This window comes from Roseomonas haemaphysalidis, from assembly GCF_017355405.1.
Lineage (GTDB): Bacteria > Pseudomonadota > Alphaproteobacteria > Acetobacterales > Acetobacteraceae > Pseudoroseomonas > Pseudoroseomonas haemaphysalidis.
In genome coordinates this window covers 282,361-340,031 of record NZ_CP061179.1, presented here as the reverse complement: position 1 = coordinate 340,031, position 57,671 = coordinate 282,361, and the positions used below count along the sequence as shown (strand labels likewise).

At 70.0% G+C, this 57,671-nt stretch carries 48 protein-coding genes (2 of these 48 only partly in view); 25 read left to right on the top strand and 23 right to left on the bottom strand.

Annotation, left to right across the window (positions count from 1 at the left end):
* The 9 genes from IAI59_RS21205 to IAI59_RS21165 form a co-directional block, all read left to right on the top strand.
* Positions 1-713, top strand: the 3' portion of a protein-coding gene (locus tag IAI59_RS21205) for an acetyl-CoA C-acyltransferase (protein WP_207415286.1). It extends 466 nt beyond the left edge of the window; 713 of the gene's 1,179 nt are visible here — the last part of the coding sequence; its start codon lies off the left edge, out of view; the stop codon is at positions 711-713.
* 12 nt (positions 714-725) lie between these two features.
* A complete protein-coding gene (locus IAI59_RS21200; RefSeq protein WP_207415287.1) occupies positions 726-1,913 on the top strand; it encodes an acyl-CoA dehydrogenase family protein in 1,188 nt (395 codons plus the stop codon).
* Positions 1,914-1,925: 12 nt separating this feature from the next.
* Positions 1,926-3,074 carry an acyl-CoA dehydrogenase family protein gene (locus tag IAI59_RS21195; RefSeq protein WP_207415288.1) on the top strand — a complete coding sequence of 383 codons (1,149 nt, stop codon included), beginning with the start codon at positions 1,926-1,928 and terminating at the stop codon, positions 3,072-3,074.
* 48 nt (positions 3,075-3,122) lie between these two features.
* Positions 3,123-4,091, top strand: a complete 969-nt coding sequence (locus IAI59_RS21190) for a Bug family tripartite tricarboxylate transporter substrate binding protein (protein ID WP_207443958.1) — start codon at positions 3,123-3,125, stop codon at positions 4,089-4,091.
* Between the two features lie 90 nt (positions 4,092-4,181).
* Positions 4,182-5,147: a Bug family tripartite tricarboxylate transporter substrate binding protein gene (locus IAI59_RS21185; RefSeq protein ID WP_207415289.1), complete on the top strand. Its 966-nt coding sequence runs from the start codon at positions 4,182-4,184 to the stop codon at positions 5,145-5,147.
* Between the two features lie 148 nt (positions 5,148-5,295).
* On the top strand, positions 5,296-6,720 hold the full coding sequence (locus tag IAI59_RS21180) for a cytochrome c (protein ID WP_207415290.1): 1,425 nt from the start codon (positions 5,296-5,298) through the stop codon (positions 6,718-6,720).
* A 58-nt stretch (positions 6,721-6,778) separates the two neighbouring features.
* A complete protein-coding gene (locus tag IAI59_RS21175) occupies positions 6,779-7,288 on the top strand; it encodes a (2Fe-2S)-binding protein (RefSeq protein WP_207415291.1) in 510 nt (169 codons plus the stop codon).
* Positions 7,285-9,525 (top strand): xanthine dehydrogenase family protein molybdopterin-binding subunit, encoded by a 2,241-nt coding sequence (locus IAI59_RS21170; RefSeq protein WP_207415292.1) that lies wholly within the window; start codon positions 7,285-7,287, stop codon positions 9,523-9,525. The genes IAI59_RS21175 and IAI59_RS21170 overlap by 4 nt, the downstream gene beginning before the upstream one ends.
* A 190-nt stretch (positions 9,526-9,715) precedes the next feature.
* The gene (locus IAI59_RS21165; protein ID WP_207415293.1) at positions 9,716-10,390 is read left to right on the top strand and encodes an OmpW/AlkL family protein; all 675 of its coding nucleotides are present in this window, start codon (positions 9,716-9,718) and stop codon (positions 10,388-10,390) included.
* Between the two features lie 138 nt (positions 10,391-10,528).
* On the opposite strand, the gene IAI59_RS21160 is transcribed toward IAI59_RS21165, so the two are convergent.
* Entirely contained in the window at positions 10,529-11,245 is a 717-nt protein-coding gene (locus IAI59_RS21160; RefSeq protein ID WP_207415294.1) for a trypsin-like serine peptidase, read from the bottom strand.
* 29 nt (positions 11,246-11,274) lie between these two features.
* Positions 11,275-11,850, bottom strand: coding sequence for a TetR/AcrR family transcriptional regulator (locus IAI59_RS21155; protein ID WP_207415295.1), 576 nt, complete (start codon positions 11,848-11,850; stop codon positions 11,275-11,277).
* 172 nt (positions 11,851-12,022) lie between these two features.
* On the opposite strand from IAI59_RS21155, the gene IAI59_RS21150 reads away from it, so the two are divergent.
* On the top strand, positions 12,023-12,421 hold the full coding sequence (locus IAI59_RS21150) for a RidA family protein (RefSeq protein WP_207415296.1): 399 nt from the start codon (positions 12,023-12,025) through the stop codon (positions 12,419-12,421).
* Between the two features lie 16 nt (positions 12,422-12,437).
* Here the strand turns inward: IAI59_RS21150 and IAI59_RS21145 are convergent, their stop codons facing one another.
* Positions 12,438-12,713, bottom strand: coding sequence for a hypothetical protein (locus tag IAI59_RS21145; RefSeq protein WP_207415297.1), 276 nt, complete (start codon positions 12,711-12,713; stop codon positions 12,438-12,440).
* A gap of 287 nt (positions 12,714-13,000) precedes the next feature.
* On the opposite strand from IAI59_RS21145, the gene IAI59_RS21140 reads away from it, so the two are divergent.
* The gene (locus IAI59_RS21140; RefSeq protein ID WP_207444007.1) at positions 13,001-14,347 is read left to right on the top strand and encodes a leucine-rich repeat domain-containing protein; all 1,347 of its coding nucleotides are present in this window, start codon (positions 13,001-13,003) and stop codon (positions 14,345-14,347) included.
* Between the two features lie 13 nt (positions 14,348-14,360).
* On the opposite strand, the gene IAI59_RS21135 is transcribed toward IAI59_RS21140, so the two are convergent.
* The 7 genes from IAI59_RS21135 to IAI59_RS21105 form a co-directional block, all read right to left on the bottom strand.
* Complete coding sequence (locus IAI59_RS21135) at positions 14,361-16,622, bottom strand: type IA DNA topoisomerase (RefSeq protein WP_207443954.1); 2,262 nt, start codon at positions 16,620-16,622, stop codon at positions 14,361-14,363.
* A gap of 50 nt (positions 16,623-16,672) precedes the next feature.
* Entirely contained in the window at positions 16,673-17,428 is a 756-nt protein-coding gene (locus tag IAI59_RS21130; RefSeq protein ID WP_207415299.1) for a DeoR/GlpR family DNA-binding transcription regulator, read from the bottom strand.
* Positions 17,429-17,503: 75 nt separating this feature from the next.
* On the bottom strand, positions 17,504-18,523 hold the full coding sequence (gene pdxA / locus IAI59_RS21125) for a 4-hydroxythreonine-4-phosphate dehydrogenase PdxA (protein ID WP_207415300.1): 1,020 nt from the start codon (positions 18,521-18,523) through the stop codon (positions 17,504-17,506).
* Entirely contained in the window at positions 18,520-19,773 is a 1,254-nt protein-coding gene (locus tag IAI59_RS21120) for a four-carbon acid sugar kinase family protein (RefSeq protein ID WP_207415301.1), read from the bottom strand. Before IAI59_RS21120 ends, pdxA begins: the two co-directional genes overlap by 4 nt.
* Positions 19,770-20,756: a 2-keto-3-deoxygluconate permease gene (locus IAI59_RS21115; RefSeq protein ID WP_207443952.1), complete on the bottom strand. Its 987-nt coding sequence runs from the start codon at positions 20,754-20,756 to the stop codon at positions 19,770-19,772. Before IAI59_RS21115 ends, IAI59_RS21120 begins: the two co-directional genes overlap by 4 nt.
* A 201-nt stretch (positions 20,757-20,957) precedes the next feature.
* Entirely contained in the window at positions 20,958-21,809 is an 852-nt protein-coding gene (gene asd, locus IAI59_RS21110; protein ID WP_207415302.1) for an archaetidylserine decarboxylase, read from the bottom strand.
* 75 nt (positions 21,810-21,884) lie between these two features.
* Entirely contained in the window at positions 21,885-30,266 is an 8,382-nt protein-coding gene (locus tag IAI59_RS21105; RefSeq protein WP_207415303.1) for an SdrD B-like domain-containing protein, read from the bottom strand.
* Positions 30,267-30,732: 466 nt separating this feature from the next.
* Here IAI59_RS21105 and IAI59_RS21100 point away from each other — a divergent pair, with 466 nt between their 5' ends.
* The 3 genes from IAI59_RS21100 (at position 30,733) to IAI59_RS21090 (ending at position 33,206) form a co-directional block, all read left to right on the top strand.
* A complete protein-coding gene (locus tag IAI59_RS21100) occupies positions 30,733-31,506 on the top strand; it encodes a DNA polymerase III subunit epsilon (protein ID WP_207415304.1) in 774 nt (257 codons plus the stop codon).
* Between the two features lie 102 nt (positions 31,507-31,608).
* Positions 31,609-32,661 (top strand): catalase family peroxidase, encoded by a 1,053-nt coding sequence (locus IAI59_RS21095; RefSeq protein ID WP_207415305.1) that lies wholly within the window; start codon positions 31,609-31,611, stop codon positions 32,659-32,661.
* On the top strand, positions 32,658-33,206 hold the full coding sequence (locus IAI59_RS21090; protein ID WP_207415306.1) for a cytochrome b: 549 nt from the start codon (positions 32,658-32,660) through the stop codon (positions 33,204-33,206). The genes IAI59_RS21095 and IAI59_RS21090 overlap by 4 nt, the downstream gene beginning before the upstream one ends.
* A 36-nt stretch (positions 33,207-33,242) precedes the next feature.
* Here the strand turns inward: IAI59_RS21090 and IAI59_RS21085 are convergent, their stop codons facing one another.
* Genes IAI59_RS21085 through fahA form a run of 3 tightly spaced genes read right to left on the bottom strand, consistent with a single transcriptional unit; the run spans position 33,243 to position 36,330 of the window.
* Positions 33,243-34,199 carry a Bug family tripartite tricarboxylate transporter substrate binding protein gene (locus tag IAI59_RS21085; protein WP_237180446.1) on the bottom strand — a complete coding sequence of 319 codons (957 nt, stop codon included), beginning with the start codon at positions 34,197-34,199 and terminating at the stop codon, positions 33,243-33,245.
* Positions 34,199-34,993, bottom strand: a complete 795-nt coding sequence (locus tag IAI59_RS21080; RefSeq protein ID WP_207415308.1) for a cyclase family protein — start codon at positions 34,991-34,993, stop codon at positions 34,199-34,201. The genes IAI59_RS21085 and IAI59_RS21080 overlap by 1 nt, the downstream gene beginning before the upstream one ends.
* Positions 34,994-35,028: 35 nt before the next feature.
* The gene (gene fahA, locus IAI59_RS21075; protein WP_207415309.1) at positions 35,029-36,330 is read right to left on the bottom strand and encodes a fumarylacetoacetase; all 1,302 of its coding nucleotides are present in this window, start codon (positions 36,328-36,330) and stop codon (positions 35,029-35,031) included.
* Between the two features lie 93 nt (positions 36,331-36,423).
* On the opposite strand from fahA, the gene IAI59_RS21070 reads away from it, so the two are divergent.
* On the top strand, positions 36,424-37,074 hold the full coding sequence (locus IAI59_RS21070; RefSeq protein WP_207415310.1) for a GntR family transcriptional regulator: 651 nt from the start codon (positions 36,424-36,426) through the stop codon (positions 37,072-37,074).
* 3 nt (positions 37,075-37,077) lie between these two features.
* Here IAI59_RS21070 and wrbA read toward each other — a convergent pair whose 3' ends face one another.
* Positions 37,078-37,713: an NAD(P)H:quinone oxidoreductase gene (gene wrbA / locus IAI59_RS21065; protein ID WP_207415311.1), complete on the bottom strand. Its 636-nt coding sequence runs from the start codon at positions 37,711-37,713 to the stop codon at positions 37,078-37,080.
* Between the two features lie 219 nt (positions 37,714-37,932).
* On the opposite strand from wrbA, the gene IAI59_RS21060 reads away from it, so the two are divergent.
* Together IAI59_RS21060 and IAI59_RS21055 are read left to right on the top strand one after the other, a co-directional pair.
* Positions 37,933-38,880: a retroviral-like aspartic protease family protein gene (locus IAI59_RS21060; RefSeq protein WP_207415312.1), complete on the top strand. Its 948-nt coding sequence runs from the start codon at positions 37,933-37,935 to the stop codon at positions 38,878-38,880.
* Positions 38,881-39,031: 151 nt separating this feature from the next.
* Positions 39,032-39,517, top strand: coding sequence for a hypothetical protein (locus tag IAI59_RS21055; protein WP_207415313.1), 486 nt, complete (start codon positions 39,032-39,034; stop codon positions 39,515-39,517).
* A 196-nt stretch (positions 39,518-39,713) separates the two neighbouring features.
* On the opposite strand, the gene IAI59_RS21050 is transcribed toward IAI59_RS21055, so the two are convergent.
* The 8 genes from IAI59_RS21050 to IAI59_RS21015 all read right to left on the bottom strand — a co-directional run bounded on the left by IAI59_RS21050 (position 39,714) and on the right by IAI59_RS21015 (position 46,954).
* Complete coding sequence (locus IAI59_RS21050) at positions 39,714-40,043, bottom strand: hypothetical protein (protein WP_207415314.1); 330 nt, start codon at positions 40,041-40,043, stop codon at positions 39,714-39,716.
* Positions 40,044-40,103: 60 nt separating this feature from the next.
* Entirely contained in the window at positions 40,104-40,370 is a 267-nt protein-coding gene (locus tag IAI59_RS21045; RefSeq protein ID WP_207415315.1) for a hypothetical protein, read from the bottom strand.
* Positions 40,371-40,645: 275 nt separating this feature from the next.
* On the bottom strand, positions 40,646-41,644 hold the full coding sequence (locus IAI59_RS21040; RefSeq protein ID WP_207415316.1) for a CobW family GTP-binding protein: 999 nt from the start codon (positions 41,642-41,644) through the stop codon (positions 40,646-40,648).
* Positions 41,641-43,227 carry an amidohydrolase family protein gene (locus tag IAI59_RS21035; protein WP_207415317.1) on the bottom strand — a complete coding sequence of 529 codons (1,587 nt, stop codon included), beginning with the start codon at positions 43,225-43,227 and terminating at the stop codon, positions 41,641-41,643. Before IAI59_RS21035 ends, IAI59_RS21040 begins: the two co-directional genes overlap by 4 nt.
* 14 nt (positions 43,228-43,241) lie before the next feature.
* Complete coding sequence (locus IAI59_RS21030) at positions 43,242-44,069, bottom strand: ABC transporter permease (protein ID WP_207415318.1); 828 nt, start codon at positions 44,067-44,069, stop codon at positions 43,242-43,244.
* A 5-nt stretch (positions 44,070-44,074) separates the two neighbouring features.
* Positions 44,075-45,109, bottom strand: coding sequence for an extracellular solute-binding protein (locus tag IAI59_RS21025; protein WP_207415319.1), 1,035 nt, complete (start codon positions 45,107-45,109; stop codon positions 44,075-44,077).
* Positions 45,106-46,164, bottom strand: coding sequence for an ABC transporter ATP-binding protein (locus tag IAI59_RS21020; RefSeq protein WP_207415320.1), 1,059 nt, complete (start codon positions 46,162-46,164; stop codon positions 45,106-45,108). The genes IAI59_RS21025 and IAI59_RS21020 overlap by 4 nt, the downstream gene beginning before the upstream one ends.
* Before the next feature lie 19 nt (positions 46,165-46,183).
* Positions 46,184-46,954 carry an ABC transporter permease gene (locus IAI59_RS21015; RefSeq protein ID WP_207444003.1) on the bottom strand — a complete coding sequence of 257 codons (771 nt, stop codon included), beginning with the start codon at positions 46,952-46,954 and terminating at the stop codon, positions 46,184-46,186.
* 332 nt (positions 46,955-47,286) lie between these two features.
* Between IAI59_RS21015 and katG the strand changes: the two genes are divergently transcribed.
* Entirely contained in the window at positions 47,287-49,497 is a 2,211-nt protein-coding gene (katG, locus tag IAI59_RS21010; RefSeq protein ID WP_207415322.1) for a catalase/peroxidase HPI, read from the top strand.
* A 137-nt stretch (positions 49,498-49,634) separates the two neighbouring features.
* A complete protein-coding gene (locus IAI59_RS21005) occupies positions 49,635-50,270 on the top strand; it encodes a DapH/DapD/GlmU-related protein (protein WP_207415323.1) in 636 nt (211 codons plus the stop codon).
* On the opposite strand, the gene IAI59_RS21000 is transcribed toward IAI59_RS21005, so the two are convergent.
* Positions 50,267-50,935 (bottom strand): GntR family transcriptional regulator, encoded by a 669-nt coding sequence (locus IAI59_RS21000; RefSeq protein ID WP_207415324.1) that lies wholly within the window; start codon positions 50,933-50,935, stop codon positions 50,267-50,269. The genes IAI59_RS21005 and IAI59_RS21000 overlap by 4 nt on opposite strands.
* Before the next feature lie 141 nt (positions 50,936-51,076).
* Between IAI59_RS21000 and IAI59_RS20995 the strand changes: the two genes are divergently transcribed.
* The 6 genes from IAI59_RS20995 to IAI59_RS20970 form a co-directional block, all read left to right on the top strand.
* Positions 51,077-52,096, top strand: a complete 1,020-nt coding sequence (locus IAI59_RS20995; RefSeq protein WP_207443948.1) for a 4-hydroxythreonine-4-phosphate dehydrogenase PdxA — start codon at positions 51,077-51,079, stop codon at positions 52,094-52,096.
* A gap of 62 nt (positions 52,097-52,158) precedes the next feature.
* Positions 52,159-53,157: a Bug family tripartite tricarboxylate transporter substrate binding protein gene (locus tag IAI59_RS20990; RefSeq protein ID WP_207415325.1), complete on the top strand. Its 999-nt coding sequence runs from the start codon at positions 52,159-52,161 to the stop codon at positions 53,155-53,157.
* Between the two features lie 25 nt (positions 53,158-53,182).
* Positions 53,183-53,665 (top strand): tripartite tricarboxylate transporter TctB family protein, encoded by a 483-nt coding sequence (locus IAI59_RS20985; protein ID WP_207415326.1) that lies wholly within the window; start codon positions 53,183-53,185, stop codon positions 53,663-53,665.
* Entirely contained in the window at positions 53,665-55,182 is a 1,518-nt protein-coding gene (locus tag IAI59_RS20980; RefSeq protein ID WP_207415327.1) for a tripartite tricarboxylate transporter permease, read from the top strand. Before IAI59_RS20985 ends, IAI59_RS20980 begins: the two co-directional genes overlap by 1 nt.
* Positions 55,179-56,924, top strand: coding sequence for an IlvD/Edd family dehydratase (locus IAI59_RS20975; RefSeq protein ID WP_207415328.1), 1,746 nt, complete (start codon positions 55,179-55,181; stop codon positions 56,922-56,924). The genes IAI59_RS20980 and IAI59_RS20975 overlap by 4 nt, the downstream gene beginning before the upstream one ends.
* A gap of 10 nt (positions 56,925-56,934) precedes the next feature.
* Positions 56,935-57,671 carry the 5' portion of an NAD(P)H-dependent oxidoreductase gene (locus IAI59_RS20970; RefSeq protein WP_207415329.1) on the top strand. The gene runs 634 nt beyond the window's last position, so 737 of the gene's 1,371 nt are visible here — the first part of the coding sequence; the start codon lies at positions 56,935-56,937; its stop codon lies beyond the right edge, outside the window.

Here is a 57,671-nt window from a genome sequence, read left to right as displayed (position 1 = left end):
CCGAGCGCTACGGCATTTCTCGCGCGGCGCAGGATGCTTTCTCGCTGGAAAGCCAGCGCCGCACCGCGCGCGCGCAGCAGGCCGGGCACTTCGACGAGGAGATCGTGCCCATCGCCACGATGCGCGAGGTGGCCGACAAGGACGGTAGCAACGCGCGGCAGGAGGCGGTGACGCTGGCCAAGGACGAGGGCAACCGCCCCGACACCTCCGCCGAGGGGCTCGCCAAGCTAAAGCCGGTGCGCGAAGGCCGCTTCATCACCGCCGGCAATGCCAGCCAGCTTTCGGACGGCGCCAGCGCCAGCGTGCTGATGTCGGCGGCGGAAGCCGCGCGGCGCGGCCTCGCGCCGCTGGGCATCTTCCGCGGGTTGGCCGTCGCCGGTTGCGCGCCGGAGGAGATGGGCATCGCGCCGGTCTTCGCCGTGCCGCGCCTACTGGCGCGGCACGGGCTCACGGTGGACGACATCGACCTGTGGGAGCTGAACGAGGCCTTCGCCTCGCAGGCGCTGTATTGCCGCGACACGCTGGGGCTGGACCCGGACAAGGTGAACGTCAACGGCGGCGCCATTTCCATCGGCCATCCCTTCGGCATGAGCGGCGCGCGCATGGTGGGCCACGCGCTGCTGGAGGGCCGGCGGCGCCGCGCGCGATACGCCGTGGTGACCATGTGCGTCGCCGGCGGCCAGGGCGCTGCCGGGTTGATCGAGCTGGCATAAGGAAGACCGAGCATGGACCCGCGCTTCACGCCCGAGGAGATCGCCTTTCGCGACGAACTCCGCCGCTTCTTCCGCGCCGAGATTCCGGCCGCGATCCGCCGCAAGGTTGGCGAGGGCCGGCACCTGTCGCGGGAGGATATCGTCACCTCGCAGCGCATCCTGCACGCGCATGGCCTGGCCACGCCCAACTGGCCGGTGGAATGGGGTGGCAAGGACTGGACACCGGTGCAGCGCTACATCTTCACGGAGGAGCTGCAGCGCGCCGCCGTGCCGCTGCCGCTGCAGTTCAACGTCTACATGGTCGGCCCCGTCATCGCCGCCTTCGGGTCGGAGGAGCAGAAGCGGCGCTTCCTGCCGGCCACCGCCAACCTGGACATCTGGTGGTGCCAGGGCTTCTCCGAGCCCGGCGCGGGCTCCGACCTCGCCTCCCTGCGCACCAAGGCGGAGAAGCGGGACGGCAAGTACATCGTGTCCGGTCAGAAGGCCTGGACGACGCTCGGCCAGCACGCCGACTGGATCTTCTGCCTGGTGCGAACCGACCGCGAGGCCAAGAAGCAGCGCGGCATCTCCTTCCTGTTGATCGACATGAAGTCCCCCGGCATCACCGTGCGCCCCGTGCTGACCATCGACGGCGCGCATGAGGTCAACGAGGTGTTCTTCGACGACGTCGAGGTGCCGGCTGAGAACCTGGTGGGCGAGGAGAACAAGGGCTGGGACTACGCTAAGTTCCTGCTGGCCAACGAGCGCACCGGCATTGCCCGCATCGGCATGAGCAAACAGCGCATCGCCCGCGCCAAGCGACTGGCGCGCGACACGGCGGAGGGGGAGGGCACGCTGTGGGACGACCCTGCCTTCCGCCGCCGCGTCGCCGCCATCGAGGTGGAGCTGAAGGCGCTGGAGATCACACAGATGCGCGTGGTCGCGGCGCAGCGCACGCGGGATGCCGACAAGCCCGACCCGGCTTCCTCCATCCTGAAGATCAAGGGCTCCGAGTTGCAGCAGGCCACCACGGAGCTTCTGCTCGACATCGCCGGCCCCTATGCCCAGGCGGCGCCGGAGCACGATGACGGGCGCAACGAGCCGCCAGACGGCGTGGATGCCGTAGCGCCGCTCTACTTCAACGCGCGCAAGGTCTCGATCTACGGTGGCTCCAACGAGATCCAGCGCAACATCATCGCCAAGGCCTTTCTCGGTCTCTGAAGGGAACCACGCGTGGACTTCAACCTCACCGAGGAACAACGGCTCCTCAAGGACAGCATCGACCGCTTCATGGCCGATCGCTACGGCGATTTCGAGAAGCGCAAGGCGTACCAGTCCGGCGCCCGGGGCTACAGCGCCGCGCTGTGGTCGGGCCTGGCGGAACTCGGCGTGCTGGCGCTGCCTTTCGCGGAGGATGATGGCGGCATCGGCGGCGGCGCGGTGGAAACCATGATCGTCATGGAGGCGATGGGGCGGGCCCTGGCGGTGGAGCCTTACATGGCCAGCGTCGTGCTCGGGGGCGGCTTCCTGCGGCTCGGCGGCAGCGATGCCCTGCGGGCGGCGCTGGTGCCGCAGGTGGCCGAGGGCTCACTGACGCTGGCCTTCGCGCAGCTGGAGCCGCGCTCGCGTTTCGACCTGCACGACGTATCCACCACCGCGCGCGCGGATGGCGATGGCTTCCGGCTGGACGGCCGCAAGGTCGCCGTTCTGCATGGCGACAGCGCGGGCAAGCTGGTGGTCAGCGCACGCACCGCCGGCGCGCGGCGCGACCGGGACGGCATCACGCTGTTTCTGGTCGATGCCGCCGCGCCCGGCCTGTCCCGCCGGGGCATGCCGACGCAGGACGGGCTGCGCAGCGCCGAGATCGACTTCCATGACGTTCCGGCCGAGGCGGTCCTGGGCGAGATCGGGCAGGGCCTGCCGCTGATGCAGCACGTGACCGATGTGGCCATCGCGGCGCTTTGCGCCGAGGCCGTCGGCACGCTGGAGGAGCTGCAAAGGAACACGGTGGAATACCTCAAGGCGCGCCAGCAGTTCGGCGTCGCCATCGGCTCCTTCCAGGCCTTGCAGCACCGCGCGGCGGATATGCTGGTGGCGGTGGAGCAGGCGCGCTCCATGGCGCTCTACGCCGCCATGATGACGGAGGAGCCGGACCCCACGCGGCGGCGCGCGGCCATCTCCGCGGCCAAGGTGCAGATCAACAACTCGGCCCGCACGGTGGGGCAGGAGGCGGTGCAGCTCCAGGGCGGGATCGCCATGACCTGGGAATACAAGGCAGGCCATTACTTCAAGCGTCTCGCGATGATCGAGAAGAGCTTCGGCGACACCGACCATCACCTCGCCATTGTCAGCGCGGCCGACAACATCGTCGAAGCCGAGTAGCCACCCGCACCCGGAACACCGGGGCGGCCACAGGGAAGGAACGAGATCATGCCACAGGCAACCAGGCGCGCCGTGCTGGGCGCCGCCGCCGGCACGCTGCTGGCGCGGCCGGGGCTGGCGCAGGAGCGCTTTCCGGCCAAGCCGGTCCGTGTGTTCGTGCCCTTCGCGCCCGGTGGCACCACGGACGTGCAGATGCGCGCGCTGTGCGATGCCGCGTCCCGCCGCTTCGGCCAGCCGGTGGTGGTGGAGAACCGCTCGGGCGCCGGCGGCATCCTGGGCGCGCAGGCGCTGATCGGCACCCGGCCGGATGGCTACACCCTGGCGCAGATGCCCGTTTCGGTGTTCCGCTACCCGCAGATGGTGGCCAAGCCGCCCTTCGACCCGACCAGGGACTTCTCCTGGGTCCTGCAGCTCACCGGCTACCTGTTCGGCGTGGTGGTGCGGGCCGATGCGCCGTGGCACAGCTTTTCCGAGTTGCTCGACTACGCCAAGGCCAATCCGGGCAAGGTCAATTACGGCTCGCCGGGTACCGGCACTTCGTTGCACATCACCATGGAGCAGATCGCGCTGTCGCGCGGCATCGAATGGACGCATGTGCCGTTCCGCGGCGTGGCAGAGGATTTGCAGGCCCTGCTGGCCGGGCAGATCACCGTGTCGGCGGATGCCAGCGGCTGGGCGGAACTGGTCAAGGACGGCCGCCTGCGATTGCTGTGCACCTGGGGGGCCGAGCGCGCCCGTCGCTTTCCCGATGCGCCGACGTTGCGCGAGCAGGGCATCGACGTTGTGTCGGAATCGCCCTACGGCCTGGCCGGCCCCGCCGGCATGGACCCCGCCGTCATTCGCGTGCTGCAGGACGGCTTTCGCGATGCGATGAACGACCCGGTGCATCTTGCCGTGCTGGAACGGCTGGACATGTCGGTGGCCTACCTGAACAGCGAGGACTACGCCCGCGCGGCGCAGCAGCAGTTCCGCGACGATGGCGAGATGATCCGCCGCCTGGGCCTCAAGGCCGGCTGACCGGGGGGGGCGATTTGCGCGCCCTGTCGATGCGCCATTAAATCCGTGCCGCGGACCCGCCCGAAGCGCGGGCCGCGGGAGGGACACCACATGACCACACGCCGCATCCTGCTCGGTACCGGCCTCGCGATGCTCGCGCATCCGGCCGCCCGGGCGCAGGACTTCCCCGTGCGCGCCGTCACGGTCGTCACGCCGTTCGGCGCGGGCGGGCTGACCGACCTCAGCACCCGCGTGATCGTGGAACGGATGAGCCAGGACCTCGGGCAACCGGTGGTGGTGGAAAACCGCACGGGCGGCGCCACCTCCATCGCGTCCCAGGCGGTGACGGCGGCGCGGCCCGATGGCTACACCCTGCTGATGGGCGCATCGTCGCTCGCCATCAACCCGGCGCTGCAGCCGGAGCTGCCGCCGCAAAAGCCCCTGGAAGCGCTGGTCCCGGTCGGCCTCGCCTATCGCAGCGCCTTTGTGCTGCAGGTGCATCCCTCGCTGCCGGTGCGCGACCTCGCGGATTTCATCGCCTATGCCAAGGCGCGGCCGGGGCAGGTGAACTTCGGCAGTTCCGGCACCGGGGCGGTGAACCACCTCTGCATGGAGATGCTGTCGCGCCAGGCCGGCCTCCAGGTAGTGCACGTGCCGTATCGCGGCGGCGCGCAGGCGCTGATCGACCTGCAGGCGGGGCGGTTGCACGCGATGTTCTCGGCGGTGCTGGAAGCCCAGCCGCCGATCAGCGAGGGGCGGACGCGTGGCTTGGCCATCTCGTCGCGTGAGCGCTCGGCCGTGCTGCCGGAGATCCCGCCCGTGGCCGACACCTTGCCGGGCTTCGAAGCGCTGTTCTGGCAGGGGCTGTTCGCCCCCGCAGGCACGCCGGACGCGGTGGTAGGGCGGCTCGGCCGGGCGCTGACCGTCGCCACGGATGACGCGGGGCTGCGCCGCCGGCTGGCGGAGCGCGGCGTGACCGTGCAGACCGGCGACGCGGCGGTGTTGCGCGACACGCTGCTGGCCGACACGGCGCTGTGGGGCAAGGTGATCCGCGACGGCAACATCAAGCCGGACTGACCGGCGCCGCGCCTTCCCCTGGTTGCCGCGTGGAACGCGCGGTAACCTCTGGCCGGTCCCGCCGTTAATGGCTTGACCTCCCCTGTGGGAGGCCGCCGGCCCGGGCGCCGCGTGCCCGGTTGCCATCCACAGAACAAGGCCAGCCCTGATGCGCCGACGTGGATACCTGGCCGTGGGGGTTGCGGCGGTGGTGCTTGTGGGGGTCGGTGGCTTTGCCGCCTATGCCTGGCACCCGGCCATCGCGCCCGTCCCGCCGCCCGCGGCTTCCAGCTTTGACGCGGCGCTGGTGCGCGAAGGCGCGACGCTGGCCGCCATCGGCAATTGCAACGTCTGCCATTCGGCGCCGGGCGGCAAGATCTTCGCCGGCGGGCTGGCCATGCCGACGCCCTTCGGCACCGTGTATTCCAGCAACATCACGCCGGACCCCGACACCGGCATTGGCCGCTGGAGCGAGGCCGCCTTTGCCCGGTCCATGCGCCAGGGGCTCGACCGGGAAGGGCGCCACCTGTACCCCGCCTTTCCCTACGACCACTTCACCCGCACCACGGACCAGGACAACCGCGCGCTCTACGCCTTTCTGATGACGCGCGAGCCGGTGACGGCCACCCCGCCGCCCAATGAGCTGCCGTTCCCCCTCAACCAGCGCTGGGTGCTGGCGGGCTGGAAGCTGCTGTTCTTCCGGGAAGGCGGCAAGCCGGTGCCGGCCGCCGCCGTGGCGCCGGATGCGGGCGGCGACGCGGCGGCGCTGCAGGCGCGCGGCGAATACCTGGCGGAAGGGCTGGGCCATTGCGGCGCCTGCCACACGCCGCGCAACGCCCTGGGCGCCGAGCGCGGCGACGCCCACTTCGCCGGCGGCGAGGCCGAGGGCTGGCAGGCCTATGCGCTGAACGTGGATTCGCCCGCCGCCGTGCCCTGGACCGAGCAGTCCATGACCACCTACCTGCAACAGGGCTGGCACGCGCAGCACGGCATCGCGCGTGGCTCCATGGCACCCGTGGTGGGCAACCTCGCTTCGGTGCCGGAAGCGGATGTGCGGGCCATCGCGCACTACGTCGTGGGGCGCATGGGCGCGCCCTCTGCCGAAAGGCAGGACCAAGCGGCGAAAGCGCTGGACCGGGCGCGGCCCGCCGGCCCGGGCTCGCGCCCCACGGCCGGGGACAGCCAGGCGGTGCCGCCTGGCCAGGGCGCGGCGGCTGAGGGGCGCGCCATCTACGCCGCCGCCTGCGCCGGCTGCCATGAGGCCGGGCGGCCGCTCCCCTTTGGCGGGCTGCACCTGGCGCTGAGCACGGGCATCACCGGCCCGACACCGGGCAACCTCCTGAACGTGGTGCTGGACGGGCTGCCGGCCTCGGCCGGCGAGCGGGCGCCGATCATGCCGGGCTTCCGTGGCACGCTGGATGACCGCCAGCTCGCGATGCTGGCGCAATACCTGCGCGCCGACTTCGGCGGCGGCCGCCCGGCCTGGGACAACGTGGCGGCAGCGGTGGGGGCGGCGCGGAGCCGCGACCACGGCCCTTCGGCCCGCCCCACCGTGACCACGCGCGACGCGCCGGCCGACCCGGCGCGGCCATGACAACCCCGCCACGTGTCCCGGGCCGCGCGGCCCCCATTTCCTACGGAGGAAGCTCCTCATGGTGACCATGGTCGTCAACGGGCAGCGGCACACGGTGGAGGTGGAGCCGGATACCCCCCTGCTCTACGTGTTGCGCGACGAGCTGGGGCTGCACGCCGCCAAGTATGGCTGCGGCCTGGGGCAATGCGGTGCCTGCACCGTGATGGTGGATGGCCAGGCGGTGTTTTCCTGCGTCACGCCCGTCCTGCTGATGCAGGGGCGCGAGGTGACCACGCTGGAAGGGCTCGGCACGGCCGAGGCACCGGGGCCCATGCAGCGCGCCTTTATCGAGGAGCAGGCGGCGCAGTGCGGCTTCTGCATCCCCGGCATGATGATGCGGGCGCAGGCGCTGCTGGCGCGCAACCCGCGCGCGACGGACGACGAGATCCGTGCCCAGTTGCAGTCCAACCTGTGCCGCTGCGGCACCCACGCGCGCATTCTGCGCGCCGTGCGCCGCGCCGCCGGGCTGATGCAAACGGCAGAGGCGGCGGCGCCGGCCGCGGGCGATAGCGGGAGCGTGGTGCGATGAGCGCGCAAAGGCAGCCGCCCCCCGCCGGCCCGGTGCTGTCCCGCCGCGGCGTGCTGGCGGGCGCCGGGGCGCTGGTGCTGGGCTTCTCGCTGGCGCATCCGGCGGCGTCGCAGGTGCCGGACGGCACGCCCGGCCTGCCGGGCAGCCTGCAATCCAGCCCGGAGCTGGACAGCTGGATCCGCATCGGGGCTGACGGCGCGGTGACCGTGTTCACCGGCAAGGCCGAGCTGGGCCAGGGCATCCGCACCGCCTTGATGCAGGTGGCGGCGGAGGAGCTGGAAGTCCCCCCCGCACGGATCACCATGGTGACCGCCGACACCGGCCGCACGCCGAACGAGGGCTACACCGCGGGCAGCCACTCCATGCAGGACAGCGGCACCGCCATCCGCAACGCGGCGGCGCAGGTGCGCGCCATCCTGGTCGCGGAAGCCGCTGCGCGGTGGAACGCCGACCCGGCCACCTGCCGTGCCGAGGACGGCGCGGTGCTGGGCCCCGCGGGCCAGCGGCTGGACTACGGCGGGCTGGTGCAGGCCGAGGCGCTGAGCGGCCGCGCCGTGCCCGGGGCGCAACTGAAGGACCCGGGCCGCTTCACGGTGATGAACACGCCGGTGCAGCGGCTGGACATCCCCGGCAAGGTGACGGGCGGCGCGGCCTATGTGCAGGACATGCGGCCGGACGGCATGCTGCACGCCCGCGTGGTGCGCCCCGCCGGCCCCGGCGCCACGCTGCGGGCGCTGGACAGCGGCGCGGTGGAACGCATGCCGGGCGTGGTGGCCGTGGTGCGCGACGGCAATTTTCTGGCCGTGGTCGCCGCCAAGGAATGGCAGGCCATCAAGGCGATGCGCGCGCTGTCCGCCGCCGCGCAGTGGCAGCCTGGCCCGCCCCTGGCGAAGCAGGATGAGATCTTCCGGGTGCTGCAGGCACTGCCCTCGGAGGATATCGCCATTCTGGACAATCGCCGGCCGGTGCAGGCCGCCAAGCGCCTGCGCGCCCGCTACACCCGCGCCTACCAGGCGCATGGCTCGATCGGCCCATCCTGTGCGCTGGCGCATTGGGTGGACGGCGCGGTGACGGTGTGGAGCCACACCCAGGGCGTCTATCCCGACCGCGCCGCCATCGCTGAGATGCTGCGCCTGCCGCCCGACAAGGTGCGGGTGATCCATGCCGAGGGATCCGGCTGCTACGGCCACAACGGCGCGGACGACGCGGCGGCGGATGCGGCCCTGATCGCCCGCGCCGTGCCGGGGCGGCCGGTGCGGCTGCAATGGATGCGCGAACAGGAAAACGGCTGGGAACCCCAGGGCCCCGGCATGGTGACGGAGGTGGAAGCGGCGCTGGATGCCGGCGGCCGCATTGTCGACTGGGACTACGGCGTGTGGAGTTCCTCGCACAACATGCGCCCCGGGTCGGCCGGCGCGCTGCTGGCCGCGCGCCTGGTGGCCGAGCCGTTCCCGATGCCCGAGCCCAAGCCCGCGCCGCAGCCGGAAGGCGCCGGGGACCGCAACGGCATTCCATTGTACCACCTGCCGGGCGGGCGGGTGGTGCACCACTTCCTGCGGGACATGCCGCTGCATACGTCGGCCATGCGCTCGCTCGGCGCCTACATGAACGTCTTCACCATCGAGACTTTCATGGACGATCTGGCACGCGCCGCCGGCACCGACCCCGTGGCCTTCCGGTTGCAACACATGGAGGATGCGCGGGCGCGCGAGGTGATCGAGACCGCCGCCGCCCGCTTCGGCTGGAAGCCGGGGCAGCGGGCGCCGCGAGGCCGGGGCTACGGCTTCGGCTTCGCGCGCTACAAGAACCTTGCCGCCTATTGCGCCGTGGCGACGGAGGTGGAGGTGTCGCATGAAACCGGGCGCGTGCGGCTGTTGCGCGCCGTGGCGGCGGTGGACAGCGGGCAGGTCGTCAACCCGGACGGGCTGCGCAACCAGGTGGAAGGCGCGATCCTGCAATCCGCCAGCTGGACATTGTATGAAAGCACCACCTGGGACGATGCCGCCATCACCAGCGTGGACTGGTCCACCTATCCCATCCTGCGGTTCCAGGAGGTGCCGGACAGCATCGAGGTGCATATCGTCGAGCGGCCGGGCATGCCCTTTCTGGGCGCGGGCGAGACGGGGCAGGGCCCGACCGGCGCGTCCATCGGCAATGCCATCCTGGACGCCACGGGGTTGCGGCTGCGCGACGTGCCGCTGACGCGGGAGCGGGTGAAGGCTGCGATCGGTGTATGAAATAAATAGGGAAGTATTTTACACCAGAAGAAATTTACGGATTGCCTGACGGGGCTGGGCGCCATATTGCCCGGTCACCCGCCACGCGCCCTGGCGGCCAGCTTTTTTTCATCCGTCGATCGGTGCCGCCATGCCAGCTCAGTTCCGTCGCCTGACCGGACGGTCGTACCGCTGTTGCTTGGCGGGCGGGGTGGCCTGGTGGCTCGCCGCCGGGTCCGCCGCGTCGCAAACGCCCCAGCCTGACCCACGGCCGGCTCAACCTGGCTTCGCGCCGGCCGAGGTGTTTCCCTACTTCGTGCGTCTCGGCGCCGGCGTGGTCGATTACAGGACGAGCGGCAGCGCCAGCACGCGCGGCACTGCCATCGACAATGCCAGGGTGGCATTCGACAGCCATGCGGTGGCCACCGCCGAGGCCGGTTGGCGCTTTTCGCCGCTGTGGAGCATGTCGCTGCTGGCCGGCATTCCGCCCACCGTGTCGCTGCAGGGGGAAGGTGCGCTGGAGCGCCTGGGTGTCCTGCGCAAGGTGACCTATGGCTCGGTGATCGCCGGGTTGCAGTTCCACCCCTTCGGCCAGGGCTGGATCGACCCGTATGTCGGCGGCGGCCTCGACTACACCTTCGTGTTCCGCACCCGCGGTGGCAGCCTGCCGGATCTGCGCATCGCCGACAGCTTCGGCCCGGTGTTGCAGGCCGGCGTCGATCTGCGGCTGACGGAACGCCTGTCGCTTTACCTGGACGCCCGCAAGATCTGGCTGTCGTTCGACGGCAAGGGCATGGCGCCGACCTCGCACGGGCTGGCACCCGTGCGGGTGGAGGTGCAGCCTAACCCAGTGGTCACCACCGTCGGTCTGTCCTTTCGCTTCTGAGCCTGGCGCCGCTGGTTGCTGGCGTTGCTGTTGCTCGGCCTGGCAGTGCCGCTGGCGCGCGGTTGTGCCGGAGATCCGCCGGCGCCCGCCTTGTCCGCGCCGGAAGTCAAGGCGCCGATGCGCGGCAAGCTTTGAACGTCAGGGGGGCCTGTTTGTGTCCGAAGGCCGGATGGCCTGGGCCGGAACACCGATGCCGCCGGCCTGGTGCCGGCTGGCGGCAACGGCGATGCCGGCGACGGACCAGTCGCCGTTGCCGTTGTCGCGCAGCAGGGGCGCGCCGCTGGCGCCACGGGTGCCGGCACAGCCATGCGCCACCACCGTCAGCCCGGCCAGCCGCCCCATCTGCAGCAGTTGGCAATGGTTGTCGGCCATGATGACTTCCGGCCGGTCCTGCTGGTAGCCGCCCAGCACAATCTGGTCGCCGGCCGCCGCCGGGCGCAGCGGCAAGGTGGGCGCGTCGAGCGGCAATTGCAGCCGCAGGATCGCCCAGTCGGCGCCGGCGGGGCCGCTTTGCGCCGGCGAGAAGCCTGGCCCGACCTGAAAGGACACCACCCTCCGGTGGGCCTGGAAACGCCCCGCCGCATAGCCCAGCAGAAAATGCACGGAGCCGGGTTGCACCAGCTGGTCCCGCCGCCGCGCGGTCAGGCAATGCGCCGCCGTCAGGACCCGGTCCGGCGCGATCAACGTGCCGGTGCAGCGCTGACCGAGCTCGGTCTGCACCCGCCCCAGGCTGCGCCAGGGGGCGGCGGAGGCGTCCACCGTCTGGCGCGCGTCATGCTCGCCGAGCCCGGGGAGCTCGGCGCGGGGGATCAGCGGCTCGGCGGCGGCGGGGCACAGGGGCCACAGGCCGGCCATGACCAGACACCGCAGGACCGGGCGAAAGTTCATCCGCCGGCGCCGGGCGCCAGCAGGCCGGAAGCCAGGCAGCGGAAGGCCTCCACGGCCTTGGGCAGCACGGCGCGCGGGTCCGCCGACGCGGCCACCCAAAGGGCGGCGTTCAGCGCCGCTCCGTTGATCAATCGCGCCGCGGCCTCGGCATCCACGGGGCGCAGGGTCTTCGCCTCGATCAGCGCGGCGATGCTATCGGTGGTGGTTTGCAGACAGGCATTCTGCCCCGGCCATTGCGAGGGGTCGCCCAAGACGGCGGGTCCATCCAGCAGCATGATCCTCTGGATCTCGGGCTCCAGCGCCAACTCGATATAGGCCACGCCTTCGGCCAGAAAGCCCAGCCAGGGGGTGTGCGCGCTGTTTCGTGCCTTTCGGGCCTTGGCCAGCATCTCTGCATCGAGTTGTTCGATCACCGCGCGCAGCAGGCCCTTCTTGTCGCCGAAGTTGTGATACAGCGCGCCGCGCGTCAGCCCGGCGGCGGCGGTCAGCTCATCCATGGACGATGCCGCGAACCCCTTTTCCGCAAAGGCCGCGCGGGCAGCCTGGATCAGCCTGTCCCGGGTTTCCTGCATGGTTCGCGCACGCTGCCCAAGGGCCACCGGTAACTCCGTTTCTCCGCATACGGCCCGTATGTCAGTTGACATACGGGCCGTATGCGGCAATCTGGTTTCATACGGGACGTATATGAACGCATCCCCGACGCCGGAACAGGGGTTCCGGCGCGATCGCCGCAAGGAAACCGACATGGCCAAACGTGATGCCGTCTTCCCGCCCGGCCGACAGGCCCTTTACGACAACCACCGCTATTCCGCCGCCATCCGCTCCGGTGACCTGCTGTTCGTGTCAGGGCAGGTGGGTAGTCGCGAAGACGGCTTGCCGGAGCCTGACTACACCAAGCAGGTCCAACTGGCGTTCGACCGGCTTGCCGCGGTGCTGCGGGCGGCGGGATGCAGCTTCGACGACGTGGTGGACGTGACCACCTTTCACACCGACCCGGAGCGGCAGTTCAGCGCCATGATGGCCGTGCGGGACACGGTGATCGGCCCGCCGCCTTATCCCAACTGGACGGCGGTGGGCGTCACGTGGCTCGCCGGCTTCGACTTCGAGATCAAGGTCATCGCGCGCATTCCCGCGCCGGCATGAGCGTCGCGGCGGCGCGTCAGCGGGCTGCCGTTTGGCCGGCTCGCGGGGTGGCGGCTGCCCGCTGCATGGGCAGGTCGAGCGGCGCCGCCGGGCCGAGATGCGCGTCGACCGCCGCGCGCGCTTCCGCCATCACCCCCGGCAGCGCCGCAGCCTGGGTGGTGGTGACGACGCCGATCTTGCGCGCCTGCGGCCGCAGGCTGGGGTCGTAGATATGCACCGCCCAACCGGCATCGCCGTATTCGCGCAGTTCCAGCGCGCAATCCCGGTAATAGGACAACTCGACATAAGCCATGGAGCCTCTCCTACAAACGGGCGAGGCAGTTCTAGACCAGACCTGTCGCACAATGTGTGACGTTTTGCAGAGACAATGAAATGACTGTATTTATACTTTGGTAAAACTATTTATCACTTCGAGTAAATTGATCCCCATAAATTATCTCTCTGCGCATCCATCGGTACTCGCGCCATCGGTTTGCGGCCCTGGCAACCCGCGCATGGGGTCCGCGGCGCCCCGGCCCATGGTAACACCCTGCCCGAAACCAGGAGGTCGAAGGGGTGCGGGTATCGCAGGCGGCTGACATCCAGGGTACGCCCGGGGCAGGATCAGCCGGGCGCGACGCCGCGGCCACCCTGGCCGCCCTGCGGCGTGGCGAGCTGGCCGGCGTCCGGGAACTACACTTGCCCGGCCTCGGCCTGCGCGAGTTCCCGCGCGAGGTCTTCGGCCTCGCCGCCTCGCTGGAGGTGCTGGATGTCAGCGGCAACGCGCTGACCGACTTGCCGGAAGACATCGGGCGGCTCGGGCGGTTGGGCGTGTTGTTCGCGTCCGGCAATCCCATGCCCCGGCTGCCGGTGGGCCTCGGTGGCTGCGCGGCGCTCGGCCAGCTTGGCTTTCGGGGCTGCGGAATGCGCGACGTGCCGGGCGAGGCGCTGCCGCCGCAGTTGCGTTGGTTGACGCTGACCGACAACCGCATCGAAACACTGCCTGCCGCGCTGGGCGAGCGCCCCGCCTTGCAGAAGCTGATGCTGGCTGGCAACCGGCTGCGGCACTTGCCGCACAGCCTGGCCGGCGCCGCGCGGCTCGAACTGCTGCGCCTGTCTGCCAATGCTTTCGACACGCTGCCACCCTGGCTCGCCTCGCTGCCCCGGCTGGCCTGGCTCGCCTGGGCCGGCAATCCGCTGGACCCTGCGGTGACAGATCAGACCTCCGCCATTCCCTGGGCCGAGCTGCAACCCGGGCGCTGGCTGGGTGAGGGCGCGTCGGGCGAGGTGCGGGAAGTGCTGTGGACAGCCCCTGGCACGGCACGCCCCCTTGCGGCGGCATTGAAGCTGTTCAAGGGGCGCATGACCAGCGACGGGTTGCCGGAACGGGAAATGGCCGCCTGCCTGCGGGCCGGGCCATACCCGCAGCTCACCGGCGCGCTGGGCCGGGTGGTGGGGCACCCCGAGGGGCGGGACGGGCTGCTGATGCCGCTCCTGCCCGCGCAGTGGCGCGTGCTGGCCGGGCCGCCGAGCCTGCAAAGCTGCAGCCGCGACGTTTACCCACCTGCAATGCGGCTGGCCCCGGCCGTGGCGCTGCGCATCGCCCATGATGCCGCCGCCGCCGCTGCGCACCTGCATGCGCGCGGGGTGCTGCACGGCGACCTGTATGGCCACAACCTGTTGTGGGACGGCACCACCGGCGCGGCGGTGCTGAGCGACTTCGGAGCCGCCTCGTTCCTGCCGGATGGTGCAGCGGGCGAGGCGCTGCGGCGCCTGGAAACGCGGGCCTGGGGCCTGTTGCTGGGCGAACTGGTGGCTTGTTCCGGCCTGGACGACGTGGCGTTGCGCCGGCTGGAGCAGGACTGCGTGCAGCCCGCCGTCGCCGCCCGCCCAACAATGACGGAGGCTTTGGCGGCTCTGGCCGCGCACCCCCTGCTACGGCACTGACAGGGGCGCGCCTCTACAACCAACCGCGTTCGCGAAAGCCCGCGAGGTCCAGCCCGGCGGGTGCATACCACCCCCCGCTGCGGTATCGCGCACCCAACTGCAGGGCGGCTTCCTTGTTGCCGAAGGGAATCCGCAACGGTGTTTCATCCGCGCCGCGGTCCGGCGCGGCGGAAGCCGCGGAACCCTTGCGGCGGCCGGGGGCACCGGGCCGTTTGGCACGGCCGCCCGGTGCCTTGCGCGCCTTCGGAGCATCCGGGGCAGGCGGTTCGCCCGGCGCCGCCGTCCGGTTCGGCGCGTGCTGGTCCAGGAAAGCGCGGCACAGCGCGGCGGACCCGGCATGGCCCCGCGGCGGGGCGATGCCCTTCTGCTTCGCCAAGCTGTCCACGAAACGCTTCATCGCCGGTGTCGGCGGGCGCGGGCCGCCGGGCGGGCCGGCGCTGCCCAGCAGGGCGGGATCGACGGTCCCGGCGCCTTCCTGCAACCGCCCGATGATGCGGCTGGCCTGGGCGCAGACGGCATCGATGGCGCCGGACATCTCCTCCGTGCCCAGCAGCACCTCGTCCAGCAGGCGCTCCATCTGCGCCGTCACGCCGGGGTCCACCAGCGCCGGATCGGCCTGTTGCAGCACCCCGTGCAAGGACAGGCCGCGCGCGGTGGGCACGATGTTTTTGCCTTCCGCCACGAGGAAGTCCTGCGCCTTGAGGCCGCGGATCACCTCGGCCCGCGTGGCGGGGGTGCCGATGCCCTTGGCTTCCTTGAGCCGCTCGCGCAGCGCCTCGTCTTCCACGAAGCGCCAGGCGTTCTGCATGGCCTCGATCAGCGTGCCCTCGTTGTAGCGGGGCGGCGGGCGGGTCTGCTTGGCGTCCACGGCGGCGTCGCGCAGCCGGGCGGCCTCGCCGTCGCGCAGCGGGGGCAGCAGCTGCGCGTCCTCGCCCTTCTCCTCCGCCGGCGTCCATTCGGGAAAGGCGGCGCGCCAGCCCAGCTCGATCGGCTGCCGCCCGGCGGCACGGAACACATGGCCCTGGACATCCAGCGTGGCGGTGGTCTGCCGGTAACGGAAATCCGGCATCATGGCGGCCAGGTAGGAGCGCGCGATCACGTCGAACAGCTTGCGCTCGTCCGCCGAAAGGCGTGGCCAGACCTCGCGCAGCGTGTCCACCGTGTTGACGTTGGGGATGACGGCGTGGTGGCTGGCGCCTTCCAGCCCCTTGTCGTGAAACGCACCGGCAGCGCCGCGCCGCGTCACCGGCGGGTCGGGCACCGGAATGGCCGCGAAGGCCCGCCCGGCTTGCAGCCCGGCGACGATGCGCGGCACGTCCGGCATCAGGCTTTCGGGCAGGTAACGCGTTTCGGCGCGGGGGTAGGTGATCACCTTCTTGCCCTCGCCGTCATAAAGCTGCTGCGCCACCTCCAGCGTGCGCGCGGCGGACCAGCCGAAGCGCGAGCCGCAGAGCTTTTGCAGGGAAGGCAGGTCGTGCAGCCGCGGCGGACCCTGCCGCTTGTCCTCCACCTTGACGGCCAGCGGCCCCGCGAAGCCCTCGGCCAGCATGGCGATGGCTTCTGCGTCCTCGCGCTTCAGGATGCGTTCCTTGGGCGCGTGGCGCAGGCGCAGTTCGCCGCCCGCCACTTCGGCCGTTGCCACCACCTCGAAGTAGTCCTGCGGGCGGAAGTCGCGGATCTCCAGCTCGCGGCGGCAGACGATGGCCAAAGTCGGCGTCTTCACCCGCCCGACGCCGATCACGCTGCGCACGCCGCGCGCCAGCGTCACGGTCGCGGTGCGGGTCAGCGACAGGTTGTAGATCTGGTCCGCCTGCCGCCGCGCCACGGCAGCGGCGTAGAGGCGGGCGTATTCCGCATTAGGCTTCGCGGCGGCGAAGGCGGCGCGGATGGTTTGCGGGTCCTGGGCGGTGAAGATTACGCGCATCACCCGGCCGCGGTATTTCAGGTGCTCCAGGATCTCCTGGCCGATGAGCTGCCCCTCGCGGTCGCAGTCGGTTGCCAGCCACACGCAGCCGGCACCTTTCAGCGCGGCCTTGATGGCCTTCAGCTTGGCCGCCTTGTTGCCGCCCGAGGCGGGCTTGGTGGCATAAAGCCCTTCCGGCTTCAGCAGCACCGGCGCCCAGCGCTTCCAGGCGAGCACCGCTTCCTCCGGCTCCACCAGGTCGAACAGGTGGCCCTCGGCAGGCAGCACGGTGCCGTAGCGGCCGCCGACGGCGGCGCGCACGTCCTTGGCTTGGCTGCTTTTCTCGGTGATGACGATCTGGGTGTCGGGCATGGCGTCGGAGATGTTCTCTAAAGGTTCCTGCCCGCCCGGGCCAGCCCGATCTAGCCTTGCACGCGGATCACCCGCAGCCCAGCCGCCTGGAATGGCGCGCAAAGCGGCTCCGACGCATCCGTCACCAGGGTCCAGCCGGCATGGAACGGCGTCCAGCAGGGCTGGCTGGCGCGGCCGAGCTTGGAGCTGTCGGCCAGCACGAAGACCTCGGCGGCCTGTTCCGTCATCAGGGCCTTGAGCGAGGCCTGTTCCAGCGTCGCCTCGCACAGCCCGCGCCCGGCGACCACGCCGTCGGCGCTGGTGAACACCTTGTCGGCGGTCATCTGCCGCAGCGCCTGCTCGGCCAGGGGGCCGGTGGTGCCCATGCTGATGGGCCGCACCGTGCCGCCCAGCACAACCAGCTCCAGTCCCAGCGTGCCGGTCAGCACCGGGATCAGCGGCAGGTTGTTGGTGATCACCCGCTGCCGCCGGCCACCCAGCAAGCGGCCCAGCGCTTCCACCGTCGAGCCACCGTCGAGGATCAGCGTTTCGCCTTCGCGGATCTCCGCCAGCGCGGCGGCGGCGATGGCGGCCTTGGCGGCGCGGTGCTGGCCTTCGCGCTTGCGCAGGCTCTGTTCCGGCGCCGGCGCGGCCAGCACCGCGCCGCCATAGGTGCGGGTGATGGCACGCCGCGTGGACAGGTGCTGCAGGTCACGCCGGATGGTGGAGGCGGACACGCCGAAGCGGGCGGCCAGCCCGTCCACGTCGGCATTTCCCGCGGCGATCGCCTGCAGGATCGCGTCCGTCCGTTCCTTTCTCAGCCGCATGGCGCCGTGCCTCCTCAACTTCCCGGTGCCCGGCCCCCCTTAGGCCGGACCGGGGCGAAAGGCACGCCCCGCGCGTCAGGCCGCCGCGCGGTCGCGCTTGGGTGCCAGGTCCACGGCCTGCTTCAAGGCCTCCACCAGCGAGCCGTCGTCGGCGATGCCCTTGCCGGCGATGTCAAAGGCGGTGCCGTGGTCGACCGAGGTGCGCACCACCGGCAGGCCGATGGTGATGTTCACCCCCGCCTCCAGCCCCATCACCTTGACCGGGCCGTGGCCCTGGTCGTGGTACATGGCCACCACCAGATCGAAGTCGCCCCTGGCGGCGCGGAAGAACAGCGTGTCGGCGGGCAGCGGGCCGGTCACGTCCCAGCCCTTGGCGGTGCAGGCCTGCACAGCGGGGATGATCTTCTGCTCCTCCTCGCCCTGGCCGAACAACCCGTTCTCGCCGGCATGGGGGTTGATGCCGCAGACGCCGATGCGGGGCTCGGCGATGCCGGCCTTGACCAGCGTGTCCCGCCCGCGGGCAATCACGCGCTCCACCAGCCCCGGCTCGATCTTCCGGATGGCGTCCATCAGGCCGATGTGGGTGGTGACGTGGATCACGCGCAGCTTGGGCGCCACCAGCATCATGGACACCTCGGGCGTGCCGGTCAGGTGCGCCAGCAGTTCCGTGTGGCCGGGGTACTTGTGGCCGGCGGCGTGCAACGCCTCCTTGCTCAGCGGCGCGGTGCAGATGGCATCCGCCTCGCCGGCCTCCACCAGCCGGGTGGCGCGTTCGATAAACCGGAAGGCGCCCTCGCCGGCCACCGGCGACAGCTGGCCGAAGGGAAAGCCGTCCGGGATCAGCCCCAGGTCGATGCAGTCCACGGTGCCGCGCTCATAGCGCGCGCCGTCGGGGGTCTGCAGCGCGCGCACCTGCAGCGTGCCGCGCACCACCGCGCCCGCTTCGCGCAGGCGCGTGGCGTCGCCCACCACCAGCGGGCGGCACATGGCGTAGACGTCCTCGCGCGCCAGGGCCTTCATGATGATCTCCGGCCCGATGCCGGCGGCATCGCCCATGGTGATCGCGACGATGGGGCGGGTGTCGTGAGGGGTCATGCGGCGGTCCTGCAAAGCTGGCGCAGCCGGAGCAGGCTGCGGAGAATGGTTGCGTCGTTGCCAAAGGCGCCGGCCTTGGTCATCACCGGCACCTGGAGCGCCCCCTGGGTGACGCCGAGCGGCACGCCGGCCTCGACCTCGTCCAGCAGGCGGATGCCGTTGACGCCCAGATGCGTCAGCAGCGCGCAGGCGGTTTCCCCGCCCGTGGCGAACAGCCCGCCCATCCGGGCGGCGGCGGGCGCCAGCAGCCCGGCCAGCGCCTCGGCCAGGGCGGCGCCCTGCGCCAGGTCGGCACCGGGGTCGTCGGCGATCATCACCAGCGTGTCCTGGCCAGCCGCAAGCGAGGCGCCGATGCCCCCGGCCAGCGGGGCCCAGCGCGGGTCGGCGGGGCCAGCGCGCAGCAGCGCGGGCGGGATGTCGAAGCGCGTGGCAGCCGCCTCGGCCACCAGGCGCGCGGCGGCGCCACGCGATGCCTCGGCGATGCTGCCAACCACCACGAGCACGCCGCCGCGGAGCGCGGGGGGCATGGCACCGGGCGCCGGGGCGGCATCCGGCAGGGCGGCGGCCAGCGCGGCGGCGATGCCGCCCGAGCCGACCCAAACCACCCGCTCCGCCAGTGGCAGGCTGGCGCGGGCGAGAATGTCGAGGTCGCCTAGCGCCACGGCGTCGCATACAACCGCGTCCAGCCCTTCGGCCAGGGCGTCGCGCAGGGCTGCCGCCAGCGCCGCATCGCCCTGGCGCACCAGTGCGAGGGGCAGCACCCGGGCGTCCAGGTCGACCGAGCGCAGCACCTCGGGCAGCAGCGCGCTGCCGTAGGTGTGATCGCGCGCCCAGAGGGGCGTGTCTTCCAGCGGCTGGCCGTTGACGTGCACGCGGCCTTCTTCGGTCGTGCGGCCCGTGGCGGGAAAGGCCGGCGCCACGATGGCCAGCGCCGGGCGCCCGGCCCCACGCAGCGCCGCAAGGGTGGCGGCCAGCTCGGCGGCCGGCTGGCCGCGCAGCGTGGAGTCGATCTTCTTGATCAGCCCCATGCCGGGCGCGTGGCGGGCCCGCAGCAGCCCCGCGTGGCGCCTGGCGGCCTCCTCCGGGGGCAGGCGGCGGCTGTCGGCGTCGATCGCCACCACCTGCGCGCCGGCGGCCATGTCCACGCCGTGCCAGCCGACCGAGGCCCGCAGGCCCCGCCGGGCGAAGGCGATGCCACAATCGGCGGCGCCGGTCAGGTCATCGGCCAGGATCAGCCAGTCGCGGGTCATGCCTCGCCCGTTCCGGACCGGGCACCGAGCCGCGCGGGGCCGACGCGGCGCGCCACCCAGGCGGTGACCGGCGGCACCAGGATGGCCGTGACGATGACGCAGGCCGACACCAGGATTGTGGCGGCGGGCGCGGCGTCCGCATAGGCCGGGTTGTTGGCGGCGACGATGGCGGGCACCGCCGCCGCATTGCCGGCGGTGGAGGCCGCGGCGATGCCGGCGACGCCCGATCCGCCGATCACGCGATCCATCAGGAACAGGGCGGTGCCCGTGATCACCACCACCGCGACGCCGAGCCCGAGGCCCAGCAGCCCCGCCTGCCACACCTTGGTCAGGTCCAGCCCGGCGCCGAGGGCGAAGGCAAAGAAGGGGATCATCACGGGAATGGCGCGGCTCAGGAACTCGCGCATCTCGCGGTCCAGGTTGCCGATCAGCATGCCCACCAGCAGCGGCAGGATGGCGCCCACCAGCACCGGCCATTCAAACGCCGAAAGCCCGGCGACGCCCAGCGTCACCATGGTCAGGAAGGGTCCCGATTCCAGCGTCATCACGGTATAGGCACCGACGTCGCGCGGCTCGCCGTACTGGCCCATCAGGGCCATGTACAGGCCGCCGTTGGTGTCATTCATGGCCGCGACGATGGCGAGCGTCGACAGGCCGGCGAACACGCCGCTGGCCACCGGTGCCTCGCCCAGGAACTGTCCGACGATGATGCCGAGCAGGGCCGCGATGCCGACCTTCGTGCCGAGCAGCGTGCCGCCCTTCTTCAGGATGTAGGGGGTGGCCTTGAAGTCGATGCTGGCGCCCATGCAAACGTAGAACACCGCCAGAATGGGCAGCGAGCCGGTGAACAGCGCCCCGGTGAAGGAGCCAAAGAACTTCGGCGTGGCCGGGAACAGCGTGGCGATGATGGCGCCGAGGGCCAGCGGCACGACCATCATGCCCCCCGGAACCTTCTCGATCGCGCGCTTGATGGGGATTTGCATGGGGATGGACGATCCTCGGCACTGCGTATGGTCCGGCCTGGGTGGGCGGACTTCAGGCGAGGTGCATTGACCGGAGCGCGCGCCGAGTCAAACCAGTTTTGCGCGAACCACGCAAATATAGGCAGCGCTTCGCGCCGTAGATCCGAAAATTCTGCACGAAATGCGCAGATAGACCGGTGATTTGCGCAACGGCCTGCGGCGTCAGGCGGGGCGGTCGCCCATCCGCTCGCCCAGGCGGACCGCCCGTTCCGGCCGCCACGCCTCGTTGAACGCGATGGCATTCTGCTGGAACAGCATCACCACCGTGGAGCCGAGCAGGAAGCGCCCCATTTCCTCGCCCTTGCGCAGCAGGATGTCCTGGCCCGCGTAGTCCCATGCGGACACGGTTCCGGTGCGCTTCGGGTTCACCACCCCGTGCCAGGCCGTCGCCATGCTGCCGACAATGGTCGCGCCCACGAGCACCATCACGAAGGGCCCGTGCTCGGGGGATTCAAAGACGCAGACCACGCGCTCATTGCGCGCAAACAGGTTGGGCACGCCGCGCGCGGTGACGGGGTTCACCGAAAACAGCGCGCCGGGCACGTAGACCATGCGCGTGAGGCGGCCGTCGCAGGGCATGTGCAGGCGGTGGTAGTCGCGTGGCGACAGGTACAGGTTGGCGAAGCCGCCGTGGCGGAAGCGCGCAGCCAGCGCGGCATCCCCGCCCACCAGTTCCGTGGTGGAAAAGCGGTGGCCCTTGGCCTGCAGGATGTGGTGGTCGTCGATCGCGCCGAACTGGCTGATCGCCCCATCCACCGGGCACACGAAGTCGGCCGCCGCCAGGGGCCGGACACCGGGCCGGAGGGGGCGGGTGAAGAAGGCATTGAAGCTGGAATAGCTGGCGATGTCCGGGTTCTCCGCCTCGCTCATGTCCACGCCATAGCGGGCCACGAACCAGCGGATCAGCCGGGTAGTCATCGGACCGCCCTGCGCGCCCGCGACACGCCCGGCGAGGGTGGTGAGGCGCTGCTTGGGCAGCGCGTATTGCAGCAGGACCTTGAAACGATCGGACAACGGCTGACCCCGGACTAAGGCCGCCAGTATAGGGCCCCTGGCCGTTGAAGCCAGGGTGCCCCCGCCGAGCCGCCGCTACGAGGTGAAGAGGATGCCGAAGCGGCCCGGGTCCTCGCTGACGATATTGGGCGCGGTCAGTGCCTGGTGTTCCACGCTTTCCGAGAAGCCGAGCACCACCCCGCTGCGGCTGAACGCACCACTGTCCAGGTTGTTGGTCCAGAAGTCGATGCCCGCCGCGTCGCCGTTGCGGTCCAGCGCATTCTGGTAGACCAGCTCAACGAAGGCACGGTTGGACAGGCTGCCGTACTGCGCTTGAAACTCAGCCGAGTTCACGAAGGCCTCGGCGACGCCATTGAGTGTGAAGCCACCGGATTCGATGTTGCCGCGCCAGAAGCTCAGCCCGGCCACGTCCGGAAGCCTGCCCAGGGCGGTGTCGTAGAGCCGGGCGATCTGGGCCGCGGTTTCCGACAGGTCCCAGATGCCGGCCGAAGTCGTTGGCAATTGGGCAGCCTTGTTTTCCGCGCTTTCGCTGAAGGACAGTAGCACCTGCGCCCGGCTGGCGCCGGCCGCGAGAACTGAGTTCCACAGTGCATAGCCGCCCTCGTCCGGCGCCCGGTCCAGCACGTTGCGGTACAGCAGCGTGACATAGTCCTGGTTGCTGAGGTTGCCGTAGCGCTGCCCGAATTCCGCGCTGCCCAGGAACGCGTCAGCCAGGTTGATCAGCGGCGCGCCCGAATCCAGTTGCGCGATCCAGGTATTCAAGCCGCCTTGGTCCGGCGTGCGACCGAGCGCCGCATCGTAAAGCCGGAACACCTGCGCCGCATTGCTGTCGGGGGACAGGAACAGCGTGCCGTCGGCGAAGCGCACCTCCTCCCCGCCTGTGATCAGGTCGGTGCTGCTACCGATGTCGAGCCGTAGGCCGCCGGGCAGCAGGGCGTGCCCGACGCCGCGGAACCCGCCGGGCGCGGTGATGACGTCGTAGCCGGAACCGGCATCCACCCAGTTGTTTCCGGCCGGCAGCGTCACGGAGTCGTTGGTGCTGGACAGCTGCAGATAGTTGTCGAAGGTGACGTTCGTCAGATCCTGGGGCGAGACAGTCTGATCCAGTGCCGGGAAGTCCTGCGAAACCGTGATGGGCCCCAGCCCCTGGAACTTGGACAGCCAGTTCCGTGCCAGGATCGGGATCACCATGTCGCCACCCACGATATCCCCCGGGGCGTCGGCCAAGCTCTGGACGAAGCGGATGCCTGGCAGCGGGCTGCCGGCGGGGATGTCGCGGAAGATGTCGTTGTTGATCACGAAGCCGGAGTTCGGACCCAGGTAGAGCGCCATGCGCCCGTCCGGCAGGCGGCCGATGGCGCTGAAGGCGGTGTGGCCATAGATGGTCAACGTGTCACCCTCGGCCGGATTGAAATCCAGCATCAAGTCGACGCCATCGCCCGCTTGGTAGACGAAGGCATCGGCACCTTCATTACCCTCGATCAGGTCGCCCACCACGAAGCCGCCGAGCTGTCCGGCGGCGTTGAGCACCAGCCGTCCGTTGTCACGGCCGCCGATGACCACATCATTGCCGGGCCCTCCGGGCAGGGAGTCGTTGCCCGCGCCGCCGGCCAGCAGATCGTTGCCCTCGTTGCCGACCATGATGTCGTCACCAGTGCCGCCGAACAGCATGTCGTCGCCCAGCTCGCCCTGCATGTTGTCGTTGCCGGGGCCGCCGAGCAGCACGTCGTTGCCGAGGCCGCCCTCGCCGATGTCGTTGCCGGCACCGCCGAGGATCAGGTCGTCGCCTTCCTGGCCCTGGACGTTGTCGTCACCGTCGCCACCATTCAGGCCATCATTGCCCTCATGGCCGTTGATGAAGTCGTTGCCGGCATCGCCGTACAGCGTGTCATTGCCACCCCGGCCCTGCAGGATGTCGTTGCCGCCGTTGCCATGCACCACCGCCGGGCTGTCGGTGCCACTGGAGAAGTTGTTGTCGCCATCGCCAAGATTGACGCTGGGCGCGTAGCTGGGTGATTGCCGTAGGTCAATCACCAGCCCCACAGTGCTGCGGTTGTCCACCGTGCCGTTGCCAAGCTGCACCAGAAGGCTGGATACGCCGTTCGCCCCGGTGACATCGCTGTCCAACGCCTCGTTTCCACCACGGTCAGCGAGCGTGAACGTGCTGCCGAGCAGTGGCGCGAAGCCCGCGCGGTAGCTGCCGGCGCTGAGGCCGGTGAAGCTGAAGAAGCCGGAAGCATCTGTCGTTGTGACCGGGCCGAGAGCCTTGCCGCTTGCATCCAGCAGCCGCACCATGACGCCCTGCAGCGCAACCTCATCGCTGCCGTGGATGCCATCGCCATTGGCGTCCATCCAGGCATAGCCACCAAGCTGCGCCAGCCCGGGGGTGAACACGCCAGCGGAAAGGTCGGACACGCTGCCACCCGACACCAGCGTGAAGGGCGCGCTTTCGCCGTTACCGCCGACGTCGCTGTCGACAGCGTCGTTGGTGCCCTGGTCGCGCGCCGTGAAGGCCGTGCCGCGGGGCGCGGTGAAGGCCACTTGATAAGTACCGGGCACGATGCTGCCGAAGCTGTAGGTGCCATTGGCGGCGGTGGTGGTGCTGGCGACCACCGCGCCGTTGCTGTCCAGCAGCCGCACTGCGACACCCGCCAGCACCGGCTCGTCACCGTTGCGGATGCCATCCGCGTTGGTATCGGTGAACGCGATGCCGCTGACCCGGCCCGGGGTGTATACGCCGGCCGAGAGATTGCCGACGGAGGAGCCGGATGCCAGCGTGATCAACCCGCTGCGGCCATTGGCGCCGACGTCGCTGTCCAGGCTGTCGTTGTTGCCCTGGTCGCGACCCGTGAAGATAGCACCGGCGGGCGCGGTGAAGGCCACCTCGTAGCGCCCGGGCTGCAACCCCGCAAAGCTATATGTGCCATTGGCGGCGGTGGTGGTGGTGCCCACCACCGCGCCGCTGCCGTTCAGAAGCTGTACCGTGGTCCCGGCCAGCACCGCGTCGCCCGCATCCTGGACGCCGTTGCCGTTGCTGTCCACGAAGGCAGTGCCACTGATGCTGGCAGGCGTGTAGACGCCAGCCGACAGGTTGGCGGAGCTGCCGCCTGACGGCAGAGTGAAGAGCGCACTGCGGCCATCGCTGCCGACATCGCTGTCGATGGCGTCGTTGCTGCCCTGGTCGCGCAGCGTGAACACGGTGCCGTCAGGTGCCGTGAAAGCCACTTTGTAGGTACCCGGCGCCACGCCGGCGAAGCTGTAGGCGCCATTGGCCGCGGTGGTGGTGCTGGCGACGATGCCGCCCGTGCCATCCAGCAGCCGCACCGCCACGCCCGCCAGCACGGCATCCCCCGTGCCCTGTACGCCGTCGGCATTGTTGTCGGTGAACGCGACGCCGCCGATCGTGACGGGCGTGTAGACGCCAGCGGAGACGTTGCCCACGCTGGCGCCCGATTGCAGGTTGATGACGCTGCTGCGACCATCGGCGCCGACATCGCTGTCGATGCTGTCGTTGCTGCCCTGGTCGCGTGCCGTGAACACCGTGCCGTTGGGTGCGGTGAAAGCCACGCGGTAGGCGCCCGGCGCCAGTCCGGCGAAGTTGTAGGCCCCGGTGGCCGAGGTGGTGGTGGTGCCCAGCACCGCGCCATTGGCGTCGGTCAGCCGCACCGTCACGCCGGCCGAGACGGCATCGCCCGTGTCTTGGATGCCGTTGCCGTTGCTGTCCGTGAAGGCGACACCGCTGATAGCAGCCGGCGTGTAGAAGCCCGCCGATACGGCGCCGCTGCTGCCCCCCGAGCTGAGCACGACGCTTCCGCTGCGCCCGTTGGTGCCCACGTCGCTGTCGATGCTATCGTTCGTGCCCTGGTCGCGGGCGGTGAACACCGTGCCAGCGGGGCCGGTGAACGCGACCTGATAGGTGCCGGGCGCCACGCCCGCGAAGCTGTAAGCCCCGGTGGAGGAGGTGGTGGTGCTGCCCACCACGGCGCCGCTGCCGTTCAAGAGCTGCACGGCCACGCCGGCGGCCAGGCCGTCACCCGCGTCCTGGATGCCGTTGCCGTTGTTGTCGATAAAGGCCACGCCACCAACGCTGACGGGTGCATACACGCCGGCCGAGACGTTGGCAGCACTGTCGCCCGATGCCAGGGTGATGGTGCCGCTACGGCCGTTGGCACCGACATCGCTGTCGATGGCATCATTGGTGCCTTGGTCGCGAAGCGTGAACACCGTGCCATCCGGTGCGGTGAAGGCGACCTGGTAGCTGCCCGGCCCCACGCCGGCGAAGGTGTAGGCACCGGTGGAGGAAGTGGTGGTGCTGCTCACCACGGCGCCGCTGCCATTCAGCAACTGCACCGCCACACCCGCCAGCAGCGTGTCGCCCGGCCCCTGCAAGCCATCCGCGTTGCTGTCCAGAAACGCGACGCCGCTGATGCCGGTGGGCGTGTAGACACCGGCCGAAACATTGGTGGCGGTGCCGCCGGAGGCCAGGGTGAGGTTGCCGCTGCGCCCGTTGGCGCCCACGTCGCTGTCGATGGCGTCGTTGGTGCCCTGGTCACGTAGCGTGAACACCGTGCCATCCGGCGCGGTGAAGCTGACTTGGTATGTGCCGGGCGCGACGCTGGTGAAGCTGTAGGCGCCGTTGGTGGCGGTGGTGGTGCTGGCCACCACGGCACCGCCGGCATCGAGAAGCTGCACGGCCACGCCCGCGAGCAGGGTATCGCCGGTGCCCTGCAGGCCATCGGCATTGCGATCCTGGAACGCCACGCCGCTGATGCTGACCGGCGTATAAACACCGGCCGAGACATTGCTGGCGCTGCCACCGGAGGCCAGGGTGATGGTGCCGGTGCGCCCGTTGGTGCCTACGTCGCTGTCGATCGCATCGTTCGTGCCCTGGTCGCGTGCCGTGAACACCGTTCCGGCAGGCGCGGTGAAGCCCACCTGATAGGTGCCGGGCGCCACGCCCGCGAAGTTGTAAGCCCCTGTGGAGGAGGTGGTGGTGCTGGCCACCACCGCGCCGCCGGCATCCAGGAGCTGCACGGTGGTTCCGGAAAGCACGGCATCGCCCGGGTCCTGCAGGCCGTTGCCGTTGCCATCCACGAAGGCTGTGCCACTGATGCTGACCGGCGCATAGACGCCCGCCGAGACGTTGGTGGCACTGCCGCCGGATGCCAGGGTGATGGCGCCGCTGCGCCCGTTGGCGCCCACGTCGCTGTCTATGGTGTCGTTGGTGCCCTGATCGCGCAGGGTGAACACCGTGCCGCTGGGCGCCGTGAAGGCCACTTGGTAGGTCCCGGGCGCCACGCCCGTGAAGCTGTAGGCACCGGTGGCCGAGGTCGTGGCGTTCGCGACCACGGTGCCGCTGGCGTCCAGCAATTGCACAGGCACGCCCGCCAGCACGGTATCACTCGGGCCTTGTACGCCATCCGCGTTGCGGTCTACGAAGGCGGTACCACTGATGCTGACCGGCGCATAGACGCCGGCCGAGACATTGGCCGCGCTGCCGCCTGAAGTCAGCGTGAATGTGGCGCTTCGCCCGTTGCTGCCCACATCGCTGTCGATCGCGTCATTGCCACCCTGATCGCGTGCCGTGAAGACCGTGCCGTCGGGCGCGGTGAAGGCCACTTGGTAGGTACCGGGCGCGACGCCCGTGAAGCTGTAGGTTCCAGTCGCGGAGGTGGTGGTGCTGCCCACCACGCCTCCATTGGCATCCAGCAGTTGCACAGCCACGCCCGTCAGCAGCGTATCCGTGGTGTTCTGGATGCCGTTGCCGTTGCTGTCCAGAAACGCGACGCCGCTGATGCTGACCGGCGTGTAAACGCCCGCAGAGATGTTGGTGGCGCTGCCGCCGGACGCCAGCGTGATCGCGGCACTCCGCCCATTGGCGCCGACATCGCTGTCGATAGCGTCGTTGGTCCCCTGGTCACGCAGGGTGAACACCGTGCCGTTCGGCGCGGTGAAGGCAACCTGGTAAGTGCCGGGCCGGATGGCGGTGAAGCTGTAGGCCCCGGCGGCGGAGGTTGTGGTGGTCGCGACCACGGCGCCGCTGGCATCCAGCAACTGCACCGTCGTGCCGGCCAACACCGTATCGCCCGCACCCTGGACGCCATCGGCGTTGTTGTCGGTGAAGGCGGTGCCGCTGATGGTGGCGGGCGTGTAGATCCCGGCCGACAGGTTGCCGATGCTCGCCCCGGAGGTCAGGGTCAGGCTACCGCTCAATCCCGCGCTGCTGACATCGCTGTCCGTCGCGTCGTTGTTGCCCTGGTCGCGCGCGGTGAACACCGTGCCGGCGGGCGCGGCGAAACCGACCTCATAGGTTCCGGGCTTCAGGCCATTGAAGCTGTAGGCACCGTTGGCGGCGGTGGTGGTGGTGGCCACAACGGCGCCGCCGGCATCGAGCAGCCGCACCGCCACGCCGGCGAGCACGGCGTCACCCGCGCCCTGCACGCCGTCAGCGTTGGTATCCGTGAAGGCCACGCCGCTGATGCTGGCAGGCGTGTAAACGCCGGCGGACAGGTTGGCGATGCTGTCGCCGGAAGCCAGCACCAGGCTGGCGCTGCGGCCGTCGGTGCCGACATCGCTGTCGATGGCATCGTTGGTGCCCTGGTCGCGCAGCGTGAACACCGTGCCGCCGGGCGCGGTGAAGGCCACCTGGTAGGTACCGGGGCGCACGCCCGAAAAGCTGTATGCCCCGGTGGCCGAGGTCGTGGTGCTAGCGACCGCCGTACCGCTGGCATCCAGCAATTGCACGGCAACGCCCGCCAGCACGGCATCGCTGCTGCTTTGCACGCCGTCTGCGTTGTTGTCGGTGAAGGCCACACCGCTGATCGTGGCGGGCGTGTAGACACCGGCCGAGACGTTGGCCGCACTGCCACCGGACGCCAGGGTGATGGAGCCGCTGCGCCCGTTGCTGCCGACATCGCTGTCGATGGCGTCGTTGGTGCCCTGGTCACGTAGCGTGAACACCGTGCCGCCGGGCGCGGTGAAGCTGACCTGGTAAGTGCCGGGCGCGACGCTGGTGAAGCTGTAGGCGCCGTTGGTGGCGGTGGTGGTGCTGGCCACCACCGCACCGCTGGCATCCAGGAGCTGCACGGCCACGCCCGCGAGCAGGGTATCGCCGGTGCCCTGCAGGCCGTCGGCGTTGCGATCCTGGAAGGCGACGCCGCTGATGCTGACCGGCGTATAAACACCGGCCGAGACATTGCTGGCGCTGCCGCCGGAGGCCAGGGTGATGGTGCCGGTGCGCCCGTTGGTGCCTACGTCACTGTCGATCGCATCGTTCGTGCCCTGGTCGCGCGCCGTGAAGACGCGTCCGGATGGCGCTGTGAAGGCCACCACGTAATCACCCGGCGTCACGCCCGTGAAGCTGTAGGTGCCGTTGCTTGCGGTGGTGGTGGTGGTGATCGCCGTTCCGGCGCTGTTCAGCAGCTGCACCGTGGCGCCAGCCAGCAGTGTATCGCCGCTATCCTGCACGCCGTTGCCGTTGGCATCGACAAAGGCGGTACCGCTGATGCTGGCAGGCACGTAGACGCCGGCGTTGATGGTGTTGCTGCTGCCGGCCGTGACGGACACGCTGGCCAAGCCGCCGCTATCCACCTTGCTGCCCGTCGCCGCAGCAGCCGTGGGCGAAAAGCGGTCCCCGGACGGCGCCACCACCGTCACGGTGTAGTTGCCGGCCGCAACATTGTTGAACTTGTAGGCGCCGGTGGAATCCGTGACATCGGTGCTGACCACGGCACCCGCCGAGTTCATCAGCCGCACTGTCACGCCGGAAACGGCGGCGTCCGAGGCCGCAGCCAGCCCGTCCGCGTTGGCGTCCAGGAAGACCGTGCCGCCGAGCGTGGCGGGGGCGCTGTCATAGCCCACGACCTTGCCGGTGCCGGAGTCCGTGGCGGTGGTCACGGTCGGCGTGCCGGTCTGATTGGGCGTGGTGGGAACGGTGCTGGCGCTATAGGCGATCGCGTTGAATTCGAAGGCTGGCGACGGGGTGGAAAACACCACCCGGGTGAAGGAGGTGTCCGTGAAATTGATGTTGACGAAGTAAGACCCGTCTGCGCCCTGCGACCCGTTGGGGCTGCTGCTCACGGTGGAACCCGTGATCACCCCCACCTGAACCAGGCCGTTGTAGAACGTGATGGTATTGCCGGAGTCGACTGATCCCCAGAGCAACCCGAAGTACTTCTGCGCCGTGGCGTAGTTGAAGCTCACGCCGCCGCCCAGCGTCGCCGGCTCCGCGGCTAGGTAGTTCCCGGCCTCGCCATAGGGGGACGCCGCGACGCCTGCTGTCGATCCGTGGTAAACGCCGGAACCATCTCCGAATGTGATGGTGTTGGCGTTGTTCGTGCCAAACCGCAGGGTGTTCGAGGTGACCTTGCCGTTGCTCGCCTGCGTACCGAGTGACAGGAGCGTGACGCTGCTGTTCTGCGGAGCAGAGGCGAGGCTGGTGTCAATCGTATAGGCCATGATGGATTTGAACCTGCGTGGGAGGCGGGATGGGTGGAGCCGACTTGAAACCAAGCCTTCGAAGGCTGGACAGTGGGCGGCGGATCAGGAGAGCAGGTGCGAGCCCAGCCCGCGCGGCCGCTCAGGGATCGCGACTGGCTGCCTTATCTGGCCGGAATCGGCACGGAGTGGTTGCCCTTGCAGCTCGATATCGACCCATGACCACTCATCTGTCTAAAGGCGGCAGCTCCGGTTAGCCACCATTCCCAAGACTTTGTATAAAAGGAAAATATCTTGCTTAGAGAGTAAAAATTGGTAAAGATCCGTCGCCGCCCCACCGTCTTTTGGTGGAGGACAACAAGCGTCATCGGGACGGGCGTTGCCGATCCTCTCCTGAATTTTTTTGGTCTTGATCTCCCGTCATAGCGTGCGTCGGGGCGGCCTACGTAGGCTTCCACCGTGCGGAGCCAGGGCCATATCAGGTGTCATGACCAATGCCTCCGCCCCGCGCCTGCGTGTCATAGATTTGGAAACCACCGGAGACAGCTTCAGCAACGGCGGGGTGGTGGAGGTCGGCTGGCAGGACCTGATCTGCCAGGGCGACAGCACCTGGGCGCTGGCTGGCCCGCCGCAGGCGCGGCTGGTGCGGCCTGCGTTCCCGATCTCCCCCGTGACCTCCGCCATCCATCACATCGTGGACGAGGACGTGGCCGGAGCACCGGCCTGGGCCGATGTGGCACCCGATGTATTGCAGCGGGACGGCCCGTTGGCGCTGGCGGCGCATCGCGCGGCCTTTGAAAAGCGCTGGTGCACGCCGCAACTCAGTGGCCGCGCCCGCTGGATCTGTACCTATAAATGCGCGTTGCGGCTTTGGCCGGACGCGCCGTCGCATTCCAATCAGGGCCTGCGCTACTGGCGCCGGCCGGCGGAGCTGGACAGGGCCACCGGCCTGCCGGCGCACCGCGCGGGGCCGGACGCCTATGTCACGGCCCACCACCTGCGGGACATGCTGGCCTTGGCGAGCCTGGACCAGTTGTTGCGCTGGTCGGAAGAGCCGGCGCTGCTGGTGCGCGTGCCCAGCGGGGCGTTGCGCGGCCGGCGGTGGGAGGAGCTGGAGGTAGCGCAATTGCAACGCGTGCTGGCCGGCGAATGGGGCCAGAACACCGACATGCTGTTCACCGCCCGCGCCGAATTGGCCCGGCGCGCCGGCACCGGTGAGGCGCCGCCGCCGGCGCCGCGGCAGATGCGCCTCGGCGTTTGAGTCGCCGCGCGCAACCTTGCGGGCGCTGCGCCATTCTGCGCCTGGGGTGATTTCTCCCCAGCGGGCCGAGGCCGGCGCCGCCATGCCCGGAGGGTCCGTTCAGTGCCGCCATCCCCCCCGCCACGCTCGCCGCTGGGTGCCTTCGTGGTCATTGCCGTGGTTCTGGGCGGCGGCGCCGCTGCCTTTGCCTATACCGCCGGGTGGCTGTCGCCGGACCGGCTGTCGCGGGAAAAGGTTCTCGCCGCGCTGGCCCCGCCGGACGGGCCGGCACCCGGGCACCGGCGCAACCACGTCAAGGGCATCTGCTTTATCGGCAGCTTCGCAGCCAATGGTGCCGGCGCGGCCCTGTCCCGCGCGCCCATGCTGGCGAGCGGCACCTATCCCGTGGTCGGCCGCATGAACCTCGGCGGCGTCAGCCTGTCGGAGCCGGATGCCAAGGCACGGGTGCGCGGGCTCAGCCTGCAGTTCACGGCGCCCGACGGTGCCGAATGGCGCACCGCCATGATCAGCGCGCCGTTCTTTCCAGTCGCCACGCCGGATGCCTTCTACGCGCTGCTGCAGGCATCCGCGAGCAAGGAGGCCGGCGCCATGCCGGCCTTCGCCGCCGCGCATCCAGAGATCGCCCGCTTCGGCGCCTGGGCCGGCAGTGCCCCCTGGACCGGAAGCTACGCCGAGGAACGCTACAACAGCCTGAACTCCTTTATCTTCACCGATGCCGGGGGTACCGATCGCGTGGTTCGCTGGTCCATGCGGCCCGAGGCTCAGCCCGTCGCCGTGTCGCCGGAAGCGCTGGCCGCCCGCCCGCCGGACTTCCTGAACCGAGAGATCCGCCAGCGCCTCGCCGCCGGTCCCGTGCGCTGGACCATGCAGGTAACGGTGGCCGAGCCGGGGGACCCTGTGGCCGACCCGAGCCAGGCCTGGCCCGACGGCCGCCGCAGCGTGGATGTGGGCACGCTGACGGTGAATACCCTGCAGGACGAGGCGGATGGCCCGTGCCGGGACATCAACTACGACCCCACGGTGCTGCCGCCCGGCATGCGCACCTCGGCCGACCCATTCCCGGCGGCGCGGTCCTCCGCCTATGCGTTGTCCTATGAGCGCCGTGCCGCGGAAGCCGCGCAATACCCCCATGCCGCCTCGGGAGCCCGTCCATGACCGCCGCCCCGCACTTCAGCCCCATGCAGCGCCTGCTGCACTGGGCCATGGCGATCTGCATCCTCGTCATGTTGTTTATCGGCGTCGGCATGGTGTCCACCATATCGACGCGCTATCTGGCGCTGGTGTCAGTGCACAAGCCGCTGGGCATCGCCATCCTGGTGCTGGCGTTGCTGCGTCTCGCACTGCGGCTGCGGCGGGGCGCGCCGCCGCTGCCGTCGGACCTGCCGGAACCGATGCGGCTGGCGGCCAAGCTGTCGCATGTGGTGCTGTATGGATTGATGATCGCCATGCCGCTGATCGGCTGGGCGATGGTTTCGGCCGAGGGCATGCCCGTCACGCTGCTCGGCGGGCTGCGCCTTCCGGCGATCGTGCCGCAGAACCTCGAGCTCTTCGCGCTGCTGCGCAATGTGCATGGCTACCTCGCATATGCTTTCTTTGCTGTCATCCTGCTGCATATCGGGGCGGCCCTGTTTCACGCCCTGGTACGGCGCGACGGGGTGTTCCAGGCCATGGCGCCGGTGCCCGACCGGACCGCACGGTGACGGCTCGGGGTGCCGCTGGCACCCCGAGCCCCCGGCCTATTCCGGCTGCACACCCAGTTCCTTCAGGATGCGGCCGTAGGTTGTGTATTCATCGCGCAGCATGGCGTTCAGCGCGGCGCGCGGCATGAAGGCGGCGGGCGAGCGGGTGGTGTCCAGCACCTGCCTCACCGCCGGGGTTTCCAGCGCCGTGCGGCAGGCCTCCTCCAGCCTGTCCAGCACCGGGGCCGGGGTGCCGCGCGGGGCATAGATCCCCACCTGACTGAGCTGCAACGCGTCGATCCCCTGCTCGCGCGCCGTCGGCACGTCTGGGAAGTCAGGATGGCGGCGGTTGGAGAAGACGGTGATCAGCCGCATCTTGCCCGCCTGCACCATCTCCGCCGCCGAGCTGACCACGGCGGCGGAAAAATCCAGCCGGCCGCCCAGCGTGTCATTCAGATGCGGCGCCTCGCCACGATAAGGCACGTGGTTGAACTCCACCCCCGTGGCACGCTGCACGCGCCACACGCCAAGCTGCGGCAGCGAGTTGGGGCCGGGGCTGCCATAGCTCATGGGCCGGCGCCTGCCTTCCGCCACCAGCTCCGGCAGCGTGTGCACGGGGCTGTCGGCGCGCACCACGATGCCCAGCACGTTTTCATTGGTGCCACACACGGCCTCGAAGTTCTGTGGTTCGGTGCCCGTGGCGCGCACCATGTGCGGCTGCACCACGATGGCGGTCATGGGCGTGTGGCCCAGCGTGTAGCCGTCCGGCGCCGCGGCGGCGACGGACCGCATGCCGACCACGCCGGAGGCGCCGTCGCGCGTGATCAGCACCAGCGGCTGGCCCAGCGTCTTCTGGAAGTTCTCGCTCATGGCACGGATCAGCACGTCCGCGGCGCCGGGGGTATAGGGCATCACCATCACCACCGGGCGTTCCGGATAGCGCGTGGCAGGCGCCTGGGCGAAGGCGGGCACGGCGCCGAGCAGCGCCAGTGCGGCCAGCAGGGCGCGGCGCATCACGCGCGGTCCTCCAGGATGGCCACGGCGCGCGTCCAGCCGGCGGAAGCGCGGTGGATCTTCATGGGAAAGCAGGCGACGGTGAAGCCGTGCGGCGGCAGCGCCTCCAGGTTCGCCAGCTTCTCCATCTGGCAATAGCCGATCTCGCGCCCCGCGCGGTGGCCTTCCCAGATCAGCGAGGCGTCGCCGGTTTCCTGCACACGCTTGCGGGTGTGGCTGAAGGGCGCGTCCCAGGACCAGCCGTCGGTGCCCACCACGCGCACGCCGCGCTCGGCCAGCCACAGCGTGGCGGCGCGGCCCATGCCGCAGCCACTGTCGATGAAGTCCGCCTCGCCATAGCGGCTGCCGGCGCGGGTGTTGACCAGCACGATCTCGAGCGGGCGCAACTCATGCCCGATGCGCCGCAGCTCGGCCTCCACCTCGTCCGGCTGCACCACGTGGCCATCGGGCTTGTCGCGGAAGTCCAGCTTCACGCCTGACTGAAAGCACCAGTCCAGCGGCACCTCGTCGATGCGCATGGAGGGGCGGCCGCCGGGCACCAGCTTCTCGTCCATGCGGGAAAAGAAGTGGTAGGGCGCGTCCATATGCGTGCCGTTGTGGGTGGACAGGTTGATCTGCTCCACCGCCGCGTATTCGCCCTCGGGCAGCGCGTCCAGGCCCACGCCCATGTAGTCCGCCATGCTTTGCGCGGTCTGGTGGTGGTCGCGGTATTCAATGGCGGGCAGCATGTGCGTTGGGTCGCTGGCGATGCCGGCCTTGAGCACGGTCGAGATGTCGATGATCTGTCTGGCCATGGTTCTTTCTTTCGTTTCCTCCCCTGCCCACCCGGTCAGGCGGGCCAGGGCACGGCGGGCAGGATCTCCGCCCTGCATTCGCCGAAGCCGATGGAAACCGCGCCCGGCGCATGCGCGCGGCCGCGGAAGATCACCTCGTCGCCATCTTCCAGAAAGCGACGCGTCTCGCCATTCGGCAAGGTGACAGGCCCGCGCAGCAGGATTTCCGCGAGGCAGGCCTCGGAACCATCCGTGGGGCCGGAGCAGGTGCCGCTGCCCAGCAGGTCGCCCGGCAGCAGGTTGCAGCCGTTGCTCCCGTGGTGCGTGACCATCTGCGCCGGCGTCCAGCTCATGGTGGCGAAGTCGGTGGCCGTGATCCGCGCGGGCTCGGCACCCTCCGCCCGCATGCGTGGCGTCAGCAGGAACGCTTCCAGGGCGATGGACAGGCCGCCCGCGCGTCGGTTGGCATCGGAATCCAGGTGTGGCGGCGCGGCGGCCACGCCCTCGGCGCGCCTGGCGGCGGCGATGGCGAAGGGAATCATCGCGTCCGCCGTCACCACCCAGGGCGAGACGGTGGTGGACAGGCTCTTGGCCAGGAAGGGGCCGAGGGGCGGCATCTCCCAGCGCTGCACGTCGCGGGCCGACCAGTCGTTCAGCAGCCCGTAGCCGAACAGCCGGTCCGGCGCCCGCGACATCGGCACCGGCGTGCCGATCGGGTTTTCCGCGCCGCCCAGCCAGATGGCCAGCTCCAACTCGTAGTCCAACGCCTCGGTGGGGCCGAAATAGAGACCATCCTTGCGCATCCACTGGCCGTTGGGGCGCCGCACCGCCTCGCCACTGGTGCGGACGGAGGAGGCACGGGAATGATAGGCGACGGGCAGGTGGTCGAAGGCGGGCGGCAGCGGTGCCAGCACGTCCTTCAGCGCGCCGAGCCGCCACGAATGCTCGCGCGACACCATGAAGTCGCTGAAGTTGGCGATGCGCGACGGCAGGTGCATCTGCGCCTCGGCCATCGGCACCAGCAGCGCGGCGGCGGCGCCCTGTACCGGGCTGCCCTCGGCCAGCAAGTCGGACAATTGGTGGCGCAGGGCGCGGGCGGCATCGCGGCCCAGCGCCATCAGCGGGTTCAGGCTGGGTCCCGCCGCGGCTTCCGCCGCCGCTCCGGACAGCAGCCCGGCATCGAGCCCGGCGCGCAGGTCCAGCACGTGATCACCGATGGCGACGCCGCCGCGCGGCGCTTCCCCGCCACGCGAGAAGATGCCGAAGGGAAGGTTCTGGATGGGAAAATCAGTTTCCGCCTGGGCGGAAGGGAGCCACGCCCGGCGTTCCGGGTCGTGAGTGCGATCTGGAGCGTTCATGCCGGCATCCTTCCGCACTGGACGGAGCATGGGAAGATAAAATATATATTTTTGGTGGAAATCGATAAATCATCCCCAGCGGACTCCCCCACCTTGGCCGAGGCGGCGGCGCACCGGTTGCGGCAGGACATTGTCGGCGGCGGGTTGGCACCGGCCACCCGGCTGCGGATGCGTGACCTGACGCAGCGCTACGGCGTCGGCGCCACGCCTTTGCGGGAAGCGCTGGCGCGACTGGCAGCGGAAGGCTTCGTGCTGCTGCAAGGGCAGAAGGGGTTTTCGGTGCCCCCCGTCACCCGCGCCCACCTGCTGGACGTCACCCGCTCCCGACAGGTGGTGGAGCCGGAAGCGCTGCGGCTAGCGATGGAGGCGGGGGGCGCCGCGTGGGAAGATGGGATCGTCACCGCGCTGTCGCTTCTGCGCCACGAGATCGGCCGGCGCGACCCGGCGAGCGAGGAATGGCTGGACCGCTATGAAGCCCGGCACCACCGGTTCCACCGCTCGCTGATCGCCGCCTGCCCGCTGCCCTCGCTGCTGCGCTTCTGCGATGACCTGTATCTGCAGAAGACCCGCTACCGCCGGCTGATGGAAACCGCGCAGCAGGACTGGGCGCGCATGCTGGAGGTGCATGAGGTGCTGGCGGAAGCCGTGCTGGCCCGCGCGGCGGAGGCGGCCCCCATGCTCGCCGGCCATATCGGCGTGACCGCCGAGGTCGTCCTCGCCTTGTTGGGCGAGGACGGTGAATGACACTCAGTCCTTGCGGTTGGGCATCTCGTCCGCCGCGAGCAGGGCGCCGGCGATGGCGCACATGCGGCGGGCCTGATGGCGCACGGCGTCCAGGTCCTCCGTGCGCGGCGGGCGGTTCTCGGCACCGACAATGGCGGAGGCGCCGTAGGGGGAACCCGCTTCCAGCATCGCCTCGTCCGTGTATCCGGTGGGCACGACCACCATGCCCAGATGCGCCATGGGTGCGTAGAGCGAGAAGGTGACGATCTCCGTGCCGCCATGCGGCCAGGATGCCGTCGCGAAGGCACCGCCGACCTTGCCCGCCAGGGCGCCACGCTTCCATTGCGGGCCGAGCTGGTCGAAAAACGCCTTCAGCTCGGTGGCCATGGCACCGAAGTAGCAGGGTGTGCCGAACAAGATGGCATCAGCCCATTCGGCATCCGCTGTCGCGGGCGCCTCGTACAGCGCATTCTGACGTTGGGCGTTGTCAAGCCAGCCGTCCGATTTCCGCATTGTCGCCTCGTCGACCACTTCGCGGGCGCGGCGCAGGCGCACCGTGGCCCCCGCGGCCTCGGCCGCCGCCGCGGCCGCGACGGCCAGGCGTTCCACCGAACCGGAGCGGGAGTAGAAGGCGATGAGCAGGCGGACGGTATCGGGCAAGGAATGAGATTCCATGTCTGGAGGGGCATGCGGTATCTGATGCTGCCGGCCATTTTGATAAGATGCGCGCCGCCCGGCGGGGGGTGGCGATGCGGCCGGAACCCGCGGTGCGAACAGCCGTCTGGGGAAGGCAACCACCCAGGCGCTACCGATAACCGGAAGCGGTGCAATTTACTCGTCGTGCCTCCGACCCTAGACTGCGATCCAACATGAGCTGGGATGAGGATTGAACCGCTGATGCGGCGGCTGGCTGCCTGGCTGTTCCTGGGGTTGCTGGCCGGTTGCGCGGCGGGCTCCGACTGCATGCCATCGCATGGCATGGCGCTTCCCATCGAGTGGGCCGACAATCGTCCCATTGTGCAGGCGACCATCAATGGCCAGCCTGCCCGGCTGATCTTCGACACCGGAGCATCCCGGACGCTGCTGCGGCAGGCGGCGGCGCAACGATTGCAGCTTCCGGCGGCGCTGACCCGTTCTCCCTGGGTCGTCGCGGTGGGTGGACCCACGGAGGTTCCCATGGTGGCCGTGTCGGAGATGTCGGTGGGCCCGATCCAGCTGAGCGGCTTGCAACTGCCGACGATCAACACCGTGGAGCGGCCCAACCTGCGGGCTTGGTCAGCCGACGGGTGGCTCGGCATCGATTTCCTGGGATACGGCGACATCGATCTCGACTTCGCCCGCCAACAGGCCACCCTGTATCCCGCCGCCGCCTGCCAATCCACGAAGCCGCTGTGGGAAGATGGCTACACCACGCTGCCGGGCGTCCGCCAGGCATCCGGCAAGGTCGCGGTCACGGTCATGCTGGACGGCACGCCGGTGCAGGCCATCCTCGACACCGGCGCGGAGATCAGCGCCGTCTCGTCTGCGACCGCCAGGAAGCTGGGCTTCGATCCAGGCGCCAATACCCGGGAGGTCAAGGTATTCGGCATCAGCGGCCGGCCGGTCGCGGGCCACCTTCACCGCTTCAGCACCATCCGCGTCGGCAGTGACATCTTCAATAATCCGACTTTCGCCATCGTGGAACTTCCTGCCGACGTAGAGATGCTCATCGGCATGAACCTCCTTCGCGGCCGCCGGGTCTGGATTTCCTACCCCAACGGCGCCGTCTCCATCGCGCCCCGCCCGAGCCGTGCCGCGAGCCGGCAGTCCACCGGCATCGGGCCGTGAAGGGCAAAGGAGTGGCGGTCTCCTCTTCGCGGCAGGTACTCCGTGCTGTCGCCCCGATGAGAGGCCTGGCCACCACCCCCGTCCGTCCCTCCGGGCAGACCGCTACGCAAGCACGGCCTGGTGCCGCCGCGCGGTGCGCGGGGCGGGTCCGGTGAATTCGGCCGCGTGGCGCTGGCTCACCAGCGGTGTCTTCGGCCTGCTGGTGGGCTTGGGGTGCGGCAGCGCGCTTTATCCCGTGCTAAGCTGGTTGCTCGGCTTGCCGGACCCATCCGGCCTGCCGGGGGCGGAGGAGCAGGATGTCCGTTTCACCCTGCTGGCCATTGCCGCCCTGGCCGTGCAGGTCGCCGTCGCGGTGGTGGCTACGGTGCTGCTGGCACGCGTGGCGGATGCGCGGCGCCGGCTGGGCTGGGGGTGCCTCACGCTCGGCAGCACAATGCTATTGAACGGGGCGGTTATCCTGCTGCCGAGCGGCGTGCTGGGCCATCTCACCGCCGCGCATTCCGGGCAGGACGGCAACGACGCGGCAGTGGCCGCATTGTTCGTGCTGATGCTTAGCCTGCCCTTCGCGGTGCTGTGCGTGGGGCTTCTGGCCGGCGGCGCCTTGCTGCTGCGACGCCGCGCCGCTTCGTCGCGGTGACCGGCCGGCTGTTCAGCGACGTCACGCCGACCACGACCGTCGCGATGGAAGGCGTGGTCCCCGGCACGCTCACGCACAACATGCGAGGCGGAACCGGTCTCGATAAGCCGGGCGGGGTGGTGCAGGGCAAAGGCTGTCATCCCGCAGGCTGCGCCGCCGTGCCTGCACCGGCGCCGGATCGCGGAGCGCCCGAGATTCAACCGTCGCAGCGCACGTCGTATCCGGACACGACGGGCAGGTCGGCATCGCCGACGGTGGTCACATTCAGCCGGGCGGCCGCGCTTCGGTAGCGGAACGCGCAATAGCCGAACCCCGTGCCGGAACAGGACTCTACTTCGACGATGCCGCGTTTCGCCAGCTCGCCTTCACGCCCTTCCGCGATGCCGCCCGCAACCGGCTCGCCCGGGAGCGGGGCCCATTGCTTGATGTCCAGAAGGCGGCGGGCGATGTCGATGGGCAAGCCGTAGATGTTGGGCACGACGGCGCGGCCGGCGCAGAAGCGCTGCTCCGGGGCCAAGGGCAGCACCGCCAGTGTGCTGGTGCCCTGCCGGATGTCGGCAATGGGTTGGCTCAGCTCGTCGCCGTCCTAAAGCCGGATCGCATCGGAAGCCAGTTGTTCGATACCACCGATGGTCGCCCGCGCGCCTGGCTCGGCGTAAGCGATGGCGAGGAGCCGCGTGCCGTCGAACAGGGCCAGATTGCCCTGGGTCAGCAGGCAACTGCCACTGGTGCCGCCCTGCGCGCCGCCAACGAAAGCGACCGCCTGCAGGCGGCCCAGCCGGGCTTCTCCGGTCACCGCCCACCCCGCCGCGGCCACCTGGGCGGCGGCGCGCGAGGCGGCCTTGGTGGTCAAACGCACGCAATCCGCACGTTCCGCCGCTGGTGCGCGGGGCAGCACCTGCACGACCGAGAAGGCAATGCCCGGGACAAAGGATTCGACGCGCGGCGGCGGCTCAATGTCCTACGCGGTGACCACTCGGGGGCAGGTCGTGATGGCCGCGAAGGCCACGGCCAGACCGACGGCGCAGCGTGTGGCGTTCATGGCGGCTCTCGTCTCTTTCGCGCGGAATGCCGTGGTGCCAGGCGTAGGGTGCAAGTCTCCTGCATGCCGCCGGCGATCGGAGCGGTCTAGCTCGTCAGCGATGCCTCGCTGTCGCCGGGCTGACAGGCGAGTCCGTCGCCTGCGCGATAGACGGAAATCCGCACCGGGGCCCCAGGATCCATGGATCGCAGCTCCGCCGCGCCGAGATCGCGGAGGATCACCACCAGTCCCTCCGGCCGGCTGCCGGACATCGCAACCGGCGGGCTGAACAACGTCCCAACGGCCTGGATCAGCAGCATGCCCCCTGCCACGCCGGGCTGCCGCACGAAGCCCTTCACGCGCAGCAGCCGATCCCCACAGAACGCGGCGAGGTTTTCCATCCAGTCGAGCTTGTCCTCCCACGTGGCATCCGCCGAGAAGGTGGCGCGCAGCACGGACATGTGCGGGTGTGCCGCCGGCGCGGCGGGGGGCTCCGGCAGATCCACAGGCGGGGCGGGGCCGAAGGCCGCGCGGGCACGGGCAGCGCGATCGGCCTCCACCACGCGCAGCGCCAGCGGATTGACGGAGGCGGCCAGCGCCTCCGCCGGCCCGGGCAGCGCGAGGTCGAGCTTGGTCAGCACCAGCGTGCCGGCGGCGGCCAGTTGCGCCGCCACCTCGTCGAACTCATCCAGCAGCGCACCCATCCGCGTGGCGTCGCAGGCCGTGACCACCCGGACCCGCAACCCGAGCGGCGCCAGCGGCGATAGCGAGCGCAGCACCGGCCCGGGGCGCACCAGGCCGGATCCTTCCAGGATGATCCGGCGGAACGGCGGAAGTCCGGCCTTGGCGCGGTCTTCCAACAGGGCGCGCACGGTGAACACGAGGTCGTTGGTCAGCGAGCAGCAGACGCAGCCATTGCTCATCATCGACAACGGCAGCGTGCCGCCTTCGGCGATGATGGCGCCGTCCACATCGATCTCGCCCGCCTCGTTCACGATCACGGCGGTGTCCGCCGCCTCCGGCAACGCCAGCCAGTCCACCAGCAGCGATGTCTTGCCGCTGCCCAGAAACCCGGCGAGCAGAATGAACTCCACCGCCGCGGTCACGCCCCGGCGGCCTCCTTGCTCTTCTGCTCCGCCACCATGGCGCGCAGGTCGGCTAGCAGCTCGGCCACGTCGAACACCAACCCGGCGCGGATGGTATGGCGCAGCGCCTGACGCCATTCGGGCTTGCCGGTCGCATCGTTCAGCCGCAGCGCGCCGGTGCCGTAGAGCAGCTTCCAGTCCTCCAGCGGGTTGTCGTCCAGCACCAGCAGGTCCGCCAACTTGCCGACCTCGATGCTGCCGGTCTCGTTGTCGATGCCCAGCAGTTCGGCGCCCTGGATGGAGGCGGAGCGCAGCACCTCCAGCGCGTTGAAGCCAGCTTCCTGCAGCAGCTCCAGCTCGCGCACGTAGCCGAAGCCGAAGGTCTGGAAGATGAAGCCGGAATCGCTGCCGGTGCAAACGCGGCCACCGCGGTTCTTGTAGGCGTTGAGGAACTGCATCCAGAGCCGGTAATGGCCCTTCCACTCCACCTCGTTGGTGACGGACCAGCGATACCAGTAGGCGCCGTGGCCGCCGCGCGCGGGCTGGAAGTAGCGCCACATGCTGGGCCAGGTGTAGTCGTCGTGCCAGTCGGCGCGGCGGAAGCGCATCAGGTCGCGGTTGGCGTCATAGATCGTCATGGTGGGGACGAAGGTAAAGTCGATCTCCAGGAACTTTTCCAGCACCTCGTCCCACTTGGCGCTGCCCGGCTCGGCGGCCTGCAGAAAGGTCTGGCCGGCGGCGGAGAAGCGGAAGTACTCGTCGTTGTAGTTGTAGCCGGGTGGGTAGTTCTGCACGACGCGGTCGTCGTACAACGCCTCCGGCAGGCCGTAGTAGTGCTCGGCGCTGGTCAGGCCCCATTGCGCGGTGGTCAGCGCGTTCATGCGCGTCACCGCCTGCTGCGCATGGTGGCAGCCGGAACGCAGGCCAAGCCGTCCGCATTCTTCCAGCGCCGCGCGCATGATGGCCGGCGGCGCGCCAAAGAACTTCACGCCGTCCGCGCCGGCATCCTTGGCGCGCCTCAGCCAATCCCGCGCCTCGTCCGGCGTGTGGATGGTCTTGAGCATGTCGTTGACGGCGGGGAAGTACGGGTGCGCCAGGATGCGCGGCGCGGCGATGCGGTTGGCGGCCGAGGCGGCGCGTTGCTCCGCCACCCAGTCCAGCCCGCTGAAGCAGCCCATCTCCCGTACCGTGGTCACGCCATGCGCCAGCCACAGCTTGTAGACGTAGTCGGCCGGCGCGACGTCGCCATGCAGCGCGTGGTAGGGCACGCCGATATGCGTGTGGCAGTCGATCAGCCCGGGTGTCACGAACTTGCCGTGGCAGTCGATCTCGTGGTCGCCTTCCGCCGGGCGGCGGGACGGGCTGATCGGCTTGCCCGGCGTGCCGACCGGCGTGATGGCGGCAATGCGGTCCCCCTCGATCACGATATCCGCCGGGCCCCAGGGCGGCGCGCCGGTGCCATCGATCACCGTGGCGCCGCGCAGCACCAGCCGGCGATGGGGGCCCGTGCCACGGTCGCGCCCGGTGGCTGCCGGCACCGGCGGCATGCCGAGCTTGCTGTTCTTGGCCGTGATCTCGTTGCCGGTCTTCGGTGCGTCGGACATGGTGTTTCCTTCCCTCAACGGCGGTAGCGGCGGCCCAGCACGGCGCTGCCGACCACGGTCAGCACCAGCGTGAAGGCCAGCAGGATGAAGGCCAGCGCGGCGCCGAACGGCCAGTTGTTGCCGCGCACGAACTGGTCGTAGACAGCGGGCGCCATCATCTTGAACTGGGGCCCGCCCAGCAGCACGGCGCTGGCATAGGTGTTCATGCACAGCACGAAGACCAGCACGGAGCCCGCCACCACGCCGGGCAGGGCCAGCGGTAGCACCACGCGGCGGAACACCGTCATCGGCGCGGCGCCGAGGTTGGAGGCCGCTTCCTCCGCCTGGCGGGGAATGCCCTCGATCACGGCGGACAGCGTCAGGATCATATAGGGCAGCACCACGGCGACGATGCCGGCCACCACGGCGCCGGCATTGTAGAGCAGCGGCAGCGGCGCCACGATCAGGCCGAGGCCCAGCAGCGCCGCGTTGATGGCGCCGCCATTGCCCAGCAGCGCCAGCCAGCCGGCGGCGCGCACCACGTTGCCCACCAGCAGCGGAAACATCACGAGGATGGTGAAGATGCTTTTGGCCCGCCCCTGCATGCGCGCCAGCCAATAGGCGGCGGGAAAGCCGAGGCCGAGGGTCAGCAGCGTGCTGCCGGTGGCCACGGCCAGGGTGGTGAACAGCACTTGCCGGTAATACGGGTCCCGTACGGCCTGGAGGTAGTTGGCCGCGGTGGTCGCCTCCACCATCATCTCGGTCGGGCTGAACAGGTTCAGCGAGATGCGGAACAGCAGCAGCATCGGCGCCACCAGCAGCAGCACCACCAGGATTCCGGCGGGAAGGACAAGCGCGGCCAAGGTCGTTACGCCTTGAACTGCTTGTTCCAGAAATCCAGGATCTCGCCATGGGCGCGCAGCAGGTAGTCGTAGTCCGGTGCGCGCAGCCGGGCCTGCTCGGCCTCCGACAGGCTGATCTGCTTGGCGATGTCAGGCGGAAGCGTGGCATCCGTCACGGTGGGCAGGTAGCCCATGCGGTCGGCGAAGGCGGTCTGCGCCTGGGGCTGCAGCATGGCGTCCAGGTAGGCGTAGGCCTGGTCCTTGTTGCGGCTGTTCTTCGGGATCGCCGCCTCGAAAACGATGGCGTAGGCGCCTTCCTTCGGCACCACGTGGCGCAGGGGGATGCCGGCCTTCTGCCACATGAAGCCGCGCGCCAGCCACATCGGCGTCATCCACACCTCCTCGCCCTTCAGCGCGGCGGCCAGTGCCTCGTTGGAGGGATAGACCTTGGCGTCCAGCGAGCGCAGCTCCATCAGCTTCGCCTGTCCGGGCTTGTAGTCGCTGAAGCCGCCGCCGCCGGCCGCCGCCGCGGCGAAGGTATTGGTGGAATACAGGATGTCCGACAGGCCGACGCGGCCGCGGTACTTCGGGTCCCACATGTCGGCGAAGGAGGTGGGCGGGGTGGTGACCTTGTCCGGATTGTACAGCAGCACCAGCGCCGAATAGATGTGCGGGATGGCATAGGGCTTGCGCAGCGCGGACACGATGGTGCCGGCGCGCTTCAGCTTGTCCATCTCCAGCGTGTCCAGCGTGTTCTGCGCCGCCATCATGTTCATGTCCGTGTCGGAAAGGCAGGACACGTCCATGGTGCCGCGCCGCGCCTGGCGCTCGGCCAGCATCTTGGTCTTGCGCGGGTCGGCGTTGGCCACGTCCTGCAGGATCTCGATGCCCTGCGGCTGCATCAGCGGCACGTCGATATGTTGCCGCAACAGCTCGCCGTAGTCACCGCCCCAGGTGCCCACCACGGCCTGCTTGCTTTGGGCGCGGGCCAGGCTGGGCAGGCCGGCGGAAGCGGCGGCGAAGGCGGCGCCGGCCAAAGCGGTGCGTCGGGTGACGATCATGCGTCAGGCTCCTTGTTGGCCGGCAACAGCCGGGCGGTGGCAGCATCCCAGGACAGGCTGACGCCGTCACCAGGGGAAAGGCGGCGCAGCGGGTCGGTCGCGCCGGGGGTCTGGCGGACCACCACCAGCGGCGTGCCGTCCAGCTCCGCATGGTATTCCGTTTGCGAGCCGAGATAGGTGATGGCGCGCAGCCGCGCCGGCCCCCCGGGCGCGATGGCGACGTGCTCGGGCCGCAGAGCGAGGACGGCATTCCCCGCCGGCGCCGCGCCGGCCGCGCAGGGCAACAGGGCACCGGAAGCCGCGCGAAACCGGCCGGGCCCTTCCAGCCGCCCGTCCAGCAGGTTGCAGCGGCCGACGAAGCCGGCCACGAAGGGGTCGGCCGGGCGCTCGTACAGGTCCTCGGCCGTGCCGACCTGCCGCACCCGGCCGCGCTCCATCACCACCAGCCGGTCGGCCATGGTCAGCGCCTCCTCCTGATCATGCGTCACGATCAGGGTGGTCAGGCCAAGCCGCTGTTGCAGCGCGCGAATTTCCATCCGCACCTCGCCGCGCAGCTTGGCGTCAAGGTTGGACAGCGGCTCGTCCAGCAGGAACACGGCGGGGTTCACCACCAGGGCGCGGGCCAAGGCCACGCGCTGCTGCTGGCCGCCGGAAAGCTGGCGGGGCAGCCGGTCCTCCAGCCCTTCCAGCCGCACCATGCGGAGCGCCTCGCGCGCGCGCTCGTCGCGCTCGGCGCGGCTGACGCGGCGCATCTCCAGCCCGAAGGCCACGTTCTGGCCCACCGTCATGTGCGGGAACAGCGCGTAGGACTGGAACACCATGCCCGTGTCGCGCGCATGCGGGGGCGTGCGGGTCACGTCCTTGCCGCCGATCACCACGCGCCCGCCGCTGGGCGGCACGAAGCCGGCCACCATGCGCAGCGTGGTGGTCTTGCCGCAGCCGGAAGGGCCGAGCAGCGCCACCATCTCGCCCTGCCGGACATCGAGGTCGACGCGCTCCACGGCGGTCGAGCCGCCGTAGCGCTTGCTCAGCGCATCGAGGAGAAGGCTGCCCATCAGGCGGTGGCTCCCGGCATCAGACGGTCCTGGCGATCGAGACGAAGCGGTCGGTCACCAGCATCAGCACGGCGACGATGAGGATCTGCACGGTGGCCACGGCGGCCAGCGTCGGGTCCACGCGGAACTCCAGGTAGTTCAGCATGGCCACCGGCAGGGTGGTGCGGCCAGGGCCGACCAGCAGCAGGCTCAGTTCCAGGTTTTCGAAGCTCTGGATGAAGGAGAACAGGCAGGCGGCGATGATGCCCGGGCGCATGGCCGGCAGCGTGACGCGGCGGAACACCGTGAGGGGGCGGGCGCCGAGGTTGGCGGCGGCTTCCTCGGCCGCCTGGTCCATGCCCTGCAGGCTGGCGGACACCAGCCGCACCGTCCAGGGGATGGTCAACAGCACGTGGGCGGCGACCAGCCCCTCCACCGTGCCGGTGATGTCGCGGTCCAGCCAGAACTCCGCGCGCAGGTAGAACATGTAGAGCGCCGTGCCCGCCACCACGCCGGGCACCGCCAGCGGCCCCAGCAGCAGCGTGTTCAGCGCGCCGGCGCCACGTGGCCGGCCGCGCACCAGCGCATAGGCGGCGGCGGTGCCCAGCGGCACGCCGATCAGCGTGGCGGCCAGCGCCACCTGCGCGCTGGTGACAAAGCCGCGGGCGAATTCCTGCCGCGCCCAGGCGTTGACGTACCAGTCCAGCGTGAAGCCCGAGGGCGGGAAGGACACGATCTCCTGCCGGAACACGCTGATGACCACCACCATCAGCACGGGCGCGAGGATCAGCGTGAAGGCGGCGGCCACCATGGCGCCGAAAGCCACGCGGCCGGGGGATGGCAGGAACACGGGTCGCTCCCTGTCGCTCTGCGGCGGTTCATTCGTCCGCTGGGTGATCCGGGCGCACCGGTGGGCCGCGAAGCCTAGGACGGACCCGCGCCAAGGTCGATAGCTCCGCAGCAGGGGTGATGGGGCAGGGCGGGACTGCGTCGTTTGATCGCCCTGATCGATGGAACTTTGGGGAACAATCAATTTCACAGCGGGCGGAACCGCACCTACATTCTCTTCCAGCATGCTGTGCGCCAGCCCGAGCGGGGCAGCGCGCACGGCGATGCAGCATCTCGATAGGGAGAAGACGCATCATGGATGGGACGACCGACAACAAGGCAGCCGGCCAATGCCCGGTCGCGCATGGCGGCGCGGCCACCCGTCCCAAGGGCGGCGGCGGCGGGCGCAGCAACCGTGACTGGTGGCCGGAGCATCTGAGCCTCACCAAGCTGAGCCAGCATTCTCCCCGCGCCAACCCGATGGGCGCCGATTTCGACTACGCCGAGGCTTTCAAGAAGCTCGACCTCGACGCCGTGATCGCCGACCTGCACGCGCTGATGACGGATTCCCAGGACTGGTGGCCGGCCGATTTCGGCCATTATGGCGGCCTCTTCATCCGCCTCGCCTGGCACAGCGCGGGCACTTACCGCACGACGGACGGGCGCGGCGGCGCCGGCGGCGGGCAGCAGCGCTTCGCGCCGCTGAATTCCTGGCCCGACAACGCCAACCTGGACAAGGCGCGCCGCCTGCTGTGGCCGATCAAGCAGAAGTACGGCGACAACCTGTCCTGGGCCGACCTCTACGTGCTGGTGGGCAACGTCGCGCTGGAGTCCATGGGCTTCAAGACCTTCGGCTTCGCCGGCGGCCGTGCCGACACCTGGGAGCCGGAGGAGTTGTTCTGGGGCCCCGAGGGCACCTGGCTGGGCGACGAGCGCTACAGCGGCGAGCGCGAGCTGCACGAGACGCTGGGCGCCGTGCAGATGGGCCTGATCTACGTCAACCCGGAAGGCCCCAACGGCAAGCCGGACGCGCTCGGCTCGGCGCGCGACATCCGCGCCACCTTCGCGCGCATGGCGATGAACGATGAGGAGACGGTGGCCCTGATCGCCGGCGGCCACACCTTCGGCAAGACGCATGGCGCGGGCGATCCGTCCTTCGTGGGCGCGGAGCCGGAAGGTGCGGTGATCGAGGACCAGGGCCTGGGCTGGCGCAGCAAACACGGCACCGGCCACGGCCGCGACGCCATCACCGGCGGCCCCGAGGTGACGTGGTCGCAGACCCCCACGCAGTGGAGCAACTACTACTTCGAGAACCTCTTCAAGTATGAGTGGGAGCTGACCAAGAGCCCCGCCGGTGCCTATCAGTGGGTCGCCAAGGACGCCGAGGAAAGCATCCCCGACGCCTTCGATCCGGACCGCAAGCACCGCCCGACGATGCTCACCTCCGACCTCGCGCTGCGGGCGGACCCGGCCTACGAGAAGATTTCCCGCCGCTTCTTCGAGAATCCGGACCAGTTCGCCGACGCCTTCGCCCGCGCCTGGTTCAAGCTGACGCATCGCGACATGGGGCCGATCCAGCGCTACATCGGCCCGCTGGTGCCGCAGGAGCCGCTGATCTGGCAGGACCGCATCCCGCCCGTCGACCACCCGGTGATCAGCGAAGGCGAGATCGAGGCGCTGAAGGCGCAGATCCTGGCCACCGGCCTGTCCGTGTCGCAGCTGGTGTCGGCGGCCTGGGCCTCGGCTTCCACCTTCCGCTTCTCGGACAAGCGGGGCGGGGCCAACGGCGCACGCGTCCGGCTGGCGCCGCAGAAGGACTGGCAGGTCAACGACCCGGCGGATCTGGCGACCGTTCTGCGGGCGCTGGAAGGCGTGCAGGCGGCCTTCAACGGCACGGCCCAGGGTGGCATGAAGGTGTCGCTGGCGGACCTGATCGTGCTCGGCGGCTGTGCCGCGGTCGAGAAGGCGGCGAGCGATGCCGGCACCCCGGTCAAGGTGCCCTTCACGCCCGGCCGCATGGACGCCTCGGAGGAGCAGACCGACGCGGCATCCTTCGCGCCGCTGCGCCCCAAGGCGGACGGCTTCCGCAACTACTATGAGAGCGGCTGGATCATGGCGCCGGAAGAGGCGCTGGTGGACAGGGCAGAGCTGCTGCGGCTGTCGGGCCCGGAACTGACGGTGCTGGTCGGCGGCCTGCGCGTGCTGGGGGCGAATGCCGGCGGCAGCAAGCACGGCGTGTTCACCACCCGCCCGGGCCAGTTGACCAACGACTTCTTCGTCAACCTGCTGGACATGCGTCTGGAATGGATGCCGACGGGGTCGGAGAACGCCTATGAGGGCCGCGACCGACGGTCCAAGGAGGTGAAGTGGACCGGCACCCGGGTGGACCTCATCTTCGGCTCGCACTCGCAGTTGCGTGCGCTGGCCGAGGTCTATGGCAGCTCCACCGCGCAGCAGAAGTTCGTCAGGGACTTCGTGCAGGCCTGGCACAAGGTCATGGACAACGATCGCTACGACCTGATGTAGGGCGCACAAAACCGGCGGCGGCACCCCGGCGGGTGCCGCCGCTGTCTTGTTGAAGCTTTTCTGACAATGCGCCGGCGCCCCTATGCCGCATGCCAGCGCGGACGTAGCCAGCCCGGAGCATCGGAGCGGCACCGTCCATGAGCGAAGCGCAAACCCGGCCCAAGCTTGCCGAAACCCATATCGACCCCGACGTATCGCTGCGGGAGGCGACGATCGGGCGGTGCTGCGAGATCCTGCGCGGCACGGCGGTCGAGTATGCGACCCTCGGCGACTATTCCTACCTTGGCCCCAACTGCACCGTGGCGGATGCCGAGATCGGCCGGTTCTGCGCCATCGCCGCCAGCGTGCGGATCGGCGCGCCCAACCACCCGATCGACCGTCCCTCGCTGCACCGCTTCACCTATTGCCCGGAATATTACGACGCCGACGCGCAGCGCGATCAGGCCTTCTTCCGTGACCGGCGGGATGACCGCGTGCGCATCGGCCATGACGTCTGGATCGGCCATGCCGTCACGGTGCTGCCAGGGGTTTCGGTGGGCGATGGCGCGGTGCTGGCGGCTGGTGCGGTGGTCACCCGGGACGTGCCACCCTTCACGGTGGTCGGCGGCGTGCCCGCGCGGCCGATCCGCGAGCGCTTCCCGCCCGCCATCGCGGCGCGGCTGCAGCGCATCGCCTGGTGGAACTGGCCCTTCGAGTTGATCATGCAGCGCCTGCCGGACTTCCAGTCCAATGACATCGAGGCTTTCTGCGACCGCTGGGACCCGGCGGGCTAAAGCATTTCGCGCACGCGCAGCAGCGTCTGGTCCAGGTGCAGCGCCAGCACGCGGGCGAGTTCCACGCCATCGCGTGCCCGCAGCGCGGCCATCATCTGCTCGTGCTCGGCCACCGCGCCGGCCCACTTCTCCGGCCCGGCATTGCCGATAAAGCGCAGGTGCTTCATGCGCGCCTGGATGGCCTCGTGCGCCCAGCACAGCGTGGCGTTGCCGCTGAGCGCGATGATGGCCGTGTGGATCGCCTGATTGAGCTTGAAATAGGCCAGGCGGTCGCGCGCGGCGTAGCGCTCCAGCATGGCTGCGTGCAGCGCCTCGACCCGCGCGATGCCGTCCTCCGTGGCGGTGTGGCAGCTGATGGGCGCCGCCAGGACTTCGAGCGCCTTCAGGACGCTCAGCGCATCTGCCGCGTCCTTCAGTGTCAGCCGCCGCACCACGGCGCCGCGCGCCGGCACCAGCTCCACAAGGCCCTCGCCCGCCAGCATCCGCACCGCCTCGCGCAGCGGGGTGCGGGACACGCCGAGCTGCAGGCACAGCGCCACCTCGTTCAGCCGTTCCCCCGGGGCGATGATGCCTTGGGTGATCTGGTCGCGCAGGCGGGCTGCCACCTCCTCCTGCAAGGGGCGGCGGATGATCGGGGCATCGGCGAGGGCGGCGGGGTTTGGCATGGGCAGGGCGTGATGGCGCCTCGGGGTCGGGGCCGCAAGGGAAGCGGAAGGGCTTGACCTCGCCGCGACAAGGCTTCTAACTCTTCATACTGTATGCAGAATAAGACGCGGTGTCGAGCATCGCGCGGAGGAACCGGACGCATGAGCGCCACCCCCTTGCCGCATCTGGCCCTGGCCATGGGCGATGCTGCCGGCATTTCCCCCGAGTTGACCGCCCGCGTGCTGGCCGACCCAGCCGTGCTGGCTGCGGCCCGCATCACCGTCTTCGGCGATGCCCGCGTGCTGCGGCGCGGCGCCGAGGTGGCAGGCGTGACACTGGACATCGACACCGTGCCGGACGGCGCCGCCGCGCAGCCGGCGCCCGGGCGGCCGTTGCTGGTGGACCTTGGCCATTGCGACCCGGACCAGGTGCCGCTGGGCGAGATCTCCCCGGCCGGCGGCGGCTTCGCGACGGAGAACTTCCGCCGCGCCCTGGCGCTGGCCGCCGGCGGCGGGGCGGATGCCGTGTGCTTCACGCCCTTCAACAAGGCGGCGATGCGCCTGGCGACGCCGGGCTACGAGGACGAGATCGGCTTCACGGCCGAGGCCATCGGCTTTCACGGCACGGCCAAGGAGTTCAACGTGCTGGAAGGGCTGTGGAACGCCCGCGTCACCTCGCATGTGCCGCTCAAGGACGTGGCGGGGCTGCTGACCCGGCAGTCGATCCTGGACAACCTGCGGCTGACAGACAGCGCGCTCCGCGCCTCCGGCGTGGCGCGGCCGCGCATCGCCGTCGCGGGGCTGAACCCGCATGCCGGCGACAGCGGCAACTTCGGGCGCGAGGAGATCGACATCATCCAGCCCGCCGTGGAAGCCGGCAAGGCGGAGCAGATCGGCTGCGACGGGCCTTTCCCGGCGGACACGGTGTTCGTGCGCGCCAGGCGCGGCGACTTTGATGCCGTGCTCACGATGTATCACGACCAGGGGCAGATCGCGATGAAACTGATCGGCTTCGAGGCAGGCGTGACGCTGATGGGCGGCTTTCCGTTCCCGATCTGCACGGCGGCGCACGGCACGGCCTACGACATCGCGGGGCAGGGCATCGCCCACCCCGGTGCCATGCGCAACGCCATGCTGCTGGCGGCGCGCATGGCCCAGCGGGAGCACGCCCCCGCCACCTGACCACGACGCGCCGCCGAGAACCCCGCAAAGGGGCCGGCGGCTTCAACCGGAGGAGGAAACCCATGAAGCTGTTCCTGAAGGCGGCGCTGTGCGGCGCGGCGGTCACCATGGCGGCACCGGCCATGGCGCAAAGCGGCTGGCAGCCGACGCGGCCGGTCGAGTTCGTCGTCACCTCCGGCGCCGGCGGAGGCACCGACCTGTTCGCGCGCACGGTGCAGGCGGCCATCGCCAAGCACGACCTGCTGCCTGTCTCGGTGGTCGTCACCAACAAGGGCGCGGGCTCGGGGGCGGAGGGCTTCGTCTACGGGCGCGGCGCGCAGGGCGACCCGCACAAGCTGATCTTCGCCACCAACAACGAATGGCTGCTGCCGCTGGTCGCCAAGGTGGCCTGGAAGCCGGAGGAGCTGACGCCCGTGGCCGGCATGGCCTTTGACGAGTTCATGCTGTGGGTGAAGCAGGACGCGCCTTATCGCACCGCCGCCGAGTTCGTCGCCGCCGCGCGGGAAAAGCCGGGCGCCGTGCGCATGGGCGGCAGCCAGACGCGCGACACCGACCAGACTCTGACGGCGCTGATCCAGCGCGCGGCGGGCGTGCGCTTCACCTACGTGCCGTTCCGTGGCGGCGGGGAGGCCGGCGTGCAGCTCGCGGGCGGGCATATCGACGGCAACACCAACAACCCGTCTGAAAGCATCGGCGGCTGGCGCGGCAGCCAGGTGCGTCCGCTGTGCGTGTTCCGCTCGCAGCCACTGCCGGCGGGCGCCAAGGTCACGGAAACGCAGGCGTGGTCCGATGTGCCGACCTGTGTCAGCCAGGGGCTCGCGATCGAGGAGTTCCGCATGCCGCGCAGCACCTTCCTGCCGCCTGGCGTTCCCGCCGCCGCGCAGGCCTACTGGACCGAGGTGATGCGCAAGGTCTCGGAAACACCCGAGTGGCAGGACTACGTTACCCGCACAAGCCAGAGCAGCAGCTTCATGGCGCCCGACGCGCTGCGCGCCCTGATGCAGAAGGAAACGGCGGCGGCGCGCGAGGTCTATGCCGCCGAAGGCTGGCTGGTGAACTGACCGCGACGGGGAGGGGAAAGCCGCGATGCTGAACCGGCACCAGCTGGAGCTGATCTTCGCCGCCATCGTGTTCGTGATCGGTGCCATCGGCCTTTACGGCTCGCTGGACCTGACGGTGGGCTGGGCGGAGGACGGGCCGCAGGCCGGCTACTTCCCTTTCCGTGTCGGGCTGATCCTGATGGTCGCCTCGCTGCTCGTGGCCATGCAGGCCTGGCGGGGGCGGGCGGCACTGCGGCAGGTGCCGGTGGCCGATGGCCCAGGCGCCCGCCGCGTGCTGGGCTTCGCGCTGCCCGTGGTGGCGCTGGTCGCCGTTTCCCAATGGCTCGGGCTTTACGTCGGCATGGCGCTCTACCTGCTGGGCGTCATCCGCTTTCAGGGGCGGCGGCCGTGGCATGTCGCGCTCGGCGTCGCGCTCGGCGTCACGGTCGCCACCTTCCTGGTGTTCGAGAAGTGGTTCCTGGTGCCGCTGCTGAAGGGTCCGCTTGAAGTCATGTTGGGGCTCGGCTGATGCTCGCCAACATCGACTCCCTGATGCACGGCTTCTCGGTCGCGCTCACCTTCCACCACATCCTGCTGATGGTCGCCGGCGTGCTGCTGGGCATCCTGGTCGGCGTGCTGCCGGGGCTGGGGGCGCCCAACGGCGTCACGCTGCTCTTGCCGCTGACTTTCTCGATGGACCCGGTCTCGGCCATCATCCTGCTGACCAGCCTCTACTGGGGCGCGCTGTTCGGCGGCTCGACCACGTCCATCCTGTTCAACATCCCGGGCGAGCCGTCTTCCGTCGCCACCACCTTTGACGGCTACCCGCTGGCGCGCCAGGGGCGGGCGACCGAGGCGCTGACCTATGCCTTCCTGTCCGCCGGTTTTGGCGCCCTCGTGGGCATCATTGTCATCACGCTGCTGGCCAGCGCCGTCGCCTCCTTCGCGCTGCGCTTCGGGCCGCCGGAATACTTCGCGGTCTATTTCCTGGCCTTCGCCTCTTTCATCGCCTTCGGCGGCGGCTCGCCGCTCAAGACCATCGTCTCGCTCGGCCTCGGCTTCGGCTTCGGCATGATGGGGATGGACACGGTGTCCGGCGCGCTGCGCCTGACCTTCGACATCCCGGACCTGATCCGCGGCATCTCCTTCCTCGTCGTCGTCATCGGGCTGTTCGGCCTGGGTGAGCTGCTGCTGACCATCGAGGAAGGGCCCGAGTTCAAGGGTGCCCAGAGCAAGCTGGACCCGCGTGAGATCCTGCGCACGATCGGCAAGATGCCGCGCTACTGGCTGGCGATGCTGCGCGGCAGCGCGGTGGGCGTCTGGATGGGCATTACGCCCGGCGGGCCGACGGCGGCCTCCTTCATGTCCTATGGCATCGCGCGGCGCGTGTCGCGCAACCGCGCCAACTTCGGCAAGGGCGAGCCGGAGGGCGTGATCGCGCCCGAGACCGCCGACCATTCCGCCGGCACCGCCGCCATGCTGCCGATGCTCTCGCTCGGCATACCGGGCTCGGCCACCTCGGCCGTGATGCTCGGGGGGCTGATGATCTGGGGGCTGAATCCGGGGCCGATGCTGTTTATCGAGCAGCGCGACTTCGTCTGGGGCATGATCGCGTCGATGTATCTCGGCAACGTCATCGGCGTGGTGCTGGCGCTGGCCACGGTGCCGCTGTTCGCGGCCATGCTGTCGGTGTCGTTTTCCATCATCGGGCCGGTCATCGTCACGGTCTGCCTGGTCGGCGCCTATACGGTGGCCGGCGCGGGGTTCGACCTGTGGCTGGCGCTGATCTTCGGTGCCATGGGCTATGTCATGAAGAAGCTGGACTACCCGTTGGCGCCGCTGGTGCTCGCCATGGTGATCGGCGACAAGGCGGAGGACGCCTTCCGCCAGTCCATGCTGCTGTCCAACGGCTCGCTCGGCGTGCTGTGGTCCAACCCGCTGGTCGGCACGCTGTCCACGCTGGCGATCGCCATCCTGCTGTGGCCGCTCGTCAGCCTGATGCTGGCGCGCCGCGGCACGCCTGCCCACGAAGGATCCAAGCCGTGACCGACGAGACCCCCGACCAGAAGGGCACGCTGCGCTCGCGCGCCTGGTTCGCGCGGCAGGACAAGATGGGGTTCTACTACCGCTCCTGGCTGCGCAACCGCGGGCTGCCGAACGACCAGTTCGATGGCCGCCCGGTCATCGGCATCTGCAACACCTGGTCGGAGCTGACGCCCTGCAACGGGCACTTCCGTACCATCGCCGAGCATGTCCGCTACGGCATCCTGGAAGCCGGCGGCTACCCGCTGGAATTCCCGGTGCTCAGCCTGGGCGAAACGCAGATGCGCCCCAGCGCCATGCTGTACCGCAACCTGGCGTCGATGGACGTGGAGGAAGCGCTGCGCGCCAACCCGCTGGACGGCGTGGTGCTGCTGATGGGCTGCGACAAGACCACGCCGGCGCTGCTGATGGGCGCGGCCAGCGTGGACCTGCCGACCATCGGCGTTTCCGGCGGGCCGATGCTGAACGGGCATTACCGGGGGCAGAAGATCGGCTCCGGCACCAACACCATCTCCATGAGCGAGCAGCTGCGCGCCGGCGAGATCAGTCTGCGTGATTTCCACGAGGCGGAGGGCGCGATGTCGCGCTCCGCCGGCTCCTGCATGACCATGGGGACGGCCTCCACCATGGCCTCGGTGGTGGAGGCGATCGGTGTCGGCCTGCCGCACAACGCCGCCATCCCGGCGGTGGACGCGCGGCGCAACGAGCTGGCGCGGCTGGCTGGGCGGCGCATCGTGGCCATGGTGCGGGAAGACCAGCGCCTGTCCTCCATCATGACGCGGCAGGCCTTCGAGAACGCCATCCGCACCCTGGCCGCGATCGGCGGCTCCACCAACGCGGTGGTGCACCTGCTGGCCATCGCCGGGCGGCTCGGCGTGCCGCTGACGCTGGACGATTTCGACCGGCTGGCCAGCGAGGTGAACTGCCTGGTCAACCTGAAGCCCTCCGGCGAGCACCTGATGGAGGACTTCTTCTATGCCGGCGGCCTGCCCGTGGTGCTGCGCGAGCTGCTGGAGCGCGGCCTGCTGCACGGCGATGCCCGCACCGCCAATGGCCGCACCCTGGCCGAGAACGTGGCCGATGCCGAGTGCTGGAACCGCGACGTCATCCATACCTACGACGCGCCGTTCAAGCCGCAGGCCGGCATGGCCATCCTGCGCGGCAACCTGTGCCCGGACGGCGCGGTGATCAAGCCCTCCGCCGCCTCGCCGCACCTGCTGCAGCACACCGGCCGGGCCGTGGTCTTCGAAAGCATCGAAGATCTGCACGCCCGCATCAACGACGAGGCGCTGGAGATCGATGCCACCAGCATCATGGTGCTGAAGTACTGCGGGCCGAAGGGCTATCCCGGCATGGCGGAGGTGGGCAACATGCCATTGCCGCCCAAGCTGCTGCGGGAAGGCGTGCGGGACATGATCCGCATCTCGGACGCCCGCATGTCCGGCACCGCCTACGGCACCGTGGTGCTGCATGTGGCGCCGGAGGCGATGGCCGGCGGCAACCTGGCGCTGGTCGAGAACGGCGACACCATCACCTTGGATGTCGCCGCCCGCTCGCTGCACCTGCATGTGGACGACGCCACGCTGGCCGCCCGCCGGGCCGCCTGGGTGAAGCCGCCCACGCCGCTGGCCGAGCGCGGCTACACCCGCATGTATGTCGACCACGTGCTGCAGGCGGACAAGGGCGTGGACCTCGACTTCCTGGTGGGCGGCAGCGGCGCGCCCGTGGCGCGGGACAATCATTGAGGCCCAGCCCATGAACTTCGATATCCTGTTCCGCGACCTCGGCGACCGGCGCTTTCGCGTGGGGGTGACGGGGGCGGGGGGCGAGTTCAGCCGCTCGCTGCTGTCGCAGATCGGCGCCGTGCCGAACCTGCGGGTCGCCGCGCTGTGCGACCTCGACCCGCAGCGGGTGCTGCGGCTGCTGGACGAGCTTGGCATCCCCGGCGGCGTGCTGTGCCATGACGCGGCCGGGGTCGCCGCGCTGGGCGAGGGCATCGCCGTGGTGGCGGACGCCGCGCTGCTGGCGCAAACCCCGCTCGACATCCTGGTGGAAGCCACCGGCCAGCCGGAAGCCGGCGGGCGCATCGCCGCCGAGGCGATCGGGCGCGGCGTGCACGTGGCCATGGTGAGCAAGGAGGTGGATTCCGTGGTCGGCCCGCAGCTCAACCAGCTCGCGCTGCGCCGGGGCGTCGTCTACACCACGGCGGAGGGCGACCAGCCCGCCAACCTGATCGGCCTCGTCACCTGGGCACGGCTGCTGGGGTTCGAGGTGGTGGCCGCCGGCAAGTCCAGCGAATACGATTTCGTGTTCGACCACGACAGCGGCGACCTCACCTGGACGGACCGCACCTGCCACGCCCCCGGCCTCGCCGGCGCGTGGCGGCTGGGGGATGACGTGGCCGCCACCCTGGCACGCCGCTCCGCCCTGCTGGCGGACCTGCCGCAAAGCGCCACGCCGGACTATTGCGAGATGAACGTCGTGGCCAACTC

What these genes read in the sequence shown, in the direction of transcription:
- IAI59_RS21035 (WP_207415317.1), bottom strand. Translation starts at nt 43,227, where the DNA reads ATGTCCGACGCACCGAAGACCGGCAACGAGATCACGGCCAAGAACAGC.
- IAI59_RS20980 (WP_207415327.1), top strand. Translation starts at nt 53,665, where the DNA reads ATGCTCGCCAACATCGACTCCCTGATGCACGGCTTCTCGGTCGCGCTC.
- IAI59_RS21105 (WP_207415303.1), bottom strand. Translation starts at nt 30,266, where the DNA reads ATGGCCTATACGATTGACACCAGCCTCGCCTCTGCTCCGCAGAACAGC.
- IAI59_RS21200 (WP_207415287.1), top strand. Translation starts at nt 726, where the DNA reads ATGGACCCGCGCTTCACGCCCGAGGAGATCGCCTTTCGCGACGAACTC.
- IAI59_RS21185 (WP_207415289.1), top strand. Translation starts at nt 4,182, where the DNA reads ATGACCACACGCCGCATCCTGCTCGGTACCGGCCTCGCGATGCTCGCG.
- IAI59_RS20985 (WP_207415326.1), top strand. Translation starts at nt 53,183, where the DNA reads ATGCTGAACCGGCACCAGCTGGAGCTGATCTTCGCCGCCATCGTGTTC.
- IAI59_RS21100 (WP_207415304.1), top strand. Translation starts at nt 30,733, where the DNA reads ATGACCAATGCCTCCGCCCCGCGCCTGCGTGTCATAGATTTGGAAACC.
- IAI59_RS21180 (WP_207415290.1), top strand. Translation starts at nt 5,296, where the DNA reads ATGCGCCGACGTGGATACCTGGCCGTGGGGGTTGCGGCGGTGGTGCTT.
- IAI59_RS21020 (WP_207415320.1), bottom strand. Translation starts at nt 46,164, where the DNA reads ATGGGCAGCCTTCTCCTCGATGCGCTGAGCAAGCGCTACGGCGGCTCG.
- IAI59_RS21060 (WP_207415312.1), top strand. Translation starts at nt 37,933, where the DNA reads ATGAGGATTGAACCGCTGATGCGGCGGCTGGCTGCCTGGCTGTTCCTG.
- IAI59_RS20995 (WP_207443948.1), top strand. Translation starts at nt 51,077, where the DNA reads ATGAGCGCCACCCCCTTGCCGCATCTGGCCCTGGCCATGGGCGATGCT.
- IAI59_RS21000 (WP_207415324.1), bottom strand. Translation starts at nt 50,935, where the DNA reads ATGCCAAACCCCGCCGCCCTCGCCGATGCCCCGATCATCCGCCGCCCC.
- IAI59_RS21145 (WP_207415297.1), bottom strand. Translation starts at nt 12,713, where the DNA reads ATGGCTTATGTCGAGTTGTCCTATTACCGGGATTGCGCGCTGGAACTG.
- IAI59_RS21150 (WP_207415296.1), top strand. Translation starts at nt 12,023, where the DNA reads ATGGCCAAACGTGATGCCGTCTTCCCGCCCGGCCGACAGGCCCTTTAC.
- IAI59_RS21120 (WP_207415301.1), bottom strand. Translation starts at nt 19,773, where the DNA reads ATGACCCGCGACTGGCTGATCCTGGCCGATGACCTGACCGGCGCCGCC.
- IAI59_RS21115 (WP_207443952.1), bottom strand. Translation starts at nt 20,756, where the DNA reads ATGCAAATCCCCATCAAGCGCGCGATCGAGAAGGTTCCGGGGGGCATG.
- IAI59_RS21025 (WP_207415319.1), bottom strand. Translation starts at nt 45,109, where the DNA reads ATGATCGTCACCCGACGCACCGCTTTGGCCGGCGCCGCCTTCGCCGCC.
- katG (WP_207415322.1), top strand. Translation starts at nt 47,287, where the DNA reads ATGGATGGGACGACCGACAACAAGGCAGCCGGCCAATGCCCGGTCGCG.
- IAI59_RS21160 (WP_207415294.1), bottom strand. Translation starts at nt 11,245, where the DNA reads ATGGCCGGCCTGTGGCCCCTGTGCCCCGCCGCCGCCGAGCCGCTGATC.
- IAI59_RS21015 (WP_207444003.1), bottom strand. Translation starts at nt 46,954, where the DNA reads ATGGTGGCCGCCGCCTTCACGCTGATCCTCGCGCCCGTGCTGATGGTG.
- IAI59_RS21080 (WP_207415308.1), bottom strand. Translation starts at nt 34,993, where the DNA reads ATGGCCAGACAGATCATCGACATCTCGACCGTGCTCAAGGCCGGCATC.
- IAI59_RS21085 (WP_237180446.1), bottom strand. Translation starts at nt 34,199, where the DNA reads ATGCGCCGCGCCCTGCTGGCCGCACTGGCGCTGCTCGGCGCCGTGCCC.
- IAI59_RS21170 (WP_207415292.1), top strand. Translation starts at nt 7,285, where the DNA reads ATGAGCGCGCAAAGGCAGCCGCCCCCCGCCGGCCCGGTGCTGTCCCGC.
- IAI59_RS21155 (WP_207415295.1), bottom strand. Translation starts at nt 11,850, where the DNA reads ATGCAGGAAACCCGGGACAGGCTGATCCAGGCTGCCCGCGCGGCCTTT.
- IAI59_RS21135 (WP_207443954.1), bottom strand. Translation starts at nt 16,622, where the DNA reads ATGCCCGACACCCAGATCGTCATCACCGAGAAAAGCAGCCAAGCCAAG.
- fahA (WP_207415309.1), bottom strand. Translation starts at nt 36,330, where the DNA reads ATGAACGCTCCAGATCGCACTCACGACCCGGAACGCCGGGCGTGGCTC.
- IAI59_RS20990 (WP_207415325.1), top strand. Translation starts at nt 52,159, where the DNA reads ATGAAGCTGTTCCTGAAGGCGGCGCTGTGCGGCGCGGCGGTCACCATG.
- IAI59_RS21190 (WP_207443958.1), top strand. Translation starts at nt 3,123, where the DNA reads ATGCCACAGGCAACCAGGCGCGCCGTGCTGGGCGCCGCCGCCGGCACG.
- IAI59_RS21090 (WP_207415306.1), top strand. Translation starts at nt 32,658, where the DNA reads ATGACCGCCGCCCCGCACTTCAGCCCCATGCAGCGCCTGCTGCACTGG.
- IAI59_RS21005 (WP_207415323.1), top strand. Translation starts at nt 49,635, where the DNA reads ATGAGCGAAGCGCAAACCCGGCCCAAGCTTGCCGAAACCCATATCGAC.
- IAI59_RS21130 (WP_207415299.1), bottom strand. Translation starts at nt 17,428, where the DNA reads ATGCGGCTGAGAAAGGAACGGACGGACGCGATCCTGCAGGCGATCGCC.
- IAI59_RS21175 (WP_207415291.1), top strand. Translation starts at nt 6,779, where the DNA reads ATGGTGACCATGGTCGTCAACGGGCAGCGGCACACGGTGGAGGTGGAG.
- pdxA (WP_207415300.1), bottom strand. Translation starts at nt 18,523, where the DNA reads ATGACCCCTCACGACACCCGCCCCATCGTCGCGATCACCATGGGCGAT.